At 65.5% G+C, this 46993-nt stretch carries 45 protein-coding genes; 38 read left to right on the top strand and 7 right to left on the bottom strand.

Annotated features, from left to right (window positions below; genetic code table 11):
• Positions 1 to 36 precede the first annotated feature (36 nt).
• Entirely contained in the window at positions 37 to 231 is a 195-nt protein-coding gene (locus IEV83_RS07385; RefSeq protein WP_181761934.1) for an integrase core domain-containing protein, read from the top strand.
• On the opposite strand, the gene IEV83_RS07380 is transcribed toward IEV83_RS07385, so the two are convergent.
• On the bottom strand, positions 226 to 1323 hold the full coding sequence (locus IEV83_RS07380; RefSeq protein WP_244628086.1) for a ShlB/FhaC/HecB family hemolysin secretion/activation protein: 1098 nt from the start codon (positions 1321 to 1323) through the stop codon (positions 226 to 228). The genes IEV83_RS07385 and IEV83_RS07380 overlap by 6 nt on opposite strands.
• 280 nt (positions 1324 to 1603) lie before the next feature.
• On the opposite strand from IEV83_RS07380, the gene IEV83_RS07375 reads away from it, so the two are divergent.
• Together IEV83_RS07375 and IEV83_RS07370 are read left to right on the top strand one after the other, a co-directional pair.
• Complete coding sequence (locus IEV83_RS07375) at positions 1604 to 2545, top strand: hybrid sensor histidine kinase/response regulator (protein WP_244628085.1); 942 nt, start codon at positions 1604 to 1606, stop codon at positions 2543 to 2545.
• Positions 2518 to 2730, top strand: a complete 213-nt coding sequence (locus IEV83_RS07370; protein WP_181761939.1) for a helix-turn-helix domain-containing protein — start codon at positions 2518 to 2520, stop codon at positions 2728 to 2730. The genes IEV83_RS07375 and IEV83_RS07370 overlap by 28 nt, the downstream gene beginning before the upstream one ends.
• A 289-nt stretch (positions 2731 to 3019) precedes the next feature.
• Here IEV83_RS07370 and IEV83_RS07365 read toward each other — a convergent pair whose 3' ends face one another.
• Positions 3020 to 3367: an ankyrin repeat domain-containing protein gene (locus IEV83_RS07365; protein ID WP_181761933.1), complete on the bottom strand. Its 348-nt coding sequence runs from the start codon at positions 3365 to 3367 to the stop codon at positions 3020 to 3022.
• A 239-nt stretch (positions 3368 to 3606) separates the two neighbouring features.
• Here IEV83_RS07365 and IEV83_RS07360 point away from each other — a divergent pair, with 239 nt between their 5' ends.
• Complete coding sequence (locus tag IEV83_RS07360; protein WP_181761932.1) at positions 3607 to 4311, top strand: GntR family transcriptional regulator; 705 nt, start codon at positions 3607 to 3609, stop codon at positions 4309 to 4311.
• Positions 4312 to 4489: 178 nt separating this feature from the next.
• A complete protein-coding gene (locus tag IEV83_RS07355; protein ID WP_181761931.1) occupies positions 4490 to 5452 on the top strand; it encodes a dihydrodipicolinate synthase family protein in 963 nt (320 codons plus the stop codon).
• Between the two features lie 60 nt (positions 5453 to 5512).
• On the opposite strand, the gene IEV83_RS07350 is transcribed toward IEV83_RS07355, so the two are convergent.
• Positions 5513 to 6541, bottom strand: a complete 1029-nt coding sequence (locus IEV83_RS07350) for an Ldh family oxidoreductase (RefSeq protein ID WP_181761930.1) — start codon at positions 6539 to 6541, stop codon at positions 5513 to 5515.
• Positions 6542 to 6691: 150 nt separating this feature from the next.
• On the opposite strand from IEV83_RS07350, the gene IEV83_RS07345 reads away from it, so the two are divergent.
• From IEV83_RS07345 to IEV83_RS07290, 12 genes are all read left to right on the top strand, one after another.
• Positions 6692 to 8209: an aldehyde dehydrogenase (NADP(+)) gene (locus IEV83_RS07345; RefSeq protein WP_181761929.1), complete on the top strand. Its 1518-nt coding sequence runs from the start codon at positions 6692 to 6694 to the stop codon at positions 8207 to 8209.
• Positions 8210 to 8441: 232 nt separating this feature from the next.
• On the top strand, positions 8442 to 9503 hold the full coding sequence (gene dctP, locus IEV83_RS07340; RefSeq protein WP_181761928.1) for a TRAP transporter substrate-binding protein DctP: 1062 nt from the start codon (positions 8442 to 8444) through the stop codon (positions 9501 to 9503).
• Positions 9504 to 9519: 16 nt separating this feature from the next.
• Complete coding sequence (locus tag IEV83_RS07335; RefSeq protein WP_181761927.1) at positions 9520 to 10041, top strand: TRAP transporter small permease subunit; 522 nt, start codon at positions 9520 to 9522, stop codon at positions 10039 to 10041.
• A gap of 1 nt (position 10042) precedes the next feature.
• A complete protein-coding gene (locus IEV83_RS07330; protein ID WP_181761926.1) occupies positions 10043 to 11356 on the top strand; it encodes a TRAP transporter large permease in 1314 nt (437 codons plus the stop codon).
• Positions 11357 to 11490: 134 nt separating this feature from the next.
• The gene (locus IEV83_RS07325; RefSeq protein ID WP_181761925.1) at positions 11491 to 12300 is read left to right on the top strand and encodes an ABC transporter substrate-binding protein; all 810 of its coding nucleotides are present in this window, start codon (positions 11491 to 11493) and stop codon (positions 12298 to 12300) included.
• A gap of 60 nt (positions 12301 to 12360) precedes the next feature.
• Positions 12361 to 13026 (top strand): amino acid ABC transporter permease, encoded by a 666-nt coding sequence (locus IEV83_RS07320; RefSeq protein WP_181761924.1) that lies wholly within the window; start codon positions 12361 to 12363, stop codon positions 13024 to 13026.
• 13 nt (positions 13027 to 13039) lie between these two features.
• Positions 13040 to 13693, top strand: a complete 654-nt coding sequence (locus IEV83_RS07315) for an amino acid ABC transporter permease (RefSeq protein ID WP_181761923.1) — start codon at positions 13040 to 13042, stop codon at positions 13691 to 13693.
• Entirely contained in the window at positions 13686 to 14408 is a 723-nt protein-coding gene (locus tag IEV83_RS07310; protein ID WP_181761922.1) for an amino acid ABC transporter ATP-binding protein, read from the top strand. Before IEV83_RS07315 ends, IEV83_RS07310 begins: the two co-directional genes overlap by 8 nt.
• Entirely contained in the window at positions 14408 to 15634 is a 1227-nt protein-coding gene (locus IEV83_RS07305; RefSeq protein ID WP_181761921.1) for an NAD(P)/FAD-dependent oxidoreductase, read from the top strand. Before IEV83_RS07310 ends, IEV83_RS07305 begins: the two co-directional genes overlap by 1 nt.
• A gap of 36 nt (positions 15635 to 15670) precedes the next feature.
• Positions 15671 to 16672 carry a 4-hydroxyproline epimerase gene (locus IEV83_RS07300; RefSeq protein WP_181761920.1) on the top strand — a complete coding sequence of 334 codons (1002 nt, stop codon included), beginning with the start codon at positions 15671 to 15673 and terminating at the stop codon, positions 16670 to 16672.
• Positions 16653 to 18362 carry a cis-3-hydroxy-L-proline dehydratase gene (lhpI, locus tag IEV83_RS07295; RefSeq protein ID WP_209003015.1) on the top strand — a complete coding sequence of 570 codons (1710 nt, stop codon included), beginning with the start codon at positions 16653 to 16655 and terminating at the stop codon, positions 18360 to 18362. The genes IEV83_RS07300 and lhpI overlap by 20 nt, the downstream gene beginning before the upstream one ends.
• A 25-nt stretch (positions 18363 to 18387) precedes the next feature.
• Positions 18388 to 19416 carry a trans-3-hydroxy-L-proline dehydratase gene (locus tag IEV83_RS07290; protein WP_181761918.1) on the top strand — a complete coding sequence of 343 codons (1029 nt, stop codon included), beginning with the start codon at positions 18388 to 18390 and terminating at the stop codon, positions 19414 to 19416.
• Between the two features lie 83 nt (positions 19417 to 19499).
• Here the strand turns inward: IEV83_RS07290 and IEV83_RS07285 are convergent, their stop codons facing one another.
• Positions 19500 to 20063: a TetR/AcrR family transcriptional regulator gene (locus IEV83_RS07285; protein ID WP_181761937.1), complete on the bottom strand. Its 564-nt coding sequence runs from the start codon at positions 20061 to 20063 to the stop codon at positions 19500 to 19502.
• 301 nt (positions 20064 to 20364) lie between these two features.
• Here IEV83_RS07285 and IEV83_RS07280 point away from each other — a divergent pair, with 301 nt between their 5' ends.
• A complete protein-coding gene (locus tag IEV83_RS07280; protein ID WP_181761917.1) occupies positions 20365 to 20829 on the top strand; it encodes a nuclear transport factor 2 family protein in 465 nt (154 codons plus the stop codon).
• 111 nt (positions 20830 to 20940) lie between these two features.
• On the opposite strand, the gene IEV83_RS07275 is transcribed toward IEV83_RS07280, so the two are convergent.
• The gene (locus tag IEV83_RS07275) at positions 20941 to 21996 is read right to left on the bottom strand and encodes a helix-turn-helix transcriptional regulator (RefSeq protein ID WP_181761916.1); all 1056 of its coding nucleotides are present in this window, start codon (positions 21994 to 21996) and stop codon (positions 20941 to 20943) included.
• Positions 21997 to 22240: 244 nt separating this feature from the next.
• On the opposite strand from IEV83_RS07275, the gene IEV83_RS07270 reads away from it, so the two are divergent.
• The 9 genes from IEV83_RS07270 (at position 22241) to IEV83_RS07230 (ending at position 32449) form a co-directional block, all read left to right on the top strand.
• Positions 22241 to 23446, top strand: a complete 1206-nt coding sequence (locus tag IEV83_RS07270) for an acetyl-CoA C-acyltransferase (RefSeq protein ID WP_181761915.1) — start codon at positions 22241 to 22243, stop codon at positions 23444 to 23446.
• Between the two features lie 370 nt (positions 23447 to 23816).
• Complete coding sequence (locus IEV83_RS07265; protein WP_181761914.1) at positions 23817 to 24569, top strand: TetR/AcrR family transcriptional regulator; 753 nt, start codon at positions 23817 to 23819, stop codon at positions 24567 to 24569.
• Positions 24570 to 24837: 268 nt separating this feature from the next.
• Positions 24838 to 25719, top strand: coding sequence for a branched-chain amino acid ABC transporter permease (locus tag IEV83_RS07260; RefSeq protein WP_181761913.1), 882 nt, complete (start codon positions 24838 to 24840; stop codon positions 25717 to 25719).
• 4 nt (positions 25720 to 25723) lie between these two features.
• Positions 25724 to 27535 (top strand): branched-chain amino acid ABC transporter ATP-binding protein/permease, encoded by a 1812-nt coding sequence (locus IEV83_RS07255; protein WP_181761912.1) that lies wholly within the window; start codon positions 25724 to 25726, stop codon positions 27533 to 27535.
• Positions 27528 to 28250, top strand: coding sequence for an ABC transporter ATP-binding protein (locus IEV83_RS07250; RefSeq protein ID WP_181761911.1), 723 nt, complete (start codon positions 27528 to 27530; stop codon positions 28248 to 28250). The genes IEV83_RS07255 and IEV83_RS07250 overlap by 8 nt, the downstream gene beginning before the upstream one ends.
• A gap of 108 nt (positions 28251 to 28358) precedes the next feature.
• Positions 28359 to 29243, top strand: coding sequence for an enoyl-CoA hydratase (locus tag IEV83_RS07245; protein WP_181761910.1), 885 nt, complete (start codon positions 28359 to 28361; stop codon positions 29241 to 29243).
• A complete protein-coding gene (locus IEV83_RS07240) occupies positions 29243 to 30409 on the top strand; it encodes an acyl-CoA dehydrogenase family protein (RefSeq protein ID WP_209003397.1) in 1167 nt (388 codons plus the stop codon). The genes IEV83_RS07245 and IEV83_RS07240 overlap by 1 nt, the downstream gene beginning before the upstream one ends.
• 25 nt (positions 30410 to 30434) lie before the next feature.
• Positions 30435 to 31541, top strand: coding sequence for an acyl-CoA dehydrogenase family protein (locus tag IEV83_RS07235; RefSeq protein ID WP_181761909.1), 1107 nt, complete (start codon positions 30435 to 30437; stop codon positions 31539 to 31541).
• Positions 31538 to 32449 carry an SDR family oxidoreductase gene (locus IEV83_RS07230; RefSeq protein WP_209003014.1) on the top strand — a complete coding sequence of 304 codons (912 nt, stop codon included), beginning with the start codon at positions 31538 to 31540 and terminating at the stop codon, positions 32447 to 32449. The genes IEV83_RS07235 and IEV83_RS07230 overlap by 4 nt, the downstream gene beginning before the upstream one ends.
• A 65-nt stretch (positions 32450 to 32514) precedes the next feature.
• Here the strand turns inward: IEV83_RS07230 and IEV83_RS07225 are convergent, their stop codons facing one another.
• Together IEV83_RS07225 and IEV83_RS07220 are read right to left on the bottom strand one after the other, a co-directional pair.
• Positions 32515 to 33315, bottom strand: coding sequence for an SDR family oxidoreductase (locus IEV83_RS07225; protein WP_181761908.1), 801 nt, complete (start codon positions 33313 to 33315; stop codon positions 32515 to 32517).
• A 44-nt stretch (positions 33316 to 33359) separates the two neighbouring features.
• Entirely contained in the window at positions 33360 to 34511 is a 1152-nt protein-coding gene (locus IEV83_RS07220; protein ID WP_181761907.1) for an acetyl-CoA C-acetyltransferase, read from the bottom strand.
• 207 nt (positions 34512 to 34718) lie between these two features.
• On the opposite strand from IEV83_RS07220, the gene IEV83_RS07215 reads away from it, so the two are divergent.
• The 11 genes from IEV83_RS07215 (at position 34719) to IEV83_RS07170 (ending at position 46957) form a co-directional block, all read left to right on the top strand.
• A complete protein-coding gene (locus IEV83_RS07215; protein WP_181761906.1) occupies positions 34719 to 35735 on the top strand; it encodes an SMP-30/gluconolactonase/LRE family protein in 1017 nt (338 codons plus the stop codon).
• Positions 35736 to 35936: 201 nt separating this feature from the next.
• Positions 35937 to 37370 carry an NAD(P)/FAD-dependent oxidoreductase gene (locus IEV83_RS07210; RefSeq protein WP_181761905.1) on the top strand — a complete coding sequence of 478 codons (1434 nt, stop codon included), beginning with the start codon at positions 35937 to 35939 and terminating at the stop codon, positions 37368 to 37370.
• Between the two features lie 75 nt (positions 37371 to 37445).
• Complete coding sequence (locus IEV83_RS07205; protein WP_209003013.1) at positions 37446 to 38801, top strand: AMP-binding protein; 1356 nt, start codon at positions 37446 to 37448, stop codon at positions 38799 to 38801.
• A complete protein-coding gene (locus tag IEV83_RS20050) occupies positions 38698 to 39018 on the top strand; it encodes an AMP-binding enzyme (RefSeq protein ID WP_209003012.1) in 321 nt (106 codons plus the stop codon). Before IEV83_RS07205 ends, IEV83_RS20050 begins: the two co-directional genes overlap by 104 nt.
• Before the next feature lie 78 nt (positions 39019 to 39096).
• Positions 39097 to 40290: an ABC transporter substrate-binding protein gene (locus tag IEV83_RS07200; RefSeq protein ID WP_181761903.1), complete on the top strand. Its 1194-nt coding sequence runs from the start codon at positions 39097 to 39099 to the stop codon at positions 40288 to 40290.
• A gap of 203 nt (positions 40291 to 40493) precedes the next feature.
• Positions 40494 to 42848, top strand: a complete 2355-nt coding sequence (locus IEV83_RS07195) for an acyl-CoA dehydrogenase family protein (RefSeq protein ID WP_181761902.1) — start codon at positions 40494 to 40496, stop codon at positions 42846 to 42848.
• 95 nt (positions 42849 to 42943) lie between these two features.
• Entirely contained in the window at positions 42944 to 43702 is a 759-nt protein-coding gene (locus IEV83_RS07190; RefSeq protein WP_181761901.1) for an SDR family NAD(P)-dependent oxidoreductase, read from the top strand.
• A 66-nt stretch (positions 43703 to 43768) separates the two neighbouring features.
• Complete coding sequence (locus tag IEV83_RS07185; protein WP_188478587.1) at positions 43769 to 44875, top strand: NAD(P)H-dependent flavin oxidoreductase; 1107 nt, start codon at positions 43769 to 43771, stop codon at positions 44873 to 44875.
• Entirely contained in the window at positions 44872 to 45660 is a 789-nt protein-coding gene (locus tag IEV83_RS07180; protein WP_181759519.1) for an enoyl-CoA hydratase family protein, read from the top strand. Before IEV83_RS07185 ends, IEV83_RS07180 begins: the two co-directional genes overlap by 4 nt.
• Positions 45650 to 46480 carry an SDR family oxidoreductase gene (locus tag IEV83_RS07175; protein ID WP_181759518.1) on the top strand — a complete coding sequence of 277 codons (831 nt, stop codon included), beginning with the start codon at positions 45650 to 45652 and terminating at the stop codon, positions 46478 to 46480. The genes IEV83_RS07180 and IEV83_RS07175 overlap by 11 nt, the downstream gene beginning before the upstream one ends.
• Before the next feature lie 15 nt (positions 46481 to 46495).
• Positions 46496 to 46957 (top strand): MaoC family dehydratase, encoded by a 462-nt coding sequence (locus IEV83_RS07170; RefSeq protein ID WP_181759517.1) that lies wholly within the window; start codon positions 46496 to 46498, stop codon positions 46955 to 46957.
• Positions 46958 to 46993 lie beyond the last annotated feature (36 nt).

The raw sequence follows: 46993 nt of genomic DNA, 5'->3' as shown, positions 1-46993 counted from the left end.
GAGCGTCCCTGTCGTGGAAGGGATAGTCCAGGTCCGGTGACCTGCTCCCCTGAATGTACCCGATTTTGGGTTAGCCTGTTCCGCAACTACCGACATGCCCGCGAGATCATCGAAAAATGGAGGATCGACTACAACCTGAACCGACCCCACACGAGCCTCGACGGGCTCACCCCGAACGAGTTTGCAACCCGGTCACGAATGGACCACAACGTGAACGGCGCTAGCCTATGAACGGGTACATTCAGGGGAGCAGGTCACGGGCAACCGGCCAGCCAGCGGCGCGACGGAGGGCAGGCGGAGTTCGTTGCGCCAGATCACGCCGCTGTCCACGCTGGCATCGTCGTAATTGTAACCGCGCACCGCGTATCTGCCGCCGAGCGAAATCCGCTCCGTGTCGGGCAGGACTTGCCCGGCCAGGGTTCCGGACAGGGAACTGATCCAGGAAAATCGGGCCGGCAGGGCGGTCGCCCGGCTGATATCGGCGGCCAGATAGGCGTAGTTGACGGACTGAACGCGGCCGTTGGTAAAGATCTGCCAGGTATCGGCGGCATTGCCCTGAAGGACACCTCCGGGATTGGCCTTCACCCTGAGATCGATCGCCGTGCGGCCATAGGGATCGTCGACGGTGTGGCTCCAGCCGAGCACCAGCTGGAAGATATTCGCGGCGCTCTTGCCGACTTCAATCCCATTGAAATAGGTGCTCCGCTCCAGGCGCTTGACTTCGATGCCTCCGTAGATATCGCCCCAATAGTGGCCCGGAAGAAGGTTGGAGACCGCCGACCGGTAGATCACCGGCAGCTCATAGGTGGTGTTTTCGAAGGCGAAGAACCTGTTGGGGGTCTCGCGCGTGGCAACGACCGCAGGCGCGATTTCCAGGCTCTGGCGGGCAAAGGTCGGGATGGTGAGCCGGCCGGCATGGGCGATGTAAGAGGGATAGTCCCCCTTCGTCGGGATGACGATCCCAGGATCGCTCCAGATGTCGTCGCTCGCCGTCATCTGATAGGAGACCCAGGGGCCACCGGGCAGCGGCAGGCGGGCGTTGGCGCCGAGAAAATAGCGATCGCGTCCCGTGTCCCGGGAGCCGAAGTTGGACCAGCCCGCGAAGACCTGCCAGGGTTTCCACTCTTTCACCGTAACCTGAAGGTCGCTGAGCGTGGCTTCCTCGCCCGGACGGAACACGCTGTCCGCACGGCGGTAGGGCGAGCGGTTCAGCCAGCCAAGATCCTCTTCCAGCGCGCGTGCATCGATGCGCTCCCCCGGGACAACGCGGACGCGGGAGCGGATCCCGTCCGCCTCCTCCACCGGAATGCCTTGAACCGTCACCTTGCCAGACTTGAACTCGATGACCCTGACCTGCAGGACGCCGCGCGTGAGTTCCTGGGGTGGCAGTGTGACAGAGACGAACGGATAGCCCGCAGGGGCACATGTTCATCGTGGGGTTCTTTTTCTGCCTCATCTTCATGGTGGGCATGCGCCTTTCCATGGCCTGCGCGACCGCAACGCCGCGCTGGCACGGGAGGTTTCCCTGCGGCGCCAACTGGAGCGGGACCTGTCGGCCAGCCTGGAAGGGGAAAAGACCGCCTGGCAGGAACAGCGCCAGCTGATGCGCATGGTCAGCCACGAATTCCGCACCCCGGTTGCCGCGATCCGGTACGCAAGCGACATGCTGGCGCTGATGTTGGACCGCCCCCAGGAAGCCGTTGCCAAACGTCTGCACGGGATCGATGATGCCGTTTCCCGCATGACCATGCTGATCGACCGCTTTCTTGCCAGTGAACGCCATGAAAAGGGGGTTCTGAAGATAGAACCGGTGAATTTTCCGGCATTGGCGGAGGACGTTCAGCGGCATTTTGATCATTCGGGTCTCGGCAACCGTCTCCTGTTTCGGGATATCGCCTGTGTACCGGACTATTGGGCGGACCTCGAAATGCTGCGTACCGGGATTGTCAATCTCGTCGATAACGCGCTCAAATATTCTCCTGAAGACAGCATGGTCGAAATTGCCATGACCGTGCATGCGGAGCAGATCGTCATCGATGTGGCGGACCGCGGCATCGGTATTCCGGAACGCGATAGAAACCAGATCGGCAGCCGTTTCTACCGCGCCTCGAATACAGGCGGGAAGGGGGGCAGCGGGCTCGGGCTGCACGCCTGCCGGCAACTCGTCGGGTATCACATGGGACGGCTTGAGCTTCGCGCGAGAGACGGCGGCGGCACGCACGCATCTCCCTGCCGCGGCCAGGTCTCCGGCACCCGGCCGGATGTGGTGATCCTCGACATCTCGCTGCCCGATGGAAACGGCTTTGACCTCGCAAAGGCCCTCAGGGCCAAGTTCAATTGCGGCATCATCATGCTGACCGCCCATGGGGATACCGAAAGCCGGGTCCGGGGGGCGATAGCGGCGCAGACATTCACCTCGTCAAACACACGAGCCTTCGGGAAATTCTGGCAGCGATCCAGAGCCTGCTGCGCCGGCTGCCCGGCAACGAAGAAGACGGCGGCGGAGGCTCCGGATGGGTGCTCGACAATGCCTCCTGGAAGCTGATGCCCCCGGACGGCATGGCCATCAAGCTGGCCGCCACCGAAAAGGCCTTTCTCGAGACCCTGGTGGCGAATTCCGGTGCCACCTGCACCCGGGAAGATCTCGCCCGCTCTCTGTCCAGCCGCCAGACCCAGTTCGATAACCGGCACCTGGACGCCGTCGTCAGTCGCCTGCGGCGCAAGATCTAGGAGCACACCGGTGCCGAGCCGCCCATCAAGTCTGTCTATGGCGTGGGATATTCCTTCAGTGCCGCCTGCAAGGTCGACAGCCTTTGATTGAAAGCGACGCGCAGGCGGTGAATGTACGCGTTCGTGCAAGGTCCCTGAAAACATGAACGACCGGGTTGGGGCGCGAGGGCGTCGCTCAGGCGATGGCTGATCCAAAGAGTGCGCGTTCTCGGCCATCGTCTCGCTCGGGTATGTACGGTCCGGCCTATCGGTCCTCTTCGCTGACTTCTGACGCCCCGCGGGCTCCGGATCAGGGGCGCAGCTCTTTTCCGCCGCGATCGGACAGCATCTTGGCGATCTCGTCGTTGCCATTGGCCTTGGCGCGCACCAGCGGCGAATAGCCTTCGAAATCCCGTGCGTTGACGTCGGCGCCATTGTCCAGAAGGAATTTGGCGATGTCGGTGTTGCCGACCATACTGGCCAGGTGCAAGGGCGTGTAGCCATCGATCTTGGCGCTGATCAGCGACGGATCCTTCTGCATCGCCTGAATGGCTTTGTCGTTGGTCCCCGACCAGATCAGCTCGTTCAGGGTGCTGTCCGCAGCCATAACAGGGCCGGAAAGGCCGACGATGAGCAGAAGCGCCGAAACAAGTTTCATTGTTGTCTCCAGAGTAAGCGAGGGGCGTATCCTATTGCCCATCGACGTCTGGTGGAAATGCAACAAACCGCTTTCCACCGGTTGATTGGTCCGAGAGGGGGGAGGCGATATCTCAGGCTTGGCAGGCTGATGGTGTTCGTCCTACGTGGCCCTCTTGGCGACGCGTGGCGATTGAATCCCTTGACGATTGAACGCTTGACGACCAAACAGTATTTTTCTTGTGTGCAAAAGGAACGGTTATGTCCGACATCGCCACGCGCAAACCCAAGGAGCGCAAGCGCGGCTCCGGCGTGCAGTTCGTCTACAATGTGCTGCGTGACGAGATCCTGGATCTGGCGCTGGCGCCGGGCAGCCCGATCGACGAGATTCAACTGGCCGAGCGGCTGTCGATGTCGCGCACGCCCATTCGCGAGGCGCTCGTGCGGCTGGCGGCCGAAGGGTTGGTCACAACCTTGCCCAATCGGTCTACCGTCGTCGCCAATATTGACTTTCTGAACCTGCACACGTTTTTCGATGCGATCACCCTGATGTATCGCGTCACCACGCGGCTGGCGGCACTGCATCACCAGCCAGGCGATCTCGTGGTGATCCGGGCGCGTCAGGCGGAGTTCGCCAAGGCGGTCGAGGATCAGGATGCGCTGGCGATGATCGCCACCAACCGCGAGTTCCATGCGGCCATCGCCGCAGCGGCCCGCAATCCCTATTACGAGAGCCTGTTCCTGCGCCTGCTCGATGAAGGACGCCGGCTGCTGCGCCTCTATTATTCGGCCTTCAACGACCGGCTGCCGCAGCAATATGTGATCGAGCATGAAGACATGATCACCGCAATTGCCGAGCGCGACGTGGAGAAGGCGGACAAGCTCGCCAGCGAACACGCCGATCAGATCGTTGCGCAGATCCGCAACATGATTGCCCGCGACCACCGGCAGCAGATCGCCCTTTAACAGCAGCCGGGCTTCGGCGCGCGCCCCTTGCGAACGGGAAATCGCCTTTGCGAAAACCATGCGTGGAATTTATGTCGACAAAAAAAATACAAATGGTATTTTGATATCGACCCGTTCGGGAAAAGGTGCGGTCGAACGGTGCGCGCCGCACGAGATCACGCATGCCAAGGAGACCAGCATGAGCAATGACATTTTCACGGGCTGCATTCCCGCTCTGATGACCCCGTGCAAGGCCGACCGGAGCCCGGATTTCGATGCGCTGGTGCGCAAGGGCAAGGAGCTGATCGCGGCCGGCATGAGCGCGGTCGTCTACTGCGGGTCGATGGGCGACTGGCCGCTGTTGACCGATGAGCAGCGCATGGAAGGGGTCGCGCGGCTGGTGCAGGCCGGCGTTCCGGTGATTGTCGGCACTGGTGCGGTGAACACGGCCAAGGCAGTGGCCCACGCCGCCCATGCGGCCGAGGTCGGCGCCCATGGCCTGATGGTGATCCCGCGGGTCCTGTCGCGCGGCACGTCGGTTGCCGCCCAGCGCAATCATTTTAAGGCGATTCTTTCGGCAGCGCCCGAACTGCCGGCGGTGATCTACAACAGCCCCTACTATGGCTTTGCCACCCGGGCCGACCTGTTCTTCTCCTTGCGTGCGGAACACCCCAATCTGGTGGGCTTCAAGGAGTTCGGCGGGGCCGACGATCTGCGCTATGCGGCGGAGACCATCACCAGCGGCGATGAGGCGATCAAGCTGATGATCGGTGTGGACACCACGGTCTATCACGGGTTCGTCAATTGTGGCGCCACCGGTGCCATCACGGGCATTGGCAACGTGATCCCGAAGGAGGTGCTGCACCTTGTGGCTTTGAGCAAGGCAGCCGCCGCGGGCGATGCCGATGCGCGTCAGCGCGCGGCGGAGCTCGATGCGGCGCTGCACGTGTTGTCGTCCTTCGATGAGGGCGCCGACCTTGTGCTCTATTACAAGTACATGATGGTGCTGAACGGCGACGAGGAATACCGCCTGCATTTCAACGAGACCGATGCGTTGTCCGACAGCCAGCGCGGCTATGTGGAAGCGCAGTATCGTCTGTTCCGCACCTGGTACGCGGACTGGAGCAAGCTGCCCGGCGCGGTGGCGAAATACGCCGCCTGAGGTCCAAGGCTTCGCCCTCCCGGTCCTCCGGGAGGGCTTTTTCTTTTTGAAGGAGGCGGTTCAGACCGCCTCCAACCCCAGATCGCGCAGCCGGTGGAGCAGGGCCATTTCGTCGGCGCTGAGCCGGATGCCTTCGCTGCGCGCCCTGGCGCGGGCCTGGAAGCGGCGCTGGGAGGGCAGGCGGGCGCCCTGGCCAAGCAGAGCTTCGAACAGCGTTTCGGCGCGGGCCATCGGATCGCCCGCGCGCCCTTGCGCAAAGCGGGCGGGATCGAAGGCGAGAATCAGCTCGCCATGGGCCGGCACCAGCGTCGTGGTGCCTAGGGCCTCAAGCGCTTCGGGACTGGTCAGGTCACCGATCATCACACCGGCCAGCAGCTCGATCATCATCGAGATCGCCGATCCCTTGTGCCCGCCGAAGGGCAGCATCGCCCCGGCCAGAGCGGCCTCCGGGTCGGTGGTCGGCGCGCCGCTGGCGTCGATGGCCCAGCCTTCGGGCAGCCTGGTACCGGCGCGGCGGTGCAGCTCGATCTCGCCGCGTGCGGCCACACTGGTGGCGAAGTCGAACACATACGGGTCGGCGTTGCGGCGCGGCCAGCCGAAGGCGAAGGGGTTGGTGCCCAGCAGGGGGGCGCTGCCCCCGGCCGGGGCGACGCTTGCGTAGCTCGGGCACATGGCCATGGCCGCAAGCCCCTGGTCGGTCAGAGCCTCGATCTCGGGCCAGAGGGCGGAGAAATGGGTGCAGTCATTGATGACAAGCGCGGCCAGACCCAGCGCACGGGCCTTTTCCGCCAGCACCGGAGCGCCCAGCTCGAATGCTGCGCAGGAAAATCCGCCCTTTGCGTCGACACGCAGGATCGCACTACCGTCGCGCGTCAGCTCCGGCTGTGCATCGGCAATGACTTTGCCGGCCTTGAGCGTGCGCAGGCAGCCCTCGATCCGGTAGATGCCATGGGATTTGCAGGCATCGCGCTCTCCGGCAACGATCACCCGGGTCAGCGCATCGGCATGCAAGGGGGAGAGGCCCGCCTTGCGCAGGATTTCCCCGACGAGCCGTTCAAGCTCATCAAGGGTCAGGGTGGTCTCGCTCATGAAACGTCCTTTCGGTCTGCAAATGGGTTGCAATCTTGCATACATAATGTATGCAGTTAGCGATGGATGCAAGCGGCGGAATGGCAGTATGCCGTGCCTTGTGACTGCGCCGCCGATGGCCTGGAACCCACAGCAAGAAGGAGGGGATACATGCCCTTCACTCCCCACGGAAAACATCTGATCGCGGGCGAATGGATCGCCAGCGGCGAGACTTTCGAATCCGCTCCGGCCAACGGCCTCGCGCATCGCTTCAGCGTCGGCACGGTGGAGCTTGTGGATCGCGCGGTGCGGGCGGCCGAGGCGGCCTTCGAGACCTATGCGCATTCCTCCCGGCAAGACCGCGCCGTCTTTCTGGAGACCATTGCCGATGAGATTGAGGCTCGCGGTGCCGAGATCACGGAGATCGGCACCCAGGAGAGCGGTCTTCCTGCCGCGCGCCTCGAAGGAGAGCGCGGCCGGACCGCCGGTCAGCTTCGCCTGTTCGCCGCACATATCCGCAAGGGCGATTATCTCGACCGGCGGTATGGCGCGGCGCTGCCGGAGCGGCAGCCGTTGCCGCGCCCCGAACTGGTGATGGTGCAGCGGCCGATTGGGCCCGTCGCGGTCTTCGGCGCGTCGAACTTCCCGCTGGCCTTTTCCACCGCCGGCGGCGATACGGCGGCGGCGCTGGCGGCTGGCTGCCCGGTGGTGGTCCGGGGGCATTCGGCGCATCCGGGCACAGGCGAGATCGTTGCCGAGGCGATCAAGGCAGCGGTTGAGAAGTGCGGTATGCCGACCGGGGTGTTTTCGCTGATTCAGGGAGGCGATAACAGCGTCGGACAGGCGCTGGTGCAGCATCCGCTCATCAAGGCGGTGGGGTTCACCGGAAGTCTGGCCGGCGGCCGCGCGCTGTTCGATCTGTGCGCCGCCCGTCCCGAGCCGATTCCCTTCTTCGGCGAACTGGGCTCGGTCAATCCGATGTTCCTGATGCCGCAGGCGGCAGAGGCGCGTGGTCCGGAGATCGGCCGGGGCTGGGCCGGGTCCCTGACCATGGGCGCGGGGCAGTTCTGTACCAATCCGGGCATTGCCGTTGTCATTGACGGCAAGGAGGCTGATGCGTTCGTCGCTGCCGCCGCCGAGGCACTGGCGCAGGTCGAGGCTCAGGTGATGCTGACCGACGGCATCGCCGGCGCGTTCTGCGACGGGCGCGAGCGGATCGCGCAAAGCGGCGCCGTGCGTCCGGTGACGGTGGGCATTGCCGAAGGCCGCGCCGCTGCGCCGGCCCTGTTCGAGACCTCGGCTGCCGAATTCGGTGAGAACCCGCTCCTGCATCAGGAGGTCTTCGGGCCGCTGGGGCTGGTGGTGCGAGCCACCTCGGCGGACGAGGTCATGGACATCGCCCGGGGGCTGGAGGGACAGCTCACGGTGACGCTGCACATGGACGACGGGGATACCGAGGCGGCTCAGGCGCTGCTGCCGGTTCTGGAACGCAAGGCCGGCCGTCTGCTGGTCAACGGCTTTCCCACCGGGGTCGAGGTGGCCGATGCGATGGTGCATGGCGGTCCCTATCCGGCCAGCACGAATTTTGGCGCGACCAGTGTCGGCACCTTGTCGATCCGGCGGTTCCTCCGCCCGGTCTGCTACCAGAACATGCCTGCGGCGCTGCTTCCCGAGGATGCGCGCGGCTGACATCAGTGACCACGGTTTACCCCGTCTGATCGCGGCGCGCAGGATCCTGCGCGCCGCGTTTTCGTTGAGGGCACTGAGACGCATGCCGCAGGGCAAGGAGAGGGTGTGTGAAGTGTTGTCGAGATTTGAATATTTTTTTTGTCGACATAGAGAATAGAGTTTGTATAAATTTTGAGCGCAAAATGGGTGACGCTCAGGCGGTGCCTTCAGGAACATCAAAGGAGGAGTTGATATGTTTCTTGGTCTCAAGCGGCTGGCGCTGGCCGGCGCGGTGGCACTTGTCGCCACGGGTGCGCAGGCCCAGGACGTGACCTGGCGGGTGCCGACCTCGGTGCCGGAAGGCTCGCCCTTTTACGTGAACTTTCTTGAGCGTTTCGCCAGCAATGTGGATCTTCTGACCGATGGGGCTGTCGAGATCCAGCCGTTCGGTGCGGGTATTCTGGTGCCGGCGCTGCAGGTCTATGACGGGGTCAAGGACGGCATTGTCGAGGCGGGCCATTCCACGCCGAGCTACCTGGTCAACCAGGATCCGGTGAATGCGATTTTCGCCGGCTTTCCCGGCGGCATGGGGCCGGAGGCCTATTCGACCTGGATCTTCCAGGGGGGCGGTAAGGAGAAGCTGGCCGAACTTCGCGCCGAGGAAGGGCTGAAGTCGCTGGTCGTCGGCATCGGATCGTCCGAGATCATGGCCCATGCCAACACGCCGATCAGCAAGGCCGAGGATCTCAAGGGGCTGAAATACCGCACCTCCGGTCCTTGGGCGGAAGTGATGCGCGATTACTTCGGCGCGGTTCCGACCGTTGTTCCGCCGGGAGAGATCTACACGCTGCTGGAGCGCAAGGGCGTCGACGCGATCGAGTGGGGCCCGCCCTCGGGCAACCTGCCGGAAGGCTTTCATGAGGCCGCGCCCTACATCGTGGTGCCGGGCGTGCACCAGCCGACCTTCCTGTGGGAAGTGGTCGTCAAGCAGGAGACCTGGGACGCGCTGGATGAGGCGGTCCAGGCTAAGGTCGAGGCTGCGGCCGAGCTCACCAGCCTGCAGTCGCTGGCCCATTTCTACGATCAGGACATGAAGGCGATGGCGACCTTGCGCGCCAGCAAGGCCGAGGTGATCGAGCTTGAGCCGGCGTTCCAGAAGCAGCTGACCGATGCCGGCCGGGACTGGATCCAGAAGACCGCCGAGGCGCAGAAGGCCGAGGGCAAGCCGCGGATGGCCGAAATCCTCGCCGAGTATCTTGCCTATGAGGATCGCTGGGCGGAGCAAAGCGGCTATCTGATCCGCAACTCCAAGTAAGATCCTGGAGGCGATCATGAAAAGCATTCTCCTCACCGTCGCGGATCGTATCTCCTCGGGGTTGAATGCCATCGCTCAGGCGATGGTGCTGATCCTGATCGCCTCCATGCTCTACGAAGTGGTGGCGCGCTATGTGTTTGGCGCGCCAACCCTCTGGGCGTTCGATGTCGCCTATATGAGCACCGGCGTGCTCTTCGTTCTGGGCGCGGCGCAGGTGCTGCGCGAGGACGCTCATGTGCGGATCGACTTCCTGTCCGCCTTGCTGCCGGCGCGGGTGCGCGGCGCGATCGACGGCCTGGCGTTCCTCGCGGTGCTCTGTCCCATCTTCACCTGGCTGGCGGTGATCGCCGGCCAGCGCGCCTGGCGCGCCTTTCAGACCGGCGAGGTCGAGCATGTCAGCCCCTGGGCGCCGTTGATGTGGCCCTTCTACAGCGCCCTGGCGATCGGGCTCGCGGCGCTGGCGCTGCAGATCCTGGCCGAGGGCTTGCGGGCTCTGGCGGCTCCGCGCAACGACGACAGCTTCAAGATCGAGACCTGACATGCTGATCGCAGGATTGATGTTTCCCGCGCTGTTCGTGTTGATCCTGCTGGGATTACCGATCGCGTTTTCCCTGGTGATCGTGGCGGTGGGGGCCGGGCTCGGCGCCTTCGGTCCCGTCGCCTTCAACCAGCTCTACGGCTCCTTCTACTCCGCCTCGACCAATTTCATCCTGTCGGCGATCCCCATGTTCATCCTGATGGGCGCGCTGCTGGAGCGCTCGGGCATTGCCGAGCGCCTGTTCCGCGTCATGAACCTGTGGCTGTCGCGGCTGCCCGGCGGGCTGGCGCTGGCCACCATCGCCATGGGGGCGATTTTCGCCGCCGCCGCCGGTGTGGTCGGCGCGGTCGAGGTGATGATCGGCATGATGGCGATCCCGGCGATGCAGAGGGCGCGCTACGGCAATCCGCTGATTGCCGGCACCATCTGCGCCGGCGGATCGCTGGGAACGATGATCCCGCCTTCGGTGATCGCGGTGATGTATGCCTCGCTGGCGCAGATGTCGGTGGGCAAGCTCTTGGCCGGCATGATGCTGCCCGGCCTGCTGATGGTGGGGTTGTTCCTCGCCTATATCTTCATTCACGGGCTCGTGTATCCGGCCCGGCCCGAGCCTGGCGAGGAGGCCGAGACGCCTGTGAGCCTCGGCGAAAAGCTGTGGTTGACCGTGACGGTGATGCTGCCGGTGGTGCTCCTGATCGTCGCCGTGCTGGGGTCGATCCTCGCCGGCGTGGCCTCGCCGACCGAGGCGGCGGCGGTGGGGGCGGCGGGCGCGCTGGCGCTGTGTATCCTCAATGGGCGGTTCTCGGTGGAGATGCTGCGCTCGTCGCTGGCGATCACCGTGCGGATTTCGGCAATGATCCTGTTGATCGTTGCCGCCGGGACCATGTTCATGGGCGCGTTCGCGGCCAATGGCGGCGCGCGGCTCATCCGCGACGTGATCGACGGGGCGGGGCTCGGCACCACCGGCATGATCGTCTTCTTCCTGGCGGTGGTGTTCATCCTCGGCTTCGTGCTGGACTGGACGGCCAACGTGTTGATCTGCGTGCCGCTTTTCACGCCCTTCATCCGGTCGGCCGGGGTCGACCCGGTGTGGTTCGCCACCCTGGTGATCATCGTGATCCAGACTGGCTATCTGACGCCGCCGATGGCCTCCTCGATCTTCTATCTGAAATCGATCGCGCCGCCGGGAATGACCTATGGACAGATGTGCCGCGGCGTGTTGCCCTTCATCGTGCTGCAGGTGTTGACCCTGGCCCTGGTGGCGAGCTTTCCGGCGCTGTCCACCTGGCTGCCCGAGAGGATCGTCGGGTTCTGATGCTGGCTATGTAAATTTTTTGCGTCGGCGATAAGTATACAAATTGTATTTTAGTTGAGTTTGTGATTGCCTGAACTGGTTTCCGGCGCACCGCGCTGCCGTGCGTCGGAAACCTTGGAACCTGGGAGAGAGACATGAACTTCAAGACCGTTGCAGGTGGCCTGATCGCTGCCACCCTCGTTGCCGGTACGGCGCAGGCCGACAAGCTGGACGACATCATCGCCTCGGGCACGCTGCGCTGCGCGGTGGTGCTCGATTTCCCGCCGATGGGATCGCGCGATGAGAACAACGAGCCGATCGGCTTCGATGTCGATTACTGCAGGGATCTGGCGAAGGTTCTCGGAGTGGAGGCCGAGATCGTCGAAACGCCGTTCCCCGACCGAATTCCCGCGCTGGTGTCGGGCCGCGCGGATGTGGGCGTGGCATCCACGTCGGATACGCTGGAGCGGGCCAAGACGGTCGGCTTCACCATTCCCTACTTCGCGTTCACCAATGTGGTGCTGACCAAGGAAGGCACGGGTGCCGATAGCTACGAATCGCTGAAGGGGCGCACGGTGGGGTCGGTTGCCGGCACCTATGAGGCGATTGCCCTGGAGAAGGACATCAAGGCCTGGGGCGAGGGCGGCAGCTTCCGTCCCTACCAGTCGCAGGCCGATGTGTTCCTCGCGCTGTCCCAGGGGCAGATCGAGGCCACGGTCGTCACCTCAACCGTTGCCTCGTCCATTGTCGAGAGCGGCCGCTACGAGGGGCTGACCATTGGCGGCGATGCGCCCTATCTGCCCGATTATGTGTCGCTGATCGCCCTGCGCAGCGAGTACGGCCTGCTGAACTATCTCGACCTGTTCATCAATCAGCAGGTCCGCACCGGCCGCTATCAGGAGCTCTACGAGAAGTGGGTCGGCGGCGCCGCACCGGATCTGACCGTCAACAAGGTCTACCGCTGATCCGGGAAAAGGGGGGGCAGCTGCCCCCCCGCCCAACGCGAGCCGATAGCGGGGCGCAGGATGTTTGAATACACCTTTCAATGGCGGCAGGCCTTTCGTGCGCTGCCGCAGATGCTGGACGGCGCTCTTGTCACGATGCAGATCGCCGTTCTGTCGATGGTGATCGGCGTAACCATCGCCGTGTTGCTGGCGGTGGCACGAAATGCCCATTCGCCCTGGCTGCGATGGCCGGCGACGGCCTGGGTCGAGGTGGCGCGCAACACGCCGGCGCTGTTCCAGATCTACATGGCGCATTTCGGCCTGGGGTCCTTCGGGATCTATCTCAGCCCCTATGTGGCGCTCCTGGCCGGGATCACCTTCAACAACGCCGGGTACCTTTGCGAGACCTTTCGCGGGGCCTTGCGGGCAATCCCCGCGACCCAGGTGCGTGCCGGCCGGTCGCTGGGCATGGGCCAGGTCATGGCGTTCCGTCTGATCGTCGTGCCGCAAATGTTCCGCATCGCCTTCCTGCCGACCACCAACCAGATGGTCTGGGCAATCCTGATGACCTCGCTCGGCGTCACCGTGGGTATGAGCACGGATCTGACCGGGGTGACGCAGGACCTCAATGCGCGCACCTTCCGTACCTTCGAGCTCTTCGCTCTGGCGGGAGCGCTCTACTACTGCATCGCCAAGGCGGTGATGTTCGCAGCGCGGCTCGCCGCCTGGCGTTTGTTCCGATACTGAGGGGGGAGAGGCGATGTTTGATACCGCTCTGAGTTTCAACGACCTTCTGTTCCTCCTCAAGGGTGCCGGAGTGACGCTGTCGGTCACCGCCTTCGCGGTGGTGGGCGGCACGGCACTGGGCCTTTTGTTCGGCGTCTTGCGCAGCCATGTCAGCCCCTGGGTGATGCTGCCGCTCACCTTCGTGCTGGATGTGTTCCGGTCGGTGCCGCTGCTGATCCAGCTGATCCTGGCCAACGCCTTTCAGGCGATTGCCGGCTTGCAGTTCTCCCCCTTCGTCACCTCCTGCATCGTGCTGGCGCTGTACACCTCGGCCTATTGCACGGAGATCGTGCGCGGCGCCATCGAGGCGGTGCCGCCGGTGACGCGCCGGGCGGCGCGGTCGCTGGGGCTGACCTGGGGGCAGGACATGACGCAGATCGTCTTCCCGATGGCGCTGCGCGTCGGCCTGCCGAGCTGGATCGGCCTCACGCTCGGCGTGATGAAGGACAGCGCGCTGGTCTTGTGGCTGGGCATCATCGAGCTGCTGCGTGCCAGCCAGATCCTCGTGACGCGCCTGCAGGAGCCGATGTTCATCCTCCTGATTGCCGGCGCGATCTATTTCGCCCTGAGTTTTCCCATTGCCCGGCTTGGCGGTCGGCTGGAGAAAAGGTGGCAAGAGAATGATTGAGATCGAAAACGTGCACAAATCCTTCGGAGCTCTGGAAGTTCTGAAGGGCATCAACCTGACCGTCGACAAGGGCGAGGTGGTTTCGGTGATCGGCGGCTCGGGCTCGGGCAAGTCGACCCTTCTGACCTGCATCAACGGGCTGGAGCCGATCAACAGCGGCCGCATCCTCGTCGACGGCATCGAAGTTCATGCCAAGACCACCGATCTGAACAAGCTGCGCCGCAAGATCGGCATCGTGTTTCAGCAGTTCAACGCCTTTCCGCACCTGACCGTGCTGGAGAACGTGACGCTTGCACCCCGCAAGGTGAAGGGCCTGTCCCGGCAGGAGGCGGAAGAGATCGCCGTCAAGCATCTCACCCATGTGGGGCTTGCCGAAAAGCTGAATGTCTATCCCGGCCGGCTGTCGGGCGGTCAGCAGCAGCGCATGGCGATTGCCCGCGCCCTTGCCATGTCGCCCGACTACATGCTGTTCGACGAGGTGACATCGGCGCTCGATCCGCAGCTTGTGGGCGAGGTGCTGGACACGCTGAAGATGCTCGCCGACGAAGGCATGACCATGATCTGCGTCACCCATGAGATGAGCTTTGCCCGGGATGTGTCGAACCGGGTCGCGTTCTTCCACAAGGGGGTGATGGCCGAGATCGGTCCGCCTGAGCAGATCTTCGGCAATGCGCAGCATGAAGAGACGCGGAAATTCCTGTCGAGTGTCCGTTGATGGCGGCGCGGGAGGTGATTGTCGTCGGCGCCGGGGTCGTCGGTCTGTCCGTGGCGCTTGAAGCGCAGGCGCGGGGTCTGTCCGTGCGGGTGATTGACCGGGAGGGGCCGGCGGCCGGCGCTTCGGCGGGAAATGCGGGGGCCTTCGCCTTTTCCGACATCCTGCCGCTGGCCTCGCCGCGGATCATCCGGCAGGCGCCGAAATGGCTGCTCGACCCGCTTGGGCCGCTCAGCATCCGTCCGGCCTACGCCTTGCGCATCCTGCCCTGGATGTGGCGCTTCTGGCGGGCGAGCTGGCCGGCGCAGGTGCGCGCCTCGACGGCGGCGCAGACCGAGATGATGCGCGTTTCGCAGGCAACGCTCGAACCGTTCCTCGACCGGGCCGGGCTTGCCAACATGCTGCGCCGCGACGGCCAGTTGCAGGTCTATGAGGGCGAGCGGGAGTTCCGTGCCTCGCTGCCCGGCTGGCAGGCGCGTGAGAACGAGGGCATCGCCTTCCGCCACCTGAAGGGGGAGGAGATCGCGGATCTTCAGCCGGGCCTATCGCCGCGCTTCACCCATGCCACCTTCACTCCCGGCTGGCAGTCGATTGCCGATCCCAAGGACTATACGCTGGCGCTGGCCGAAAGGTTCCGTGCCGGGGGCGGCGAGATCGAGATCGCCGAGGCCGAGGCGCTGGTGCCGGGCGGGGTGAAGACGAGCGCCGGGGAGAGAGCCGGTCAGGTCGTTCTGGCGGCGGGCGCCTATTCGCATCGTCTGGCGCGCACCGCCGGGGTGCGCATCCCGCTTGAGACCGAGCGCGGCTACAACACCACCTTGCCCGCTGGCGCCTTCGATCTGCGCATGCAGGTGACCTTCGGCGGCCATGGGTTCGTCATTTCGCGGTTGAGCTCGGGGCTGCGGGTGGGCGGTGCGGTGGAGCTCGGCGGGCTCGATCTGCCACCGAACTACGCCCGTGCCGATGCCATGCTGAAGAAGGCAGCCGAGTTCCTGCCGGGGCTCGACATTTCCGGCGGGACCCAGTGGATGGGCTTCCGCCCCTCGCTGCCGGACACGCTGCCGGCCATCGGCCCCTTGCCCGGTCGGCCGGATGTGATCTGCGCCTTTGGCCATGGCCATCTGGGCCTGACCCAATCGACCGGCACGGCGGCCCTCGTTGCCGACCTGCTGACCGGGCAGGCGCCGGCCATTGACCTGACGCCGTTTTCTCCGGGGCGGTTTTCCTGAGGCCCGAATGCCCCAAGGCGTTGTTTTGAGGTGAAAATGACCCAGTACACCTTTCCCTGCATCGATGGGCATACCTGCGGCAATCCGGTGCGGCTCGTTACCGGCGGCGCGCCGATGCTGCGCGGTGCGACCATGCTGGAAAAGCGCGCGCATTTTCTGGCCGAATACGACTGGATTCGCACCGGCCTGATGTTCGAGCCGCGCGGCCATGACCAGATGTCGGGGGCAATCCTCTACCCGCCGACCCGCGAGGATTGCGACATCGCGGTGCTGTTCATCGAAACCTCGGGCTGTCTGCCCATGTGCGGGCATGGCACCATCGGCACCGTGACCATCGCCCTGGAAAACGGGCTGATCCGCCCGCAAACCCCGGGAACGCTCAGGCTGGAAACGCCGGCCGGACGGGTCGATGTGAGCTACAGGCAGGACGGCCGTTTCGTCGAGGAAGTGCGGCTGACGAATGTGCCGGGCTTCCTTTATGCCGAAGGGATGACCGCCGAGGTCGAGGGTTTGGGCGAGATTGCCGTCGATGTGGCCTATGGCGGCAATTTCTACGCAATCGTCGAGCCGCAGAAGAATTTCCGCGACATGGCAGATTTCTCCGCCTCGGAACTGATCGGGCTAAGCCCCAGGCTGCGCGCGGCGCTGAATGCGAAATACGAGTTCGTGCACCCCGAGCACTCGGCGATCAACGGTCTCAGTCACATTCTGTGGACCGGCACGCCGCGCGACGCGCAAGCCCACGCGCGCAATGCGGTCTTTTATGGCGACAAGGCCATCGACCGCTCGCCCTGCGGCACCGGCACCTCGGCGCGAATGGCGCAACTCGCCGCCAAGGGCAAGCTGAAGCCGGGGGACGATTTCGTCCATGAAAGCATCATCGGTTCGTTGTTTCGCGGCCGGGTCGAGGCGGCGACGGAGGTGGCGGGCCGTCCGGCCATCGTGCCGTCGATTGCCGGCTGGGCGCGGGTGACCGGCTTCAACACCATCTTCATTGACGAGCGCGATCCCTTCGCGCATGGCTTCGTCGTCACCTGAAAGGCAGATACCGATGGGCTCTCTGTTCGTTCCCGCCGAGGCCGAAGGGCCGGTGCTGGCCTTTTCCGAAGGCTTGAGCTTCTGGGGCGGTGTCGATCCGGCGACGGGCCGGGTGATCGATGCGCATCACCCGCTGTGTGGCCAGTCGCTGGCCGGCAAGGTGGTGATGATGCCCACCAGCCGGGGCTCCTGCACCGGCAGCGGCGTGCTGCTCGAACTGGCGCTGAACGGCCATGCGCCGGCAGCGCTGGTGTTTCGCGAGGCCGAGGACATCCTCACCCTCGGTGCGTTGATCGCCGGGCGCATGTTCGGCAAGCCGCTGGCGGTGGTGCGGCTGGCGCCGGAAGACTACGACGCGCTTGCCGCCGCCCCCAGCGCACGGATTCTTCCCGACCGGATCGAGGCCGGGGCGCTGTCCGTGCCGCTCGTTCCGCTCGATCCCACCAAACTGGCGCTGAGCGATGCCGATCGCGCCATGCTGGCCGGGGAGGAAGGCAAAGCCGTGCAGCTTGCCATGGAGATCATCTGCACCATGGCCGCCGGGCAGGGGGCGGACCGGCTCGCCGATGTCACGCGCGGCCATATCGACGGCTGCATCTACGCAAGCCCCGCCAATCTGCGCTTTGCCGAGGCGATGGTCGAATTGGGCGCACGGGTGCGCATCCCCACCACCATGAACGCCATTTCCGTCGATTTCGGCAACTGGCGCGCGCAGGGCGTGGCGCCGGACTTCGGCCAGCCGGCGGCGCGACTGGCACAGGCCTATGTGGACATGGGCGCCCGGCCCAGCTTCACCTGCGCGCCCTATCTGCTGCCCGAAGCCCCCTCGCGGGGCGAGGCGATTGCCTGGGCGGAATCGAACGCGGTGATCTATGCCAACAGCGTGCTGGGCGCGCGCAGCGTCAAGCACCCGGATTTTCTCGACCTGTGCATCGCCTTGACCGGGCGCGCGCCGTTGTCAGGGGTCTACGTGCAGGAAAATCGTGCCGCGCGGCGGGTGATCCATGTGGAGCTGCCGGAAGGAGCTGACGATGCGCTCTGGCCGATGCTGGGGTGGATGGCGGGGCAGCTTTCGCCGGACCGGATCCCGCTGCTGACCGGGCTGGAAGAGGCCGCTCCCTCCGAGGATGATCTGAAGGGGCTTTGCGCCGCTTTCGGCACCACATCGGCGGCGCCGATGCTGCACGTGGCCGGGGTGACCCCGGAAGCCGGCGAGGCAGTGGCCGCCGATGCCGATAGCACCCGCATCACCCGCGCTGATCTCGCCAACGTATGGCAGACCTTCAACCAGGGCGACGACCGGGTCGATCTCGTGGCCTTCGGCAGCCCGCATTTCTCGCTGGCCGAGTGCCGGGCACTGGCGCAGGCCCTGGACGGGCGGGTGCGCAATGCCGAGACGGCGGTGATCGTCACCCTGGGACAGGATGTGCTGGCCCGGGTGCGCGAGGAAGGGCTCCTTGCCCGGCTCGAAGCGGCCGGCGTGCAGGTGGTGGCGGATCTGTGCTGGTGTTCGATCTCCGAGCCGGTGTTCCCGCCCGAAGCCCGGGTGCTGATGACCAATTCCGGCAAATACGCCCATTACGCCCCGGGCCTGTGTGGCCGCGCGGTGCGCTTCGGCAGCCTGCGCGACTGCGCCGAGGCGGCGGTAAGCGGCCAAGCCTCCGCCGCGCTTCCCGCCTGGCTGGCCTGACAGACCACGATTGAGAGACGCCAAGATGCGAAGCAGCAAGACCGTACATGTGATTTCCGCCCATGCCGAAGGCGAGGTCGGCGACGTGATCGTCGGCGGTGTCACCCCGCCTCCGGGCGACACGCTCTGGGAGCAGAGCCGCTGGATCGCCAAGGACGAGACCTTGCGCAATTTCGTGCTCAACGAGCCGCGCGGCGGGGTGTTCCGCCATGTCAACCTGTTGGTGCCGCCGAAGGATCCGCGCGCCGATGCCGCCTTCATCATCATGGAGCCGGAGGACACCCCGCCGATGTCGGGGTCGAACTCGATCTGTGTGTCGACGGTGCTGCTCGACGGCGGCATCCTGCCGATGAGCGAACCGGTGACGGAACTGGTGCTGGAAGCGCCGGGCGGGCTGGTCAAGGTGCGGGCCGAATGCGCGGACGGCAAGGCGCAGCGGATTTTTGTTGAGAACCTGCCGAGTTTCGCCGCCGAACTCGATGCCTCGCTGGAGGTCGAGGGGCTCGGGACGCTCACCGTCGACACCGCCTATGGCGGTGACAGTTTCGTCTTCGTGGATGCGCAGGCGCTCGGCTTTGCGCTGACGCCGGACGAGGCCCATGACATGGCGCGGCTGGGGGTGAAGATCACCGCCGCGGCGAATGAGGCGCTGGGCTTTCACCACCCGGAAAACCCCGACTGGAAGCACATTTCCTTCTGTCTGTTCGCCGGTCCGGTCACCCGCGATGCCGAGGGTTTGCGCGCTGGCGCGGCGGTGGCGATCCGCCCGGGCAAGATCGACCGCTCGCCCACCGGTACGGCGCTGAGCGCGCGTATGGCGGTGCTGGCGGCGCGCGGACAGATGGGCCCTCAAGACCAACTGACGGCGGTCTCGCTGATCGGCTCGACCTTTACCGGGCGTATTCTCGGGGAAACCCGGGTGGGCGCGCTGCCGGCGATCCGCCCGCAGATTTCCGGGCGCGGTTGGGTCACCGGAATTCACCAGCACATGCTGGATCCAAGCGATCCCTGGCCGGAGGGCTATCGCCTGTCGGACACCTGGGGCGCGCGCTAGCGGCGGCGCCATAACCTTGTCCGCTTCGGTCCGGCCAGCGAACGGTTGTCTTGCGAGCAACCGCCCTGGCCGGGCAGGGGACCCTATTGACGGTGAGCTTCGATCAGTTGGATCGCCGCTGCCTTGGCATCTTGCGCCGGGTTCGCCGTATGGCCCAGATGGGCCGTGACCATCGCTCCTTCCTTCAAGAGAAGCAATTGCCGGGCGATCGCGTCGGCATCCCGCAGCTCCGCCTTCCGGGCGAGGTCGGTGATGTGGATTTCAAGCATCCGCTTGTGCTCGGCGGACTGCTTGTGAATGGGGTGGCTGGTGTCCTGATATTCAGAGGATGCCTTGATGAACATGCACCCCCTGTAGCCGGGCTCGGCGAACCATTCTTCCAGCGCGTCGAACATGGCAATCAGTTGCTGTCGCGGCGTCTCGGCCAATTCCTCCATCCGGCGATAGAGCCAGTTTCGAAAATGCTCGTCGCGCAGGCGCAGCACCGCGAGGATCAGATCCTCCTTGGTGCGAAAGTGCTTGTACATCGACGTTTTCGAAATACCGGTTTCGGCAGCCAGCATGTCCATGCCGGTCGCCTGAAAGCCGTTGCGATAGAACGCCTGTAGCGCCTGTTGAACCAGCTCGTCCCGTTTGGTTGGTCTCACGATACACCTGCCTTTGAAACTGATCGGTACATATTGACAAGCCGGTCGCGGTGCAAGGCTTAAAATTTTTCGTCGAAAAATCAGATGGATGAATGGCCTTCCCTCGTTTTTCAACGGGTCCTGGCGCTTCTCATGCTTGACTAAGTGAACTGATCGGTTCAGTTATTGAGGTGCTAAGTGTACCGATCGGTAAACTTAGCGTCGTCCGGTCACGGCGCGCAGGCATCCAACCGCCCGGCGTCCCACGTTCGGCCAGATGGCCGCAAGCGGGTCCAAATCGAACATGAAACAGGAGAAAATCATGAGCCGCCCCCCCCTTCCGCCCTTCACGAGGGAAACCGCAATCCAGAAGGTCCGTGCCGCCGAGGATGGCTGGAATTCTCGCGATCCGGCGAAAGTGGCGCAGGCCTACACGCCCGACAGCCTGTGGCGAAACCGGTCCGAGTTCCTCCAGGGGCGCGAGGCGATCGAAGCGTTTCTGACGCGGAAATGGGAAGGCGAGAGAGAGTATCGCCTTATCAAGGAACTCTGGGCCTTCACCGACAACCGCATTGCCGTGCGGTTTGCCTACGAGTGGTGCGACCTTGAGGGAAACTGGTTCCGCTCCTATGGCAACGAGAACTGGGAATTTGATGAAGACGGCCTGATGCGGTGGCGCCTTGCATCGATCAATGATCTGCCGATCAAGGAAGAGGATCGGGTGATGCGCTGGCCGATGGGGAGGCGACCCGACGATCATCCAGGCCTGTCCGACCTGGGGCTCTGATCCCCTTTGCCAATGGGGCCGGCGCGCGAGCGCCGGTCCGTGCCCGATATCCGGTGCCGTCCCGACGGCGCCGGCTCCTTCTTTCGCAAGGAGCGGGAGTGTGCCCTTTCCTCACTCCTCCTGGCCGGCCAGCGGTGTCATGCCCAGCACCGCCGCGCTGCTCAGCATCAGGCGCATCAGTTCGGTCTGGCGGCTGATGCCGCTCTTGGAAAAGATCGAGCGCAAATGGGTGCGCGCGGTGTTGCGGCTGATGTTCAGCGACTGGGCCGTTTCGTCGAGCGAAAGGCCCGAGGTCAGGCTGCAGGCGACCTCGGCTTCAGCGGCGGTCATGGCGAAGAGATTGCGCAGGATGGCGCGCTCCGGCTCGCCGCTGCGGTCCGGATCGCGGATCATGACGACAGTGGCAAAGCCACCGGGCGCTTCCGGCGCACAGCGCAGGCTGTGAACGATGAGGCCCAGCTCGCGCGCGCCCGAGGGGCGAGAGACCACCAGCGTTTGCGGCTGCTGCCGGGGAAGGCCCGCGGCTTGGTTCAGCTTGCCGCGAATGGCGGTTTGCAGCAGCCGGTTGTCGGCCGCATCGGCCGCCGCCAGCCCGCCGCGCATGAGCTGCAACCCGTCGCGGCTGTCGATCAACTCCTGGGCGACCCGCGTGGCATGGATCACCTTGCCTTGCGCATCGAGGAAGATGGCGCCGACGGCCAGCCGGTCGAGGGTGCTTGAATAGACGCTGCGTTCCTGCTCCGAGCGGTCGATCTGGGCGGCCAGCCGGTGGGCACGGCGGATGTGCCGCAACAGGTCCTGGGCAAGGTCCTGAAGAGAGGCCGGAAAGGGCGCGCCGTCATGGCTCGGGGTCAGATGCAGCCGGTAGTGATCCTCATGCGCGGCGCCGCATTCGGCGGTGATCCTGGCGCTGGTCGCGGCGAGCAGGGCGCCGCGCGTGTCCGTCCCCATCGCCATGTTGTCGGAGCCCCCTGCCGCGTTTGAGGAAAGGCAGCGGTGGCGAACGCTCGCCCCGCGCGTCTCGATCTCCAGCGTGACCTCCATCGCCCCGGTGGCGCCCCGCACCAGGTCGAGGCATTGGCGCAACGTGCCGCCGCCGGTGAGCGTGTCGTAGATGCGTTCGATGATATCCGCTGTTTCGGCGTTGCGCCGGACCGTGTCGAGCATGTCGGTTCCTCCCCGCGATGCAATGTCTGGTCGTCGGATCCTCCCGATACGAGCCAGCATTTTCACCATCATGACGATTAATCGACGTTGTGTCAATTAATCGGCTTGGCGTTGAATTTTTGGTGCTTGCTTGCCCTGGTGCTGCTCGTCCCCTCGGACGATGCGCGCTGTGCCGGTTCGAAGGAAAAAGGCGGGGAATCCTTTGGCCGCCCGCTCTGGTGCGGCCGGCAAACAGGGAGCTGTCATGCGGGAAGCAGTGATTGTCTCGGTGGCGAGAACGCCCATCGGCAAAGCCTATCGGGGCGCTTTCAACGATACGGAGGCGCCGGCTCTGTCCGGTCATGTTGCGCGCGAGGCGCTGGCCCGCGCCGGGGTCGCCGGCGGCGAGGTCGATGATGTCGTGATGGGATGTTCGGCGCAGCAGGGTACCCAGGGCTACAACATTGGACGGCTGACCGCCGCTGCTGCCGGCCTGCCGGAGACGGTGCCGGGCATGGCGGTCGACCGGATGTGTTCCTCCGGGCTGATGGCGCTGGCCATCGGCGGCCGGCAGATCGCGCTCGACGGCATGGAGACGGTGATCGCCGGCGGGGTCGAATCAATCAGCCTCACCCAGAACGGCCACAAGAACACCTACCGCAACCAGTCGCAGGCGGTGACGGCGCGGTGGCCGCATATGTACATGCCGATGATCGAGACGGCGGAGATCGTCGCCGAGCGCCATGGCATCGACCGTGCGGCGCAGGATGTGTTTTCCCTGCAAAGCCAGCAGCGTACCGCCGCTGCGCAGGCCGCCGGCCGGTTCGATGCGGAGCTTGCGCCGATGACCACTTTCAAGCTGGTGAAGGACCGGGAAACCGGTGAGATAAGCCATGAAGAGGTGTGTCTTGCGCAGGACGAGGGCGTGCGGGTGGAAACGACGCTGGAGCGTTTGCGCGGGTTGGCGCCGGTCTTTGCCGATGGGGCGGTGGTGGAGACGGGCCGGCATGTGACGGCGGGCAATTCCTCCCAGCTTTCCGATGGCGCGGCGGCGCTGGTGCTGATGGAGGCGCGGCGGGCCGAGCGACGCGGCCTGTCGCCGCTCGGTGCCTTGCGCGGTATCGCCGTTGCCGGTTGCGCGCCGGAAGAAATGGGGATCGGTCCGGTTCTCGCCGTGCCGAAGCTTCTGGAGCGCCATGGGCTCGCGGTGGATGACATCGATCTGTGGGAACTGAACGAGGCCTTCGCCAGTCAGGCAATCTATTGCCGCGACCGGCTTGGCATCGACCCGGACAAGCTCAATGTGAACGGCGGGGCGATTGCCGTCGGACACCCCTTCGGCATGACCGGTGCCCGGCTGTCCGGCCATCTCCTGATCGAGGGGCGGCGTCGGGGGGCGCGCCTCGGCGTGGTGACCATGTGCATCGGCGGCGGCATGGGCGCGGCGGGCCTGTTCGAGATCTTTTCGTGAGTTGGCGGGGGCGAGGCGGACAGCCCGGTTCCGCTTTCGTCCCTGCCGGTGCTAGGGTCAGGACCTATTGATTTGATTAAAATGGTAAGGATGGATTTGTTCGGATACGAGACGCAAAGCTGCAGGAAACCGTCCGGTTTTCAAAGATTTGCAACGACGTTGCCGGGCAAATCCACCCTATCCCGAAGGGACGCAAAAACGGCTTCGATCTGCTGTGTCAAACCGCTCAACCGGGCAGAAAGCCCGCTTTTCGCACTTTTCCTTGCAGCTCATCGCCGTTTATTGCGCCATTTCAACCAAATCAATAGGTCCTGACCCTAGATATTCAGCTGCATGTTTCGAGGCGATGGATCGCCGGGGAGGTTCGGAAATGGCGAACAGGGGCGCACGCGATGGTGAACGGGACGCTGATCGGGACAAGCCGCGCGCGCAGAAGGCGGAGCGGCGCGAGACCAATCCGCGCAAGGAGTTGGTGCGCGAACAGCTTCTCGATATCGCCGCGCGGATGTTCGACGAGAAGGGCTACGACCGGTGCAGCATGGCGGCCATCGCCAGCGAGGTCGGTCTTGGACGGTCGGCGATCTACCACTATTTCGGATCCAAGGACGAGATCCTGGCGGCGCTGATCGACACGGAGGCGTTCGAGCCGTCGAAACGCCTGCGCGATCTGGCGAGCGACAGGACGCACAGCGCGGGTGAGCGTTTGCGCGTGGCCATCGTCGACGGCGTGGTGCGTCGGCTGTCCAGCGGGGCGCGCTTCGTGCGGCTCGCACGCCTTGAGGCACAGATTCCGGACCATCTTCTGGCCGACTACAACACCTCGCGCCGGGCGATCTACGACTACTACGTCGATTGCATCGAACAGGGCATCGCCGCCGGCGAGTTCCGCGAGGTGGATGCGCATATCGCCGCCTTCGCGGTGATCGGCATGGCCAACTGGACCTCGCGCTGGTACCAGCCCGGCGGTCGTCTCAGCGCCGAGGAAATCGGCGAGGCGATGGCGGATCTGGCCCTCGCCGGCTTGCTTTCGAACGATCAGAACAAGCGCCGCCTGGAAGAGGCGCGCAGCCGCATGCGGGCGCTCAGCGACGATGTCGCGGCCCTGACCCAGCTTCTCGGCTAGCATCGGGGCTTGCCGCCCCGAGGCGCAAGATATCCCTGGCCATCCGGATGGTTGCTGCGTCGTCCGATTGCATGATGCAGCCACTGCACTTTCACGGCACACTCTGACGACAAACGGTTATCGCCAACCGGAGCCGGCCTCAGCCGGCATGACAGCGTTCGGCCCCGGGGAGGGGGCCTGCGTCATCTGACCCGGGAGAACAGGCGGGACCGTCGCGCGACGTGGCCTGAAGGCGTTCACGTGCGGGACGGGGTGTGGGGGGAGGAACATGCTCAGCGAAATTGCCATCATCGTCATACGGGGAGTGGCCATTGGCGCGCTGTTCTCCATCATCGCGATGAGCTTCAACATTGTGCACAATGCCACGCGCATCCTGAATTTCGCGCAAGGCAACATCTTCATCCTGGGGGGCTTTGCCGCCTATTTCCTGGCGGATAACGCGGGGCTGCCGATCTGGCTCGCGATGCTGCTGCTGGCCAGTCTGGTCATCGCTGTTCTCGTCGCCGCGCAAGGCTGGCTGACCCTCCTGCCGTTGCGGGGCAATACCAGCGAGCAGGACAGCTGGATGATTTCCACCGTCTCGGTCTCCGTCATCATCGCGGCGATCCTGATGCTGCTCTACGGACCGTTCGCCTATTCGGTCAGCGGGCCGGTGCCCGCGTTCCGGATCTTCGGGGTCAAGACACCGGGCGCCTTCATATTGGCGATTGCCGCCATGCTGGGCTGGTATCTTCTGTTGTCCTGGTTTTTGCGCCGGACCTTCACCGGGCTGGCGATCAGCGCCCTGTCGCAGGATTTCGACGCGGCCCGCGCCGCCGGCCTCAGCGTCCGCCGGCTGCAGCTCCTCGCCTTTGGCATCAGCGGCGTGATCGCCGGTTCCGCCGGGTTCATGGTGGCGCCGATCATCTCCGTCAGTCCCGATGCGGGACTGCGCTACGTGCTCAACGGCTTCATCGCCGCTGTGGTCGGCGGGATCGGCAACAACACCGGCGCGCTGATCGGCGGGCCGCTGGTCGGGGTGATGGCGATGCTGATGGCCTACAAGGTCGGCGGCGCCTATCAGGACCTGGCCTCGCTGATCGTCCTCGTGGTGATCCTAATGTTCTGGCCGCAGGGCCTGTTCGGACGCGCAACGGCGCGGAGGGTGTGACGCAATGGCCAGCCAACACAACAGTCTTGCCGAGGCCGCCGGGCCCGAAGTGTCCCTTCCCGCCGGCAAAGGGCATTTCAAGTCCGACGGGCTGCAGCTTCGCCTTGGCATCCTGCTGATCGTTTTGACCGGGATCGGGCCGAGCCTTCTGGGCAACTCCTATTGGGAACACACGTTCCAGCTTGTGAACATCTACATCGCCGTCGCGGTCCTGCAGAATTTCCTGTTTGTCGACGCAGGCCAGAAAAGCTTCGGACAGGGGGCGATCCTCGGTCTTGGCGCCTATGGGCTGGCCATTGCCAGCGGCATTCACGGGTTGCCGCTGACGGTCGGTGTGCTGGCGGCGGTGGGAGCCGCCATGCTGGGCGGTCTCCTGTTCGCCTTGCCGGCCCTCAGGGTTCAGGGATTTCATCTCGGTTTCGCCACTCTGAGTGCGGCCATCGTCTTTCCGCAGCTCCTGATCCAGTTCGATGACGTGACCCGGGGCATCAACGGCATCAGCCTTTATCTGCCGGCGCTGACAAAGCCTCTGGTTCTCGGCATGAGCGGGTTGACGCTGTTGGTGACGGCGGTGCCGATCGCCGCGCTGCTCCTGCACTACGGCATTCGCAATGCGCGGTTGGGCAGGCGCATGCGGGTTGCGGCGGAAAGCGCGGAGGCAGCCCGCTCGCTCGGCGTGCGTCCGGGTTTCATGCGGGCGCTGGCCTTCATGATCGTCTCCGCCGGCACCGGCATTTGCGGTGCGCTCTATGTGCCGACGGTCGGCTTCATCAGCCCGCAAGGGTTTCTGGTGGAACTCTCCTTCACCTTGTTCTTCGTGGTGGTCGTCGGCGGGCGCGGGCAGCTTCTGGGGCCGATCATCGGCATCTGGGTGATCTATATCGTGCCCAATGTCCTTCTGGTGCAACTCGTCGAATACCGTCTGTTGATCTACGGCTTCCTGACGCTGGCCGTGGTGATCGTCTTTCCCGACGGGCTGGTCGGCACCATCGAGGTGCGGCGGCGCAAGCGCTTCCAGCGTGGTGGCGGCGAACAGGGCTTCCGCCTCGCCCCCTTCACCGAGATGCTGGAGAAGATCCCGCCGCGCCAGGTCCCGGCTGAGGCCGCGCCCATTCTGGAGGTGCGCGGCGCGGTCAAGCGCTTCGGCCAGGTGGTGGCGCTGGATGGCGTCGATCTGAAGGTGCGCCCCGGCGAGGTGCATGGCCTGATCGGTGCCAACGGCTCGGGCAAGACCAGCCTTTTGAACGTGATATCCGGTTTCAGCCGGATGGATGGCGGCAGCTACAGCTTCCGGGGGCGCGATGTGACCCGGCTAAGCGCGTCGAGCATCGCCCGCATGGGGCTCGGGCGCACCTTCCAGACCCCCCGGATCTTCACCGACCTGTCGGTCTGGGACAACATCCAGCTCGGTCTCGATGCCCGGCCGACGCCGCTGGCGCCGGAGATGGCCGCGCTCGCCGAGCGCTTCAAGGAGGCCTATGGCGAGGACAACCCGGGCCTTCTCGCCCATGGCCAGCGCCGCCTGCTTGAGGTCATTCGCGTGGTCTTCGCCGATCCGGGGCTGGTGCTGTTCGACGAGCCAGCGGCGGGGCTTTCCCCGGCCGAGCGGGTCGAATTTTCCAGGCTGCTGCGCCAGCTCAGCAAGCGGCTGGGCATGGCGGTGATCCTGGTGGAACACGATCTCGATCTGGTCTGGGATATCGCCGACCGCATCACCGTGCTGGAGACCGGGTCGGTGGTGGCCTCGGGACCGCCGCAGCAGCTTGCCCGGGATCCGGCCGTGCAGCATCTTTTCGTCGGAGGCGCACATGCTTGAAGTTCGCGGCCTGATGGCCGGATACGGGGATATCCCCGTGCTGCGCGGCATCTCCCTGCACGCCAAACCCGGCGAGATCCTGCTGATCGGCGGGGAGAACGGGGCCGGGAAATCGACCTTGATGCGGGCGATTGCCGGCTTCATCAAACCCTCGCAGGGCAGCGTTCTGCTGGATGGTCAGCCGCTTACCGGCCTGCCGCCGGAAAAGGTGGCCCAATCGGGCCTGCGGCTGGTGCTCGACGGGCACCGGGTTTTCCCCGAGCTCACCGTCTATGACAATTTGCGCATGGGGGTCGCCGCCCGGCGCGGCGACCGGGCGGGGCTCGCACGGTCGCTGGAGGAGATCTACGCGGTCTTCCCCATCCTGAAGGAAAAGGCCAAGGCACGGGCGCATGACCTGTCCGGTGGCCAGCAGCAGATCCTGGCCCTCGGCCAAGCCTTTGTCGCCCAGCCGCGCGTGCTCTTGTGCGACGAACCTTCGCTCGGGGTGGCACAGGCCTTGTTGCCGCCGATCCTGTCGTTCCTGCGGCGCTGGGCGGAAGGGGGCACGGCTGTCGTCATCGTCGATCAGCATGTGAAGATCAGCCTGCCCTATGCGGACCGGGCGATGATCGTCCAGCGCGGCGAGGTGGTGTTGGACTGTCCCGCCGGCGAGCTCGACCAGCGGCTTTCGGACATGCACGAGGCGCGCCAGAGCGCCTACGCGGAAAGCTGATTGCGGGCGTCCCGCACTTGCCTCTTGTCGTCCTATCGGACGATGAAGCGGGAGGGTCGGCGGGCTATCCCTTTTGGCATGAGACAGCGAACCCATGAGGAGCTCGTCATGCCGGACAGTGGAAGCCCGCCCCCCAGCTACGAAACCGACCAGCCGGTTCTTTACCGCGTCGAGGCGTCGGTTGCCTGGATCACCATGAACAGGCCCACCTACAACAATGCGCAGAACTCGCAGATGACCTATGCGCTCGACGATGCCTTCAAGCAGGCGGTGGATGACGACGCGGTACGGGTGATCGTGCTGGCCGGCGCCGGCAAGCACTTCTCCGCCGGGCACGACATCGGCACTCCGGGACGGGATGTGGATCGCAGCTTCGAGCGTCGGTTGCTCTTTCCCGATCATGTGGGTCGTTCCGGTGCTGAGTTCCTCTACACCCGCGAACACGAGGTCTATCTGGGCATGTGCCGGCGCTGGCGCGATTGCCCCAAGCCGACCATCGCGATGGTGCAAGGGGCCTGTGTCGCCGGTGGCCTGATGCTGGCCTGGGTCTGCGATCTGATCATCGCTTCGCAGGATGCGTTCTTTCAAGACCCGGTGGCGCGGATGGGCATTCCGGGCGTGGAGTATTTTGCCCATGCCTTCGAGCTGCCGCCGCGCGTTGCCAAGGAATTCCTGTTTCTGGGCGAGCGGATGAGCGCGGTGCGGGCCGAAGGCTTCGGCATGGTCAACCAGGTGGTGCTGCGGGAGGAGCTGCGCGACAGGGTGAGCGAGATCGCTGGCCGGCTCGCGGAGCGTCCGCCGCTCGGTACCTGGCTGGTCAAGCAGGCGGTGAACCACGTGGAGGACCTGCGCGGCAAGCGTACCGGCATGGATGCGGTCTACCACATGCATCACTTCGCCCATGCTCAGAACGAGCTGGCGACCGGGCACCGGCTGGCCGGGCTCGACGGCGCGGCCATGTCGGCAGCGAACAAGGCGGAAAACGGAGGCTGATGGTGGACCTGCGCTACACGGATGAACAACAGGCCTTTCGCGCCGAGGTGCGCGACTGGATGGCGGCCAATGTGCCAGCCGAACCGCTTCCCTCCTTCGATGGCGGACGAGCAGGGTTCGAGGCCCACCGCGACTGGGAAGCCCGGCTTAATGACGGCCGCTGGGGCATGGTCACCTGGCCCGAGGCCTATGGCGGGCGCGGGCTCGATCTGATCCGCTGGCTGATCTTCGAGGAGGAATACTACGCCGCCGGCGCGCCGCTGCGGGTCAACCAGAACGGCATTTTCCTGCTCGGTCCGACCCTGATGGAATACGGCTCCGAGGAGCAGAAGGCGCGGTTCCTGCCGCCGATGGCCACCGGCGAGGAAATCTGGGCACAGGCTTGGTCCGAGCCACAGGCGGGGTCCGATCTGGCGGCGGTGCGGGCAAGGGCGGTGCGTGACGGAGACAGCTATCTGCTTTCCGGGCACAAGATCTGGTCCTCGCGGGCGGTGATGGCGGACTGGGCCTTCGGGTTGTTCCGCACCGATCCGGCCTCCGAGCGTCATAAGGGGCTGTCGCTGATCCTGTTCCCGCTCGACGCGCAAGGGGTGAGCCGGCAGGCGATTGCCCAGATCAACGGCGAGGCCGGTTTTGCCGAATTGTTCCTGGATGAGGTGCGGGTTCCGATCGGCAACCGGGTGGGGGCGGACGGTGAGGGCTGGCGGATCTGCATGGCCACCGCCGGTTTCGAGCGCGGATTGATGCTGCGCAGCCCGGCCCGGTTCCAGATGACCGCGCGGCGTCTTGTGGAACTTTACGAGGCCAACCGCGAGACCTGCACTGCGGCGCAACGGGATGCGGTGGCGGAGGCCTGGATGGCCGCCGAGGCCTATGCCCTGTCGATCTACGCCACCGCGTCGCGGCTGATTGCCGGCGGTAGCATCGGCGCGGAGGCCAGCCTCAACAAGATCTTCTGGTCGGAAATGGACATAAAGATGCACGAAACCGCGCTGGCGATCCTTGGCGCGCGAGCGGAACTCTTGCCAACCGCCCCCGCCGCCGGCGATGTCGGGCGCTGGCTCGATGGCTATCTCTTCTCGTTGGCCGGGCCGATCTATGCCGGCACCAACGAGATCCAGCGCAACATCATCGCCGAGCGGCTGCTTGGCCTGCCACGCGGTTAGGGCCTGACCCTAGAAAGGACACGCCATGAATTTCGCCTTTAGCGAAGAGCAGACGATGATGGCGGATGTGGTCCGCGAGTTGCTGGCCCGCGAATGCGGCTCGGCGGCGCTGCGCGGGCAGATGAGCGCCGCCTGCAGCTTCGACCGGGAGCGCTGGCGCAAGCTGCTGGAGTTGGGGCTTTCCGGGGTGCTGGTTCCCGAAGACGCCGGCGGTCTGGGGCTTGGCGGCGCGGATTTCGTGCAGATCGCCGAGGCCTGCGGCCATGCCTGCCTTCCCGAACCGCTGGTGGATCATGCCGGGGTGGTGCTGCCGCTTCTGGCTGACTGCGAGGGCGAGACCGCCCGGGCGGCGCTGACGCAGAGCCTTGAAACCGGCGCGCTGATCGCGCTCGCGCATCCGCAGACCCCGTGGATCGTTGCCGCCAATGCGGCCAGCGCCTTCGTGTTGCCCGGCCCGGACGGGTTGCGGCTGGTGCGAAGCGAGGAAGTCCGGCGCGTTCAGCAAGCGGGCATCGACCCGTTACGTCAGCTTTTCACGGTAAGCGGGGAGCCGGCAGCGGGAGCGCTGATCGCCGCACCCGGGGCAATGGCGGCGCTGCTGGCCCGGGCCGCTGAACGCGGCGCGGTGTTCACGGCGGCGGAGCTGGTCGGCCTTGCCCAGGCCTGCGTCGATCTTGCCGTTGCATACGCGGGCGAGCGCCGGCAGTTCGGCCGGCCGATCGGCGCCAATCAGGCGATCAAGCATCATCTGGCCAGCGCGCAGGTGAAAATCGAATTCGCCCGCCCGGTGGTGCATGCGGCGGCAGCGCTCATGCCCGCTCTTCCCGAGGGTGTGCCGCAGAGCGTGGAGAGCCGCGCGCGGGTGTCCCATGCGCTGTTGGCGGCCGGGGAGGCGGCCACGTTGGCGGCGCGGACCACGCTTCAGGTGCATGGCGCCATGGGCTACTCCTGGGAGGTGGATGTGCATCTTTATCTGAAGCGGGCGCTCTCGCTCACCCAGCGCTGGGGCGGACCGGAGCATCACCGCCAGCGCATCGCGGAGCGGATCCTCTCCGCGCCGCTCGGACCTGACCGGTTGTTTCCGCAAGTCGCGAAAGTGACAGGGACGACGCCAATGAAAAGGACGGCATGATGGGAGTTTGCAAGGATCGGGTGGTGATCGTTACCGGCGCGGGGCGGGGGCTGGGACGGGCCTATGCGCTTGAACTGGCGCGCCAGGGGGCTGCGGTCGTGGTCAATGATCTCGGTGTCGGCAACCACGGCGAGGCGGGCGAGACCAGCCAGAGCCCGGCGGAAGAGGTGGTGGCGGAAATCACCGCCGCCGGCGGGCGGGCCGTGGCCAATGGCGAGGATGTCGCCGATTGGGAGGCGGGCAAGCGCATCGTCGACACCGCGCTTCAGACCTTCGGCGCGCTGCATGCGGTGGTCAACAACGCGGGCTTTGTGCGCGACCGGATGTTCGTCTCGGCAACCCCGGAGGAATGGGATGCGATGATGCGGGTGCATCTGCGCGGCCATTTCTGCACCTCGCGCCACGCGGTCGATCATTGGCGGGCCGAGGCCAAGGCCGGGCGCGATGTGGATGCGCGCATCGTCAACACCACCTCGGGCGCGGGCCTTCAGGGCTCCATCGGCCAGAGCGCCTATTCGGCCGCCAAGGCGGGGATCGCCAGCCTGACGCTGGTGCAGGCTGCGGAACTGGTCCGCTACGGCATCACCGCCAATGCAATCGCGCCGCAGGCGCGCACGCGCATGACCGAGGAGGCATTCGGCGCGTCGATGTCGCGCAAGGACGGGGATTTCGATCTGTTCGCGCCGGAAAACACCGCGCCGCTGATCGCCTGGCTGTGTTCGGCCCAGTCCGGCAAGGTCACCGGCGAGGTGTTCGAACTGTTGGGCGGACGGCTTTCGGTGGCGCTGGGCTGGAACGACGGCCCGAGCCGGGATCGGGGTGCTCAATGGCCGGCGGAGGATGTCGGCGACGCGGTCGCGGGCCTGTTGGCTGACCGGCCTACAGCAAAGCCGGTCTACGGCCAGTGAGATCGTGAGGTGACAGGGTGAAGAGGGCACGCATGGCCGCGCCCTCTTCGCGTGGTGGGCGCGGCTCAGTCCGCGCCCAGCCGCTCGACCTGATCGAGGAACAGCGGCTTTTCCCCGCCGCCATGGATCTCCAGCGTGGCCCCGGAAATGTAGCGGGCCATCGGACTGCAAAGGAACAACACGCCCTTGGCGATGTCCTCAGGTCGGCCCATGCGCCGCGCCGGCAGGGATGCGGCAATGGCGCTACGTGCGGCCTCGGTGCCATAGGGCTGGGCCTCCCCGCCGGTTTCCACCAGCCCGACGACAATGGCATTGACGCGGATGTCCGGCCCCCATTCGGCGGCAAGGCTGCGGGTCAGGCCGAGAAGTCCCGCCTTGGCGGCGCCATAGACGGCGGTGCCTGGCGAGGGCCGCGTCGCCGAGACGCTGGCGATGTTGACGATGGAGCCGGCCTCCGCGCCTTTACGCATCCAGGGCGCCACCGCCTGGGACAGGTGAATGGGCGCGGTCAGGTTGAGCGCGAGAATGGCCTCGTGAAAGCGCGGCGAGACGGTGGCCGCATCCACTGCCGGCGAGCCGCCGGCGTTGTTGACGAGGATGTCGATACGGCCGTACTCCCGCCCGACCGTCTCGACGAAACCGGCCACCTCCTCATGCTTGCGCACGTCGCAAGGCCAGAAGCGGGCACTGCGCCCGCCGGCTTGCGGCAAGGTCTCCGGCGCGCTGCGACCGCAGACGGCGACCTCGGCGCCGGCGGCAAGCAACTCCCGGGCGATGTCCGCGCCGATGCCACGGGTGCCGCCGGTGACGATCGCCACGCATCCATCGAGCCTGATGTCGGCATCTGGCAGGCCGGTTTCGGTCATGGGGTCGGGCTCCTCTGGTGAAACAGGTGGACGATGGGCATCGGTCAAAGTCGCTCGATGATGGTCACGTTGGACTGGCCGCCGCCCTCGCACATGGTCTGCAGGGCATAGCGGCCCTTGCGGCGTTCGAGCTCATGCAGCATCGAGGTCATCAGCCGGGCGCCGGTGGCGCCAAGCGGATGGCCAAGGGCGATGGCGCCGCCATTGACGTTGACCCGCTCATGGGGAATGTCGAGATCCTTCATCCAGGCCATGGGAATCGAGGCGAAGGCCTCGTTGCACTCGAACAGGTCGAAATCGGCGATCTTCATGCCGGTCTTTTCCAGCGCGTATCGAGTCGCCGGGATCGGGGCGGTCAGCATCCAGACCGGGTCGGCGCCGCGCACGGACAGATGATGAATGCGCGCGCGCGGCGTCAGGCCATGGTCCTTGACCGCCCGTTCGGAGGCGATCAGCAGCGCGGCGGAGGCATCGCTGTTCTGGCTGGCGACGCCGGCATGGACGCGCCCGCCCTCGATCAGCGGTTCGAGCCCCGCCATTTTCTCCAGCGAGGTATCGCGGCGCGGCGGCTCATCCACCGCAAAGCCATTGATCGGGGCGATTTCGTCGCGGAACAGGCCGCCGTCGATGGCGGCGATGGCGCGCCGATGGCTCTCCAGTGCGAATGTCTCCATCTCCGCGCGTGAGGAGTTCCACTTTTCGGCGATCATCTCGGCGGCGCGGAACTGGCTCACCTCCTGATCGCCATAGCGGGCAAGCCAACCCGGTGAGGTACGGAAAGGATCGGGGTAGCCGAACTGGGCGCCCACCGTCATGGCCGCACCGATGGGGATGGTGTTGAGGCTCTGCACGCCGCCGGCGACGACCAGATCCTGGGTGCCGCTCATCACCCCTTGCGCGGCGAAATGGATTGCCTGCTGCGACGAGCCGCATTGCCGGTCGACGGTGACGCCGGGCACATGATCGGGCAGGCCCGCGACCAGCCAGCAGGTGCGGGCGATATCCCCGGCCTGCGAGCCGATGGTTTCCGTGCAGCCATAGATCACATCGTCGACGGCGGCCGGATCGATGCCGGTCCGCGCCATCAGCGCCTTGATCGGATGCGCGCCGAGATCGGCCGAATGCAGAGTGGCGAGCGATCCCTTCTTGCGGCCGATGGGGGTGCGCACGGCGTCGACGATATAGGCTTCGGGCATTGTTCGAACCTCTCCAGAAAAGCACCAGTTGCCGAAACCCTAACCACCTACCGGGCACCGACAATCATCCGAAGAGACGATCTGGCGAAGAGACGAGCCGGCAACAAGACGGGCCGCCACCTCCGCCGTGCGCTCACCCGAACAGACGATGCGGTCGGCGGTGGAATGACCAATCCTGACGTGCATCTTGCGAAAAGGGAGGGGTTCATGTCGCGCTGCCTTGTATTTCTTTCCGTATTTCTCCTGTCCATGTCCTCAGGCCTGGTGCCGGCGGCCGCATCCGAATGGCGCATTCTGGCGCAATTCGACGATGCGCCGGAAGGGCTTGTCGCCGATGGCAAGGGTGGGTTCTACGTCAGCCTGTTTCACTCCGGTCATGTCATGCAGGTCGCCAAGGACGGGACTGTCAGAAAGGTCGCCGATCTGCGGACGGTGATCGGCTCGGCCAAGGGCAGCACCGTCGGCATCGACTGGGACGGTGCGGACAAACTTTATGTCGCGTTTTCCGAGTATTCCAAACGCTTTCCCTGGCCGGCCAAGGCCAAGCTTTCCGTCGAGGCCTGCGGTGATGCAACCGTGACCCGGTCGGGACTGTATGCGGTGAGCCTGTCCACCGGCACCGTTGAGCCGGTGGTGACCCGCGCGGACGGCTACCCGTTCTGCTTCCCCGACGATCCGGTGATCGCCTCGGACGGCAGCATCTACCTCTCCGATCTCAGCCTGCAGGCGATCTGGAAGATCGACCCGAAGGAAAAATCCGCCGTTCTGTGGTCGAAGGACCCGTTGTTCAGCCCCGGGGACAAGAGCCTGAGCGGCTATCCGGTGGGGGTCAACGGCATTGCCCTGGCTGGCGATGAAAGCGCGCTGTTTGGCGTGACGGGCGGGATCCCGATGCTGGTCAAGGTGCCGATCAATGCCGATGGCAGCGCGGGCAAGGCCGAGATGCTGACCTTCGGCTATGACAACATGGATGGGCTGGAGGTCGATGCGGAGGGGAATTTCTACCTGACGGAGACCCTGCGCAGCGAAATCTGGAAGGTGAGCCCGGATGCGCGCAAGCGCGAGCAACTCGGTAATCCGCTGCAGGCACCGCTCGGCGCGCCGGCCAGCCTTGCCTTTGGCGCGGAGGATATCTGCGTCACCAATCTCAACTTCTTCAAGCACCTGCCGGAGGAGAAGGCGAATTCGATCGCCTGCCGGAAGCTTGGCGCGCCGCTCTGGTAACGCCTCGCTCGGCGCCCGCCCCCGCCGGGGGGCGGGCGGTCAAGACTTGAGGTTCACCCAAACAGACGATGCAGCTTTTGACGCCGGGAATAGAGTTCATTGTGTAGGTTCGGGAAAGAACAGTCAAAAATATAAGAAAATTGAATTCAGGTCCGCTTTCTCAATCTGCGCTTTTCAGAGGAATTCACGCAGGAGATCGTGATGAAGCATTATGAAACGGACGTTCTTGTCATTGGCGGCGGTCCGGCCGGATCGACGGTGGCGACCATTCTGGCAAAGAACGGCATCAAGACCAACGTTCTGGAGCGCGATATCTTTCCCAGGTATCACATCGGCGAGTCCCTGCTCGCCTCATTGATGCCGATGATCGACATCATCGGTGCGGGGGAAAAGCTGAAGACGCATGGCTTTGTCGAAAAGCCCGGCGGCTACTTCAACTGGGGCAACGAGAAGTGGTCGTTCCGGTTCGATGAGGTGGAAGGCGCGCCAACCCATTCCTATCAGGTGAAGCGGTCGGAGTTCGACGAAATCCTGCTCAATCATGCCGCCGAGACCGGCGCCAGCGTGCATCAGAACGTCAAGGTCACGAAGATCAACTTCGAGAACGGGCGTGCGGTCAGCGCCGATTTCCACGACCGGACCAAGGACAGCAAGGGGACGATCGGCTTCAAGTATCTGGTCGACTGCTCCGGGCGCAGCGGTGTGCTTGCCAATGAACACACCAAGAGCCGGCATTTTCACGAGGCGTTCAAGAACGTGGCGATCTGGTCCTACTGGACGGACAGCCACCTCACCTACGACGACCTGCCGGAGGGCTCCACCCGGATCATCTCGATCGAGGCCGGCTGGATCTGGTTCATTCCGCTGCATGACGGGACGGTCAGCGTCGGCATCGTTCTGACCCATGACCAGTTGCGAAAGGAGCGGGCCGCCGGGCGCAGCAACGAGGAAATCTACGACCGCACCCTGCAGCAAAACCCCGAAGCGAAGATCATTCTGGAGAAGGCCGAGCGCCGCGAGGTGCGGATGGAAACGGACTACTCCTACACCTCGGACCGGTTCTCCGGTCCCGGCTATTTCATGTGCGGCGATGCGGCCTGTTTCCTCGATCCGCTGCTGTCGAGCGGGGTTCATCTGGCGATGGTCTCAAGCCTGATCGCCGGTGCCTGCATCGCCAGTGTGCTGAAGGGCGAAGTGGCCGAGGACCGGGCCGTCAACTTCTTCGAGACCAGCTATCGCCAGGCCTATTTGCGCTTTCTGATGCTGGTGTCTTCCTTCTACGATCTGGGCCGGGGGCAGGACGGGTATTTCTGGGAAGCCCAGCGTCTCACGTCGAAGGACTACGCCGACGGCGAGATGAAGAAGGCGTTTGTCAGCATCGTGTCCGGCGGCGCCGATTTCGAGGAGGTGCGCGACGGGCAATACGGCGAGGTGGTTGCGAAGAAAGTGGCCGAAAAGCTGCGCCAGGGGGTCGATATGCGCCGCGGTGCCGGAGAATTCGGCGATGAGACGCGGGAGCAGAACATGCAGTTCATGGACGCGCTCAACGGCTTGAGTTTCCTGCAGAAGAATGCCGCCATCGATGGTCTTTACGTGGCAACGGCGCCAAGGGTCGTGCTGGCGGAGACCGCCTGAGGCGTCCTCGTAATTTGTTTTACGCAATTCCAAGGCCGGCGGTGCTGAAGCCGCCGGCCCCGAACAGGTAGCCAGATGATTACTGAAGACGACAACTGGAGCTTTTCCACGATCCCGGCCCTGTGCGCGCGGGCCGCCGAAGTTTATGGCGAGCGGCGGGCGGTCGAGGATGGGGACCTCTGCCTCTCCTTCATCGAGCTCGATGCCCTGCGCCGGCGGATGGCCAAGGCGATGATCGCAGCGGGGGTGGAAAAGGGCGATCGGGTGATGATCTGGGCGCCGAACGGCTGGCGCTGGTTCGTGACCGCGCTCGGTCTTGTCAGCGCCGGCGCCGTACTGGTGCCGGCCAGCACCCGCTTCAAGGGGGGGGAAATCGCCGATCTGGTGACACGCAGCGGCACATCCCTGCTGTTCTCGGTGGGCACGTTTCTCGACCGCTACTATCCCGACCAGTTGCAACAGGAAACGCGGGCGCTGCTGCGTCAGGTGGTCGTGCTTGAAGGGCCGCGCGGCGGGGATCGCGACTGGGCGGAGTTTCTTGCCGCAGGCGACAGCGTCAGCGACGCGGAGCTGGCCGCGCGCGAGGCCGAGGTCGGCCCGGACGATTTGTGCGACATGCTGTTCACCTCCGGCACCACGGGCTATCCTAAGGGGGTGATGTACGCCCATCGCCAGTGTCTGCGCGGCATCGATGGCTGGGCGAGCCGGGTCGGGGTGCGTGAGCATGACCGGGTGCTGATCATTCCGCCGTTCTTTCATGCCTTCGGCTATCGCTGCGGCGCCATCGTGTCGATGATGCGCGGCGCGGTGCTGATCCCGCACCTGACCTATGACGCGGGCGAGATCCTACAGCGGGTGCAGGACAGCGGCATCACCGTCATTCCCGGACCGCCGGCGATCTTTCACGGCATGTTGCAGCATCCGCAGCGGGCGGAGTTCGACACACGCAGCCTGCGCCTTGGCGTGACCGGCGGGGCGGTGGTGCCGGAAGTTCTCGTCCGGCGCATGCGCGAGGATCTCGGCTTTGAGGGGGTGGTCAGCGGCTACGGCCTGACCGAGTGCGGCGGCTTTGGCACCATGTGCTCCTACACCGATCCGGATGCGGTGATCGCCAGCACCGCCGGCAAGGCGATGCCCGATACCGAGGTCCGGATCATGGGCGCGGATGGCGCGCTCTTGGCCGCCGGCCAGCCGGGCGAGGTGGTGATCCGCGGCGACATGGTGATGAAGGGCTATTTCGAGGATCCGGCGGCCACCATGGAGACCGGGCGACATCGGGGTCTTCGACGCGCAAGGAAACCTGCGGATCGAGGATCGGCTGAAGGACATGTACATCACCGGCGGGTTCAACTGCTATCCGGCGGAAATCGAACGCATTCTCAGCGGCCATCCGGCCATTGGCGTGGTTTCGGTGATCGGCGTGCCCGATGAGCGGCTCGGCGAGGTGGGGCGGGCGTTTGTCATTCTGCGCCCGGGCAAGACCGCCAGCGAGGAGGAGATCATCGCCTGGGCGAGGGACAACATGGCGAATTTCAAGTGCCCGCGCGCGGTGGAGATCCGGACCTCGTTGCCGATGAGCGCGCAGGGAAAGGTGCAAAAAACGCTTTTGCGGGAAGAAATCGCGGCGCGAAAAATGGCGGAAGCCTGAGGCCCGGGAGGGGGCGTGCCGCGAGACGAGGACTGGAACAAGAAGACAAGACCAGAGGCCTGAAGGAGGAGGAGATTCATGGATCGGAACAGAAAGTGGCTGGGACTGTGCGCCGCGATGGCGTTCGGCCTGGCATCGACGCAGGCCGGCGCGCAGGAGCCGCTGAAGCTCGGCGGGATGGTCTCGCTGACCGGCAACGGCGCCTCGATCGGCAAGGTGGCGGAAATCGGTTGGCGCATGGCGGTGGAAGACATCAACGCCCAAGGGGGGATTGCCGGCCGTCCGGTGGAATTCATTCTCGCCGATACCCTGACGGATCCGACCCATGCCTTGGGCGAGGCCCGGCGCCTGATCGAGAATGAAGGGATCGAGGCGATGGTCGGCCCGGTGACCAGCCAGGAGGTGATCCCGGTCACCGCAGTGACGACGGCGGCGAACCTGCCGCAGATCACCGCCGCCTCCTCGGCAACGCTGACGCCGCAGGCCGCGCCCTATCATTTCTCCAACTCGCCGACCGGTCTGGCTCAGATGATCCCCAACATCGATTATGCGATCGACGTGCTGGGGCTGACCAAGCTGGCGATCATCTCCGACAATGGCGGCATGTCGAAGGATGCGGTCGCGGAGATGATCCGCTACCTGAAGTCCCGTGAGCTGGAGCCGGTCGAGGTGCAGGAGTTCGCCTTTCGCACTGAAGACATGACCCCGCAGCTCTTCTCGCTGCGCTCCAGCGGCGCGGAGGCCGTGCTGATCATCAATTCGCTTGGCGACGACGCGCGCAAGTTCCTGCAAAACCGGGATGAAATCGGCTGGGACGTGCCGGTGTTCGGCAGTCTGACCATGACCAACTTCTCCGTCGGCAATGCCAAGATCCTTGGGCAGGAGGCCTTCGAGGGGGTCAACAGCGTGCAATTCGTCGGCATGACCTATTGCGAGGGGGATCCGGTCGGAGCCTCCGCCTATGCCCGGTTCGACAAGCGCGCCAAGGAGACGGTGAGTGATCTGGAGCGGCTTGGCGGCAGTTCCTCCATCATTCCCTATTACATCGAGCCCTTCATCGTGAAGGCGGCGATCGAGGGGGCGGGCTCGACCGACGGCGACAAGGTCGCTGCCTGGCTCGAGGCGAATGCGGCCTCGATGGACAACATGCTCGGAACCTTTTCTGCCAGCAGCGAAACCCATTTCCTGCCCTCGTCGAAAACGCTGGTGGTGGTCAAGAACGCCTTTGCCCCGCGCGAGGATGGGCTGACCGAACGGGCCAAGTGCGATTGAAGCACGCTCTCTTGTGAAATCGAGACCACGGGCCGCCTCCGGGCGGCCCTTTTGCGTTCGAGAGGCGCGGCGGCTGCGCGCAAGGATTGTCGCGCCGGTGGATTGCGCGCCGCGTATCGAGCCTCCATCCTGCATTTGGACGATGCGGCACCGCGCTCGGCGTGGCTGATGGAAGGCAGAACAGGACAGATCCGGGACGACCGATGGACGCGCTACCCACCGACGAACACATGATGATCCGCGATGCGCTGGCCCGCTTTCTGGAGCGTGCCGGCGGGCTGGAGCCGGCCTTCCGGGTGTCGGATGGCGGGAAGGCTTGCGAGCTGTGGCAGGGGATTGCCGAGGAGCTGCAGTTCACCGCCATCGGGTTGCCGGAGGCTTGCGGCGGTCTTGGTGTCGACATGCGCGCGCTGGTCACGGTTGGGCGTGAGTTGGGGAAGGTGCTGGCGCCGGTGCCCTTCGTCTCCACGGTGGCGCTGGCCGGGCAGGTTCTGATGGCGGCTGCGCCCGGTCTGTGCCGTGATGCATGGCTGGCGCGACTTGCGAGCGGTACCGCGCGCGCCGTGCTCGCCCACGGCGGCCATGGTGCCGGGGACTGCTGGGACGCGCCCGTGTTCTGGGCCGAACAGTCCGGGGACGGCTATGTCCTGGAAGGGCAAAGCGGCTCGATCCCGGATCTGATGGAGGCGGATCTGGTGTTGGTGCCGGCGCTCTGCGCCGGTGAACGGCTGCTGATCGCGCTGGAGGGCGAGACGGTGTCGGGGCATCGGCAGCTTTGCGCGCCCATGGATGCGACCCAGCCGGTGGGCGTTCTGGAGCTGAAGGATCTGCGCCTTCCCGCAAGTGCGGTACTCGACCGGGGCACCGCGTTTGCCGGGCGCTGCCGCGCTGCCATCGACCGGGCGCGGCTGGTGCTCGCCGCCGAGATGACCGGCGCCGCGCGGGGCGCCTTCACGTTGACCCTTGAATATATCGCCGAGCGCCGCCAGTTCGGCCGCAGCATCGCTTCCTATCAGGCGATCAAGCATCGGATGGCCGATCTCTACGTGCGGCTGAACCGGCTGGATGCGCTGATCGACGGGGCGGCGGCGGGCTTCGACCGGTCCGCGCACGCGCCGGCAACAGATGGTGTGGCGGAGACCGAGGCCCGTGCCGCCCAGGCGCTGGCCTGCGAGGAGCTGTTCGCCGTCAGCGCCGAGGCGATCCAGCTTCATGGCGGTGTCGGCATGACCTTTGAATACGCGCCGCATCTGTTCTTCAAGCGCGCCACCGCCATGCGGGCGCTGTCTGGTGGTCCTGTCGCGGCCTTTCGGCAGATCGGTCTCGATCTGATCGACGGGCGGCTTTCCGCGCTTCCCGTCAGCGGCCCTGCAAGTGAGGCGGAGACGGGGCTGCGCCGAGCCGTGGCCGGGTGGATGGCGGAAAACCTCACAGGAGAGTTCGAGCCGCTGCGCGGGCGCGGTGGAGCCGGCGATGGCGATGCCCTCCCGGAGCTGCGCAAGGCCTGGGAACAACGTCTGGCCGAGGGCGGCTGGGTCGGCCTGGGGCTGTCAGAGGCGCTCGGCGGGCGCGGCATGTCGGTCGGCGATCAGGTGATCTTCAACGAGGAATATGCCCGGGCCGGCGGACCAGGGCGGATGGGCCACATCGGCGAAGGGCTGCTGGCGCCGACGCTCGCCGCCTTCGGGACGGAGGACCAGAAGGCGCGCTTTCTGCCGGGGATCCTGCAAGGCTCCACCTTCTGGGCGCAAGGATATTCCGAACCGGGGGCGGGGTCGGATCTGGCTGCCTTGCGCACCCGGGCGCGCCGCGATCCGGAAAGCGGCAACTGGATCGTCCACGGGCAGAAGACCTGGACGTCGCTGGCGCATCTGTCCGACTGGATCTTTGTGCTGGCCCGGGCCGAGGAGGGCGCGACCGGCCGCGACGGGTTGATCCTCCTGTTGATGCCGCTCGACCAGCCGGGCATCGACATCCGTCCGATCCGGCAGATCAACGGCGCATGCGAGTTCAACGAGGTCTTCTTCGACGGGGCGGTGGCCAGGGCGGAGGACGCGGTCGGGGCACCGGGCGAGGGCTGGGCCATTGCCATGGCGCTCCTCGGCTTTGAACGCGGCATCTCGACCCTCGGCCAGCAGATGGGGTTTGCGCGGGAACTGGAGGCGGTGGTCGCGCTGGCGCGTCAGGCGCGCGAACCGATGGATCATGCCGAGGCGTTGGGGCGGGCCTGGGCCGGCTTGCGGGCGATGCGCCATGGGGCCTTGCGGGTGCTGGGCGCGGTCGAACGCGGCGAGGCGGGGCCCGAGGCGCTTGGCTACAAATACGAGTGGTCCAATTGGCACCGTTCGCTGGGGGAACTGGCCATGGACGTGCTGGGGCCGGAGGCTGCCGTTCATGCGCCCGAGCCGGAGATTGCCCGCTTGCAGCAGATGTACCTGTTCAGCCGAGCGGAGACGATCTACGGCGGCACCAACGAGATCCAGTTGAACATCATTTCAGAACAAGGGCTCCGCATGCCGCGTGAGCCGCGCGGCCAGACCCAGAGCGGTACGCGCTAGCGGTTTTTCATCTTGCGGCGGTGCGGCGGCAGCCAGGGCCTTGCGCTCTGGCCCGCCCGCGTTGCCACACCAGTGATCAAGGGAAAGGGAGAGAGATGACGGGGGATTTCACGGGCAAGGTGGTCGCGGTGACCGGCGCGGCACATGGCATCGGCCGGTCGATCGTTCTTGGCTTCGCGGCGGAGGGGGCCGATCTGGCGATCCTCGACCGGGATGGCGAGGCGCTGGCAGCGACCGCGGAGGAGGCGCGGGCAAAGGGCGGGCGCGTTCTGGCGATTGAAGGCGATCTGCTCGACCGCGCGCATGTCACCGCCAGCTTTGCCCGGATCGAGGGGGAGTTCGGGCCGGTGCATACGCTGATCAACAATCTCGGCCAGACGGCGCGGGAGAAATACTCCGAGTTCTATCTGGCGGAAGGCGAGACGCTGGATTTCGTTGTCGGCATTTCCCTCGGCGCGACCTTGCATTGCTCGCGTCAGGTGGTGCCGGGAATGCGGGCGCGCAAACAGGGGCGGATCGTGTCGATCTCCTCGGATTCCGCCCTCAATGGCGACATCGGCACGGTTGATTACGCGGCGGCCAAGTCCGGCGTTCTGGGCTTCACCCGTGCGCTCGCCCGGGAGCTTGGCCCGCACAAGGTGACCGTCAATGCGATCTGCCCCGGTCCAACCAACACCCGGGCGATGCAGCGCATCCCCCGGGCCGCCTATGAGCGGGCCCGGGATGCGATCCCGCTCGGCGAACTCTGCGAGCCGGAGGACATTGCCAATGCCGCCGTGTTCCTGGCCAGCGACAAGGCCCGCTGCATCACCGGTCAGACGCTGGTGGTGAATGGCGGCCGGGTCTTCAACTAGCCGTCGCGGCTGGACAGGTGCGGCGACGAAAACGCTTGGGGGGAACGAGGAAATGAGGCGGTGGAGATGACAGGCAACGGGCTTGAAACGCCCCTGACACGGGCGCTCGGATGCCGGCATCCGGTGGTGCAGACGGCGATGGGCTGGGTGGCCGACCCAAAGCTGGTCGCGGCGACGACCAACGCCGGCGGGTTCGGCTTTCTTGCCGCCGCGTCGATCCCGCCGGGGGGGATCGACGCGGCCATTGCGGCGGTCAAGGCGGCAACGGATGGCCCGTTCGGCGTCAACTTCCACATGTTCCAGCCCAACGCGGAAGAGGTGATCGAGGCGATCCTTTTGCACCGGGTCCGGGCGGTGAGCTATGGGCGCGGCCCGGATGCGGCGACCATCGGCCGGTTCCGCGATGCCGGGATCGAGTGCATGCCGACGGTCGGGGCGGTGAAACATGCCGTCCGGGCGGTGGAACTTGGCGCCAGCATCATCACCGTTCAGGGCGGTGAGGGCGGCGGGCATACCGGATCGGTGCCGACCTCCCTTCTCCTGCCGCAGGTGCTCGATGCGGTCGATGTGCCGGTGGTGGCCGCCGGCGGGTTCTACGACGGGCGCGGGCTGGCCGCCGCGCTTGCCTGGGGCGCGGATGGCATCGCCATGGGCACCCGCTTCCTTTTGACCTCCGACAGTCCGGTGCATCCGGCAACGCTGGAACGCTACCTGAAGACCGGCGATCCGGCGGCCATTCGGGTGTCGAAGGCGGTCGATGGTCTGCCGCAGCGGTTCATCGACAATGAGGAGCTGCGCCGCATGGAGGGAATGCGCGGGCCGGCGCGGTTCCTTGCCAGCCTGCGGCACAGCCTGTCCTGGGGAAGGGCGCAAGGCATGAGCTACGCCGGCATGGTGCGGCTGGCCCTGCGCGCGCTGAAGGCCGATGAGGCGGGGTTTGCCGCCACCGTCATGGCCCCGAACCTGCCGCGCCTGGTGGAACAGGGGCTGGTGAGCGGCGACACGCGGGGCGGGCTGTTGCCGTCCGGTCAGGTGGCGGCGCTGATCGGCGAGCTGGAGAGTTGCGACGCACTGATCGCCCGCATCGTTCGGGAGGCGGAAGAGCGTCTGGCCGTCCTGCGGCATTTGCCGGGCAGCGACCGCGAAACGGTGAAACAGGGAGCACGGGCATGAGCGCGCCATTTTCCGTCGATGTCAGCGATCATATCGGCGAAATCGTCCTGAACCGACCGCCGGTCAACGCCTTCGACAGCGCCGGCTGGGCCGCGCTGGCGCGGGCGGTGGACGACATGAACGCAGATCCGGAGGTTCGGGTGCTGATCATCCGCGCCGAAGGGCGCGGGTTCTGCGCCGGGGTCGACATCAAGGAACTGCAGCGGCATCCGGAGCGGATCATCGACGTCAACCGGGGCAACTACGATACCTTCCGCGCCATTCATCGCGGCCGGGTGCCGGTGATCGCCGCCGCCCATGGTTTCGTGCTCGGCGGCGGGATCGGTATCTGCGGCGGGGCGGATATCGTGCTCGCCTCGGACTGCGCCAGTTTCGGCGTGCCGGAGGTGGATCGCGGCGCGCTGGGCGGCGGCGCGCATCTTCAGCGCCTGTTTCCGCTGCAAAAGGTGCGGCAGATGTATTTCACCGGCGATCCGGTGAGCGCGGCGGAGGCCTTCCGCTTCGGTGGTATCGAGGCAGTGCTGCCCCGGGCGGAGCTCGCCGGTGCGGCACGAGTGCTTGCGGCGAAAATCGCCGCCAAGAGCCCGGCGATGATCGCGCTGGCCAAGGAGGCGCTCAACGGGGTGGAGGCGGCGGATCTTGAGGCGCAGTACCGCTGGGAGCAGGGCTTCACCGCACAGGCCTATCTGATGGCGGATTCCCAGGCGGCCCGCGATGCCTTTGTCGCCGATGGCCGCACCGCCGATTTCTCGAACAAGGCAAGGATGAGCCGACATGGACGCTGACACATTCTCCGCAAGCCCGTCTTCCGCACGCCCCTCCTCTCAATGCCCGCCCTACGTGCCCGGCCATGGGCTGCTAAAAGGGCAGTCGGTGCTGATCACCGCCGCCGCCGGGCAGGGGATCGGCTTTGCCACTGCCCGCCGCGCGGTGGAGGAAGGGGCGCGGGCGCTGATGATCTCGGACATTCATCCGCGCCGGCTCGATGAGGCCGTTGCCGCGCTGAAGGAGATCGCGCCGGAGACCCCGGTGACCGGGCACCTCGCCGATGTCACCAATGAGGATCAGGTGCAGGCGCTGGTCGGTGCGGCCGAGGCGGCGATGGAGGGCATTGACGTTCTGGTCAACAACGCAGGCCTCGGCGGCGTCAAGCCGATTGTCGAGATGACTGACGAGGAGTGGCACCGGGTGCTCGACGTGACGCTGAACGGCACATTCCGCATGACGCGGGCGGCGCTGCGGGCGATGATGCCCCGCCGGCGCGGCACCATCGTCAACAACGCCTCGGTACTCGGTTGGCGGGCGCAAAAGGGGCAGGCGCATTACGCCGCCGCCAAGGCGGGCGTGATGGCGTTGACCCGGTGCAGCGCGCTTGAGGCGGCGGATTACGGCATTCGCGTCAACGCGGTCTCCCCCTCCATCGCCATGCATGACTTCCTGAAGCGCTCCGCACCGGAAGAGGTGTTGAAGGAACTGGCGCAGCGGGAGGCCTTCGGCCGGGCCGCCGAGGTCTGGGAAGTGGCCAATGTCATCATGTTCCTGGCCAGCGACTACGCCTCCTACATGGTGGGCGAGGTGGTCTCCGTGTCCAGTCAACACGCCTGAGGGGAGAGCGCCCGCATGACCTTCCGTTTTCGTTCCGCCGATGAGGCAATCGGCGCAATCGGCCGCACGCTCGGTCCCAGCGACTGGTTGACCATCGATCAGGAGCGTATCAACCTGTTCGCGCAGGCAACCGGGGATTTCCAGTGGCTGCATGTGGATCCGCAGCGCGCCGCAACGGGGCCGTTCGGCCGGACCATCGCCCATGGGTTCCTGTCCCTGTCGCTGACGAACCTGTTCCTGCCGGATCTGTTCCTGCCGGACAATCTCGACTGGGGGGTGAACTACGGCCTCGACCGGGTGCGGTTTCCCGCGCCGGTGCCGGTGGGCGCACGCATCCGCGCCAGTGGCGAGTTGGTTGATGCCAAGCCGATCGGCAAGAACGGGGTCCAGACCATGGTGCGCATGGTGATCGAGGTCGAGGGCGGCGACAAGCCGGCATGCGTCGCCGATACGCTCCAGCGCTATGCGTTCCTTTAGAAAATTTGCCGCCCGGTGTCGTCCTGTCGGACGATG

Origin of the sequence: Stappia taiwanensis (genome assembly GCF_014635285.1) — a bacterium.
Taxonomy (GTDB): domain Bacteria; phylum Pseudomonadota; class Alphaproteobacteria; order Rhizobiales; family Stappiaceae; genus Stappia; species Stappia taiwanensis.
Note: the sequence above shows the minus strand (reverse complement) of the source record. Positions and strands in the feature narration are given on the sequence as shown.

What these genes read in the sequence shown, in the direction of transcription:
- IEV83_RS07375 (WP_244628085.1), top strand. Translation starts at nt 1,604, where the DNA reads ATGCGCATGGTCAGCCACGAATTCCGCACCCCGGTTGCCGCGATCCGG.
- IEV83_RS07365 (WP_181761933.1), bottom strand. Translation starts at nt 3,367, where the DNA reads ATGAAACTTGTTTCGGCGCTTCTGCTCATCGTCGGCCTTTCCGGCCCT.
- IEV83_RS07360 (WP_181761932.1), top strand. Translation starts at nt 3,607, where the DNA reads ATGTCCGACATCGCCACGCGCAAACCCAAGGAGCGCAAGCGCGGCTCC.
- IEV83_RS07355 (WP_181761931.1), top strand. Translation starts at nt 4,490, where the DNA reads ATGAGCAATGACATTTTCACGGGCTGCATTCCCGCTCTGATGACCCCG.
- IEV83_RS07350 (WP_181761930.1), bottom strand. Translation starts at nt 6,541, where the DNA reads ATGAGCGAGACCACCCTGACCCTTGATGAGCTTGAACGGCTCGTCGGG.
- IEV83_RS07345 (WP_181761929.1), top strand. Translation starts at nt 6,692, where the DNA reads ATGCCCTTCACTCCCCACGGAAAACATCTGATCGCGGGCGAATGGATC.
- dctP (WP_181761928.1), top strand. Translation starts at nt 8,442, where the DNA reads ATGTTTCTTGGTCTCAAGCGGCTGGCGCTGGCCGGCGCGGTGGCACTT.
- IEV83_RS07335 (WP_181761927.1), top strand. Translation starts at nt 9,520, where the DNA reads ATGAAAAGCATTCTCCTCACCGTCGCGGATCGTATCTCCTCGGGGTTG.
- IEV83_RS07330 (WP_181761926.1), top strand. Translation starts at nt 10,043, where the DNA reads ATGCTGATCGCAGGATTGATGTTTCCCGCGCTGTTCGTGTTGATCCTG.
- IEV83_RS07325 (WP_181761925.1), top strand. Translation starts at nt 11,491, where the DNA reads ATGAACTTCAAGACCGTTGCAGGTGGCCTGATCGCTGCCACCCTCGTT.
- IEV83_RS07320 (WP_181761924.1), top strand. Translation starts at nt 12,361, where the DNA reads ATGTTTGAATACACCTTTCAATGGCGGCAGGCCTTTCGTGCGCTGCCG.
- IEV83_RS07315 (WP_181761923.1), top strand. Translation starts at nt 13,040, where the DNA reads ATGTTTGATACCGCTCTGAGTTTCAACGACCTTCTGTTCCTCCTCAAG.
- IEV83_RS07310 (WP_181761922.1), top strand. Translation starts at nt 13,686, where the DNA reads ATGATTGAGATCGAAAACGTGCACAAATCCTTCGGAGCTCTGGAAGTT.
- IEV83_RS07305 (WP_181761921.1), top strand. Translation starts at nt 14,408, where the DNA reads ATGGCGGCGCGGGAGGTGATTGTCGTCGGCGCCGGGGTCGTCGGTCTG.
- IEV83_RS07300 (WP_181761920.1), top strand. Translation starts at nt 15,671, where the DNA reads ATGACCCAGTACACCTTTCCCTGCATCGATGGGCATACCTGCGGCAAT.
- lhpI (WP_209003015.1), top strand. Translation starts at nt 16,653, where the DNA reads ATGGCTTCGTCGTCACCTGAAAGGCAGATACCGATGGGCTCTCTGTTC.
- IEV83_RS07290 (WP_181761918.1), top strand. Translation starts at nt 18,388, where the DNA reads ATGCGAAGCAGCAAGACCGTACATGTGATTTCCGCCCATGCCGAAGGC.
- IEV83_RS07280 (WP_181761917.1), top strand. Translation starts at nt 20,365, where the DNA reads ATGAGCCGCCCCCCCCTTCCGCCCTTCACGAGGGAAACCGCAATCCAG.
- IEV83_RS07275 (WP_181761916.1), bottom strand. Translation starts at nt 21,996, where the DNA reads ATGCTCGACACGGTCCGGCGCAACGCCGAAACAGCGGATATCATCGAA.
- IEV83_RS07270 (WP_181761915.1), top strand. Translation starts at nt 22,241, where the DNA reads ATGCGGGAAGCAGTGATTGTCTCGGTGGCGAGAACGCCCATCGGCAAA.
- IEV83_RS07265 (WP_181761914.1), top strand. Translation starts at nt 23,817, where the DNA reads ATGGCGAACAGGGGCGCACGCGATGGTGAACGGGACGCTGATCGGGAC.
- IEV83_RS07260 (WP_181761913.1), top strand. Translation starts at nt 24,838, where the DNA reads ATGCTCAGCGAAATTGCCATCATCGTCATACGGGGAGTGGCCATTGGC.
- IEV83_RS07255 (WP_181761912.1), top strand. Translation starts at nt 25,724, where the DNA reads ATGGCCAGCCAACACAACAGTCTTGCCGAGGCCGCCGGGCCCGAAGTG.
- IEV83_RS07250 (WP_181761911.1), top strand. Translation starts at nt 27,528, where the DNA reads ATGCTTGAAGTTCGCGGCCTGATGGCCGGATACGGGGATATCCCCGTG.
- IEV83_RS07245 (WP_181761910.1), top strand. Translation starts at nt 28,359, where the DNA reads ATGCCGGACAGTGGAAGCCCGCCCCCCAGCTACGAAACCGACCAGCCG.
- IEV83_RS07240 (WP_209003397.1), top strand. Translation starts at nt 29,243, where the DNA reads ATGGTGGACCTGCGCTACACGGATGAACAACAGGCCTTTCGCGCCGAG.
- IEV83_RS07235 (WP_181761909.1), top strand. Translation starts at nt 30,435, where the DNA reads ATGAATTTCGCCTTTAGCGAAGAGCAGACGATGATGGCGGATGTGGTC.
- IEV83_RS07230 (WP_209003014.1), top strand. Translation starts at nt 31,538, where the DNA reads ATGATGGGAGTTTGCAAGGATCGGGTGGTGATCGTTACCGGCGCGGGG.
- IEV83_RS07225 (WP_181761908.1), bottom strand. Translation starts at nt 33,315, where the DNA reads ATGACCGAAACCGGCCTGCCAGATGCCGACATCAGGCTCGATGGATGC.
- IEV83_RS07220 (WP_181761907.1), bottom strand. Translation starts at nt 34,511, where the DNA reads ATGCCCGAAGCCTATATCGTCGACGCCGTGCGCACCCCCATCGGCCGC.
- IEV83_RS07215 (WP_181761906.1), top strand. Translation starts at nt 34,719, where the DNA reads ATGTCGCGCTGCCTTGTATTTCTTTCCGTATTTCTCCTGTCCATGTCC.
- IEV83_RS07210 (WP_181761905.1), top strand. Translation starts at nt 35,937, where the DNA reads ATGAAGCATTATGAAACGGACGTTCTTGTCATTGGCGGCGGTCCGGCC.
- IEV83_RS07205 (WP_209003013.1), top strand. Translation starts at nt 37,446, where the DNA reads ATGATTACTGAAGACGACAACTGGAGCTTTTCCACGATCCCGGCCCTG.
- IEV83_RS20050 (WP_209003012.1), top strand. Translation starts at nt 38,698, where the DNA reads ATGTACATCACCGGCGGGTTCAACTGCTATCCGGCGGAAATCGAACGC.
- IEV83_RS07200 (WP_181761903.1), top strand. Translation starts at nt 39,097, where the DNA reads ATGGATCGGAACAGAAAGTGGCTGGGACTGTGCGCCGCGATGGCGTTC.
- IEV83_RS07195 (WP_181761902.1), top strand. Translation starts at nt 40,494, where the DNA reads ATGGACGCGCTACCCACCGACGAACACATGATGATCCGCGATGCGCTG.
- IEV83_RS07190 (WP_181761901.1), top strand. Translation starts at nt 42,944, where the DNA reads ATGACGGGGGATTTCACGGGCAAGGTGGTCGCGGTGACCGGCGCGGCA.
- IEV83_RS07185 (WP_188478587.1), top strand. Translation starts at nt 43,769, where the DNA reads ATGACAGGCAACGGGCTTGAAACGCCCCTGACACGGGCGCTCGGATGC.
- IEV83_RS07180 (WP_181759519.1), top strand. Translation starts at nt 44,872, where the DNA reads ATGAGCGCGCCATTTTCCGTCGATGTCAGCGATCATATCGGCGAAATC.
- IEV83_RS07175 (WP_181759518.1), top strand. Translation starts at nt 45,650, where the DNA reads ATGGACGCTGACACATTCTCCGCAAGCCCGTCTTCCGCACGCCCCTCC.
- IEV83_RS07170 (WP_181759517.1), top strand. Translation starts at nt 46,496, where the DNA reads ATGACCTTCCGTTTTCGTTCCGCCGATGAGGCAATCGGCGCAATCGGC.